The 57,671-nt window shown below is 59.4% G+C and carries 36 protein-coding genes and 17 pseudogenes; 42 read left to right on the top strand and 11 right to left on the bottom strand.

The genetic code is table 11. The features are described from left to right. Positions 1 to 44: 44 nt before the first annotated feature. A pseudogene (locus tag LMTR3_RS40275) lies at positions 45 to 409 on the bottom strand (tyrosine-type recombinase/integrase); the annotation flags it as partial. A gap of 660 nt (positions 410 to 1,069) precedes the next feature. Between LMTR3_RS40275 and ltrA the strand changes: the two are divergent. Together ltrA and LMTR3_RS16435 are read left to right on the top strand one after the other, a co-directional pair. Continuing rightward, positions 1,070 to 2,443 (top strand): group II intron reverse transcriptase/maturase, encoded by a 1,374-nt coding sequence (ltrA, locus tag LMTR3_RS16440; protein WP_065746124.1) that lies wholly within the window; start codon positions 1,070 to 1,072, stop codon positions 2,441 to 2,443. Positions 2,444 to 3,040: 597 nt separating this feature from the next. Beyond that, positions 3,041 to 3,772 (top strand): SDR family oxidoreductase, encoded by a 732-nt coding sequence (locus LMTR3_RS16435; RefSeq protein ID WP_065746123.1) that lies wholly within the window; start codon positions 3,041 to 3,043, stop codon positions 3,770 to 3,772. Positions 3,773 to 4,554: 782 nt separating this feature from the next. Here the strand turns inward: LMTR3_RS16435 and LMTR3_RS36475 are convergent. Then, positions 4,555 to 5,189: pseudogene (locus LMTR3_RS36475) on the bottom strand (iron-containing alcohol dehydrogenase); the annotation flags it as partial. A 203-nt stretch (positions 5,190 to 5,392) separates the two neighbouring features. Between LMTR3_RS36475 and LMTR3_RS37650 the strand changes: the two are divergent. From LMTR3_RS37650 to LMTR3_RS40025, 9 genes and pseudogenes are all read left to right on the top strand, one after another. Then, positions 5,393 to 5,589 (top strand): annotated as a pseudogene (locus LMTR3_RS37650) (IS256 family transposase); the annotation flags it as partial. Positions 5,590 to 5,678: 89 nt separating this feature from the next. After that, positions 5,679 to 5,771, top strand: a pseudogene (locus LMTR3_RS37645) (imidazoleglycerol-phosphate dehydratase); the annotation flags it as partial. 182 nt (positions 5,772 to 5,953) lie between these two features. Then, positions 5,954 to 7,066, top strand: a complete 1,113-nt coding sequence (gene ald / locus LMTR3_RS16415; RefSeq protein ID WP_065746120.1) for an alanine dehydrogenase — start codon at positions 5,954 to 5,956, stop codon at positions 7,064 to 7,066. 103 nt (positions 7,067 to 7,169) lie between these two features. Continuing rightward, a pseudogene (locus LMTR3_RS16410) lies at positions 7,170 to 8,400 on the top strand (CaiB/BaiF CoA transferase family protein). 274 nt (positions 8,401 to 8,674) lie between these two features. Beyond that, entirely contained in the window at positions 8,675 to 9,733 is a 1,059-nt protein-coding gene (locus LMTR3_RS16400; RefSeq protein ID WP_065746118.1) for a phosphotransferase family protein, read from the top strand. Positions 9,734 to 9,975: 242 nt separating this feature from the next. Next, entirely contained in the window at positions 9,976 to 10,131 is a 156-nt protein-coding gene (locus LMTR3_RS40270; RefSeq protein ID WP_502686644.1) for a hypothetical protein, read from the top strand. Positions 10,132 to 10,706: 575 nt separating this feature from the next. Beyond that, positions 10,707 to 11,591, top strand: coding sequence for a CmcJ/NvfI family oxidoreductase (locus tag LMTR3_RS16395; protein ID WP_245319905.1), 885 nt, complete (start codon positions 10,707 to 10,709; stop codon positions 11,589 to 11,591). 22 nt (positions 11,592 to 11,613) lie between these two features. Then, positions 11,614 to 12,784, top strand: a pseudogene (locus LMTR3_RS40265) (aldehyde dehydrogenase family protein). Further along, positions 12,747 to 13,211: pseudogene (locus tag LMTR3_RS40025) on the top strand (aldehyde dehydrogenase family protein). The pseudogenes LMTR3_RS40265 and LMTR3_RS40025 overlap by 38 nt, the downstream one beginning before the upstream one ends. Before the next feature lie 674 nt (positions 13,212 to 13,885). Here the strand turns inward: LMTR3_RS40025 and LMTR3_RS36470 are convergent. Next, positions 13,886 to 14,637 (bottom strand): IS5 family transposase gene (locus LMTR3_RS36470; protein ID WP_141686649.1). Its coding sequence is split into 2 segments (ribosomal slippage): positions 13,886 to 14,328 and positions 14,328 to 14,637, totalling 753 coding nucleotides; the frame shifts between segments, so codons are not numbered across the junction. A gap of 557 nt (positions 14,638 to 15,194) precedes the next feature. On the opposite strand from LMTR3_RS36470, the gene LMTR3_RS39295 reads away from it, so the two are divergent. The 12 genes and pseudogenes from LMTR3_RS39295 (at position 15,195) to LMTR3_RS16330 (ending at position 27,112) form a co-directional block, all read left to right on the top strand. Then, positions 15,195 to 15,899, top strand: coding sequence for an aspartate/glutamate racemase family protein (locus LMTR3_RS39295; protein ID WP_245319904.1), 705 nt, complete (start codon positions 15,195 to 15,197; stop codon positions 15,897 to 15,899). A 405-nt stretch (positions 15,900 to 16,304) separates the two neighbouring features. After that, a complete protein-coding gene (locus LMTR3_RS39290) occupies positions 16,305 to 17,096 on the top strand; it encodes a reverse transcriptase domain-containing protein (RefSeq protein WP_349643808.1) in 792 nt (263 codons plus the stop codon). 214 nt (positions 17,097 to 17,310) lie between these two features. Beyond that, positions 17,311 to 17,714: pseudogene (locus LMTR3_RS36460) on the top strand (IS66 family transposase). Positions 17,715 to 17,786: 72 nt separating this feature from the next. Then, a pseudogene (locus LMTR3_RS40260) lies at positions 17,787 to 17,885 on the top strand (LysR family transcriptional regulator); the annotation flags it as partial. Positions 17,886 to 18,034: 149 nt separating this feature from the next. After that, the gene (locus LMTR3_RS40255) at positions 18,035 to 18,409 is read left to right on the top strand and encodes a LysR substrate-binding domain-containing protein (RefSeq protein ID WP_502686645.1); all 375 of its coding nucleotides are present in this window, start codon (positions 18,035 to 18,037) and stop codon (positions 18,407 to 18,409) included. 34 nt (positions 18,410 to 18,443) lie between these two features. After that, positions 18,444 to 18,647, top strand: coding sequence for a type 2 periplasmic-binding domain-containing protein (locus LMTR3_RS40015; protein ID WP_349643805.1), 204 nt, complete (start codon positions 18,444 to 18,446; stop codon positions 18,645 to 18,647). A 1,227-nt stretch (positions 18,648 to 19,874) separates the two neighbouring features. Beyond that, positions 19,875 to 20,732: an ABC transporter permease gene (locus LMTR3_RS16355; protein WP_065746130.1), complete on the top strand. Its 858-nt coding sequence runs from the start codon at positions 19,875 to 19,877 to the stop codon at positions 20,730 to 20,732. Further along, positions 20,729 to 21,550 carry an ABC transporter permease gene (locus LMTR3_RS16350; protein WP_065746113.1) on the top strand — a complete coding sequence of 274 codons (822 nt, stop codon included), beginning with the start codon at positions 20,729 to 20,731 and terminating at the stop codon, positions 21,548 to 21,550. The genes LMTR3_RS16355 and LMTR3_RS16350 overlap by 4 nt, the downstream gene beginning before the upstream one ends. A 6-nt stretch (positions 21,551 to 21,556) precedes the next feature. Then, positions 21,557 to 22,615, top strand: a complete 1,059-nt coding sequence (locus LMTR3_RS16345) for an ABC transporter ATP-binding protein (protein ID WP_065746112.1) — start codon at positions 21,557 to 21,559, stop codon at positions 22,613 to 22,615. Between the two features lie 963 nt (positions 22,616 to 23,578). Continuing rightward, a complete protein-coding gene (locus LMTR3_RS16340; RefSeq protein WP_065746111.1) occupies positions 23,579 to 24,649 on the top strand; it encodes an ABC transporter substrate-binding protein in 1,071 nt (356 codons plus the stop codon). 403 nt (positions 24,650 to 25,052) lie between these two features. Next, positions 25,053 to 25,922: pseudogene (locus LMTR3_RS16335) on the top strand (tyrosine-type recombinase/integrase). 9 nt (positions 25,923 to 25,931) lie between these two features. After that, a pseudogene (locus LMTR3_RS16330) lies at positions 25,932 to 27,112 on the top strand (IS91 family transposase). A gap of 556 nt (positions 27,113 to 27,668) precedes the next feature. Here the strand turns inward: LMTR3_RS16330 and istB are convergent. The 6 genes and pseudogenes from istB to LMTR3_RS16300 form a co-directional block, all read right to left on the bottom strand. Further along, positions 27,669 to 28,348, bottom strand: a pseudogene (gene istB / locus LMTR3_RS16320) (IS21-like element helper ATPase IstB). A gap of 61 nt (positions 28,349 to 28,409) precedes the next feature. After that, positions 28,410 to 29,928: pseudogene (gene istA / locus LMTR3_RS16315) on the bottom strand (IS21 family transposase). Positions 29,929 to 30,563: 635 nt separating this feature from the next. Then, a complete protein-coding gene (locus LMTR3_RS16310) occupies positions 30,564 to 32,249 on the bottom strand; it encodes an MFS transporter (RefSeq protein WP_065746109.1) in 1,686 nt (561 codons plus the stop codon). A 466-nt stretch (positions 32,250 to 32,715) separates the two neighbouring features. Continuing rightward, positions 32,716 to 33,255 (bottom strand): lyase family protein, encoded by a 540-nt coding sequence (locus LMTR3_RS40250; RefSeq protein ID WP_065746108.1) that lies wholly within the window; start codon positions 33,253 to 33,255, stop codon positions 32,716 to 32,718. 51 nt (positions 33,256 to 33,306) lie between these two features. Further along, a pseudogene (locus LMTR3_RS40245) lies at positions 33,307 to 33,535 on the bottom strand (aspartate ammonia-lyase); the annotation flags it as partial. A gap of 289 nt (positions 33,536 to 33,824) precedes the next feature. Further along, positions 33,825 to 34,298, bottom strand: coding sequence for an Lrp/AsnC family transcriptional regulator (locus tag LMTR3_RS16300; RefSeq protein WP_065746107.1), 474 nt, complete (start codon positions 34,296 to 34,298; stop codon positions 33,825 to 33,827). 185 nt (positions 34,299 to 34,483) lie between these two features. Between LMTR3_RS16300 and LMTR3_RS16295 the strand changes: the two genes are divergently transcribed. The 7 genes and pseudogenes from LMTR3_RS16295 to LMTR3_RS16265 all read left to right on the top strand — a co-directional run bounded on the left by LMTR3_RS16295 (position 34,484) and on the right by LMTR3_RS16265 (position 42,813). Continuing rightward, the gene (locus LMTR3_RS16295) at positions 34,484 to 35,980 is read left to right on the top strand and encodes an NAD-dependent succinate-semialdehyde dehydrogenase (protein ID WP_065746129.1); all 1,497 of its coding nucleotides are present in this window, start codon (positions 34,484 to 34,486) and stop codon (positions 35,978 to 35,980) included. Further along, positions 35,973 to 37,373, top strand: coding sequence for an aminotransferase (locus tag LMTR3_RS16290; RefSeq protein ID WP_065746106.1), 1,401 nt, complete (start codon positions 35,973 to 35,975; stop codon positions 37,371 to 37,373). The genes LMTR3_RS16295 and LMTR3_RS16290 overlap by 8 nt, the downstream gene beginning before the upstream one ends. Before the next feature lie 277 nt (positions 37,374 to 37,650). Then, positions 37,651 to 38,703, top strand: a complete 1,053-nt coding sequence (locus tag LMTR3_RS16285) for an NADP-dependent oxidoreductase (protein ID WP_065746105.1) — start codon at positions 37,651 to 37,653, stop codon at positions 38,701 to 38,703. 172 nt (positions 38,704 to 38,875) lie between these two features. Further along, the gene (locus LMTR3_RS16280; RefSeq protein WP_065746104.1) at positions 38,876 to 39,838 is read left to right on the top strand and encodes a D-2-hydroxyacid dehydrogenase; all 963 of its coding nucleotides are present in this window, start codon (positions 38,876 to 38,878) and stop codon (positions 39,836 to 39,838) included. A 263-nt stretch (positions 39,839 to 40,101) separates the two neighbouring features. After that, the gene (locus tag LMTR3_RS16275; RefSeq protein ID WP_065746103.1) at positions 40,102 to 40,659 is read left to right on the top strand and encodes a peroxiredoxin; all 558 of its coding nucleotides are present in this window, start codon (positions 40,102 to 40,104) and stop codon (positions 40,657 to 40,659) included. Positions 40,660 to 40,664: 5 nt separating this feature from the next. Beyond that, positions 40,665 to 41,185: pseudogene (ahpD, locus tag LMTR3_RS16270) on the top strand (alkylhydroperoxidase, AhpD family). Positions 41,186 to 41,265: 80 nt separating this feature from the next. After that, positions 41,266 to 42,813 (top strand): acetolactate synthase large subunit, encoded by a 1,548-nt coding sequence (locus tag LMTR3_RS16265; protein WP_065746102.1) that lies wholly within the window; start codon positions 41,266 to 41,268, stop codon positions 42,811 to 42,813. Between the two features lie 620 nt (positions 42,814 to 43,433). On the opposite strand, the pseudogene LMTR3_RS36450 reads toward LMTR3_RS16265, so the two are convergent. Further along, positions 43,434 to 43,665 (bottom strand): annotated as a pseudogene (locus LMTR3_RS36450) (transposase); the annotation flags it as partial. A gap of 811 nt (positions 43,666 to 44,476) precedes the next feature. Here LMTR3_RS36450 and LMTR3_RS39805 point away from each other — a divergent pair. From LMTR3_RS39805 to LMTR3_RS16210, 12 genes are all read left to right on the top strand, one after another. Continuing rightward, positions 44,477 to 44,914 (top strand): reverse transcriptase domain-containing protein, encoded by a 438-nt coding sequence (locus LMTR3_RS39805; protein WP_283809299.1) that lies wholly within the window; start codon positions 44,477 to 44,479, stop codon positions 44,912 to 44,914. Then, positions 44,862 to 45,176, top strand: coding sequence for a reverse transcriptase domain-containing protein (locus LMTR3_RS39800; protein WP_283809300.1), 315 nt, complete (start codon positions 44,862 to 44,864; stop codon positions 45,174 to 45,176). Before LMTR3_RS39805 ends, LMTR3_RS39800 begins: the two co-directional genes overlap by 53 nt. An 836-nt stretch (positions 45,177 to 46,012) precedes the next feature. Continuing rightward, a complete protein-coding gene (locus tag LMTR3_RS16250) occupies positions 46,013 to 46,951 on the top strand; it encodes an HpcH/HpaI aldolase/citrate lyase family protein (RefSeq protein WP_065746100.1) in 939 nt (312 codons plus the stop codon). A 79-nt stretch (positions 46,952 to 47,030) separates the two neighbouring features. Then, complete coding sequence (locus LMTR3_RS16245; protein ID WP_210184708.1) at positions 47,031 to 48,206, top strand: CaiB/BaiF CoA transferase family protein; 1,176 nt, start codon at positions 47,031 to 47,033, stop codon at positions 48,204 to 48,206. After that, positions 48,203 to 48,346 (top strand): hypothetical protein, encoded by a 144-nt coding sequence (locus LMTR3_RS38565; protein WP_176721920.1) that lies wholly within the window; start codon positions 48,203 to 48,205, stop codon positions 48,344 to 48,346. The genes LMTR3_RS16245 and LMTR3_RS38565 overlap by 4 nt, the downstream gene beginning before the upstream one ends. Positions 48,347 to 48,819: 473 nt before the next feature. After that, a complete protein-coding gene (locus LMTR3_RS16240) occupies positions 48,820 to 49,374 on the top strand; it encodes an isochorismatase family protein (RefSeq protein WP_065746098.1) in 555 nt (184 codons plus the stop codon). A gap of 77 nt (positions 49,375 to 49,451) precedes the next feature. Further along, positions 49,452 to 49,640 carry an isochorismatase family protein gene (locus LMTR3_RS16235; protein ID WP_065746097.1) on the top strand — a complete coding sequence of 63 codons (189 nt, stop codon included), beginning with the start codon at positions 49,452 to 49,454 and terminating at the stop codon, positions 49,638 to 49,640. A 1,451-nt stretch (positions 49,641 to 51,091) separates the two neighbouring features. Continuing rightward, positions 51,092 to 52,696, top strand: coding sequence for an ABC transporter substrate-binding protein (locus LMTR3_RS16230; protein WP_065746096.1), 1,605 nt, complete (start codon positions 51,092 to 51,094; stop codon positions 52,694 to 52,696). 66 nt (positions 52,697 to 52,762) lie between these two features. Then, the gene (locus LMTR3_RS16225; protein WP_065746095.1) at positions 52,763 to 53,704 is read left to right on the top strand and encodes an ABC transporter permease; all 942 of its coding nucleotides are present in this window, start codon (positions 52,763 to 52,765) and stop codon (positions 53,702 to 53,704) included. Further along, a complete protein-coding gene (locus LMTR3_RS16220; RefSeq protein ID WP_065746094.1) occupies positions 53,704 to 54,579 on the top strand; it encodes an ABC transporter permease in 876 nt (291 codons plus the stop codon). Before LMTR3_RS16225 ends, LMTR3_RS16220 begins: the two co-directional genes overlap by 1 nt. A 7-nt stretch (positions 54,580 to 54,586) precedes the next feature. Continuing rightward, the gene (locus tag LMTR3_RS16215) at positions 54,587 to 55,612 is read left to right on the top strand and encodes an ABC transporter ATP-binding protein (protein WP_065746093.1); all 1,026 of its coding nucleotides are present in this window, start codon (positions 54,587 to 54,589) and stop codon (positions 55,610 to 55,612) included. Continuing rightward, positions 55,609 to 56,610, top strand: coding sequence for an ABC transporter ATP-binding protein (locus LMTR3_RS16210; RefSeq protein ID WP_065746092.1), 1,002 nt, complete (start codon positions 55,609 to 55,611; stop codon positions 56,608 to 56,610). Before LMTR3_RS16215 ends, LMTR3_RS16210 begins: the two co-directional genes overlap by 4 nt. Positions 56,611 to 57,443: 833 nt before the next feature. Here LMTR3_RS16210 and LMTR3_RS16200 read toward each other — a convergent pair. After that, positions 57,444 to 57,671, bottom strand: a pseudogene (locus LMTR3_RS16200) (IS630 family transposase); the annotation flags it as partial.

The raw sequence follows: 57,671 nt of genomic DNA, 5'->3' as shown, positions 1-57,671 counted from the left end.
TTAATTCGCCTTGTCGACAACGGGCCCGGCACGGCGGTCTAATGGCCGGGAAACAATCCAGCAAACCGCCAATAGTGAGGAGAGAGCATGACGTAACGGTCCTTGCCGCACTTGCCTTGCTCAACATAGAGCATCATCCGCTGGCTATCGATATTGGTGATCTTCAGAAACACCTCCGACACGCGCAGTCCGGCTGTATAGCCGACCGGCAGCTTCTGCGGTTCGCGCGCATAAGCGATGCGCTCCGGAATGGCTCATGGCCGAGCGCCACGCCCTAGAAAAAGCGAAACGCGCAGACGATCTGACTCAGCGGCGGCCAGCACGTCCCATCGCCTCTAGATGAATCTGGAAGGCGCGGACCTCCTCCGTCCAGAGACCAACCAAAATAGCGGCTCAACTTCGATACCACAGCAAGCTAGAATCGTTGCATCGCCGGCGACAGATTGCGACCTTTCATATCCTCAATCGTGCGGCGGCGAAGAGGGTTGATCTCCGGCGATGGTAAACGTCCTGTCTGAAGGGTTCGCACCCCGAAAAACCGCGACCCTCTCAGTTTTGCGACTCGTCCTCAATTGCCGCGTCAGCGGCTTCGTTGTGTGCCGGGCATGCTCAATAGCTCGGAAGTGAAAGTCTTCCACCCAACCTGATGGAGGTGAAGGGTTAGTGAAACGCAAGGGCTGCCGTCGCGAGGCGGGGTCTGAAGGAAGCGTGGATCAAAGGTGCGAGCTGATGAACAAAAACCGGATATGAGGCGCAAGCGTCGGACGAGCGGGCGACACATCGCGAAGTCCAGATCCATCAAGGATGCGAAGCGTAGATCCGGCGGTTGTGCACCGAAGGCGATTGAGCTTACCCCGGGAGGTCTGCCCGGTGTCGCCCTCGGGCGACTGAGACGACCGCGAGGCCGTCTGACCGCCGGGCAGAAGTCAGCAGAGGGCGTATTAGGTCAGGCTGTCGGCAAAGCTATTGAGGCACTCCAGGGCCGAAAGGTGGAGAAACAGATAGGCGAAGCCGGAAACGATGGCCGAAGGCCCGAACGATTGAGAGAAGCAAGTAGGACTGGTACCTCGTGAATAGAAAGCGGCAGAACAACCAGCAAGTGCTGGCCTTGGAGCCGACGGACCGGGGTGAAGCCCCGGCGCGCGGTGACGAGGAGACCGAACCATTCATGGCGAAATCAGTCACCGAAAGCTCGGCTTTCACAGAACAACTGATGGAGGAGGTGTGCGACCGAGAGAACCTCGAAAAAGCGTGGAAGCGTGTAAAAAGGAACAAAGGAAGCCCTGGCGTTGATGGGATGACCATCGACGACGCGAAGACCTTCCTGTGTCAGCACTGGCCAAACATTCGGTCTCAACTGCTCGACGGAAACTATCGGCCGCAACCGGTTAAGCGGGTAGAAATCCCGAAGCCGGATGGCGGGGTCAGGAAACTCGGCGTCCCCTGTGTCGTCGACCGCCTGATTCAACAAGCCGTGCTGCAAGTTCTCCAAGAGCGATGGGATCCGACGTTTTCGGAGTACAGTTTCGGATTTCGGCCGGGGCGGTCCGCCCACCAGGCTATAGCCCAGGCGCAGCGTTACGTCGCCGATGGCTACAACGTAGTGGTTGATCTCGATTTGGAAAGATTTTTCGACCGAGTTAACCACGACATCCTGATGTCGCGCGTCGCCGCACATAAACGCGTGCTCAAGCTTATCCGGGCATTCCTGAATGCCGGGGTATTGGAAGATGGTTTGGTCCGACCGGTGGACGAAGGGACCCCGCAAGGCGGTCCGCTCTCGCCCTTCCTCAGTAATATCGTGCTCGACGATCTCGACACGGAATTGGCCCGACGTGGTCACCGGTTCTGCCGTTACGCGGATGACTGCAACATCTATGTTCGCAGCCACCGCGCCGGCGAAAGGGTGAGGGCCTCGATCAGCCGGTTCCTGACCAACAAGCTCCGCTTGAAAGTCAACGAGGCCAAAAGCGCGGTGGCGCGACCCGAGGAACGTAAATTTCTCGGATTCAGCATTGCGAATGACGGGAGCGAGCGGCGCATTGCGCCGAAAGCCCTCGACAAATTCAAAGACCGAATCCGGGAAATCACATGCCGGACGCGAGGGATCAGTTTACAGCAGATGATCGCAGACCTCACGCCATACCTCATCGGATGGCGCGGGTACTTCGGATTCTGCCAGACCCCGCGCGTGCTCACAAACCTGGAAGCCTGGATCCGTCGGAGACTGCGTCTGTATCTCTGGCGGCAATGGCGGAACGGGCATAACCGATTCACGGAGCTTCGCCGCCTCGGCATCGCGAAGTTCGCCGCATCGGTCGCTGCCGGTTCGCCGACGGGACTCTGGCGCATGTCCGGACACCCGGCGGTTCAACACGCCCTACGAAATCAGGTATTCGACTCTCTTGGTCTCCCCCGAATCTTCATGCCTGTGCCGGTTTAACTCGATCGAACCGCCGTGGTACGGACCCGTATGCCCGGTGGTGTGGGAGGGGTGGCGTCGCGAGACGTCCCCCTATCCCGATCAATCCAAAATATTCAACGTAGCTTCATCCCGCTTTTCGAAACATTGACGCCTATGGCAGCGGTTGCCTTGATGCCGATCAGCTTTTGATGAGCCGCGACTGACATGGCGGACGATCGTGAGGTCAGGGAGTTGCGAAAACCCGAAGGTGGCTCACGATTCGTCGAATCGCGCAGTACTCGAAACAACCCAACCGCCCGCGCTTCGGAACCTCTATTATTCGCTGACCAGCTGCAGTGTGTATCAGATGGGTAGACGGAACACGCTGGTGCGGTCATCGCTGCGCGCATCCGCGCGAGATATCGCCGCAGATTCTGCTCGTCATCACGATGCGCGCCTCATTGCAGAATTTCGGCGCCTCATACTGTTTCTTCGCGCAAATTAGGCGCTAATCTTGCTTTAGGATTTGGTTACATAGGCTGAGCGACCGAAATTGCATTAACAAATCTCAAATAAGGGCTTTGTAGATGCTACACGCAACTGCTTAGCTGGGCAAAGCGAATAGGTGTTTCTCAAATGACCACAGTTCTGATCACGGGTGCGAACCGTGGCATCGGCCTTGCGCTCGCGCAGCAATACGCGACCGAAGGGGTGGAGGTGATTGCCTGCTGCCGTGAACCGGCATCAGCAGAAGCGCTAAATGCCCTGGTCGTGGCGCACGGCAATCGCATTCGGATTATTCGGCTCGAAGTATCAGACGAGGCCTCGATCGCATCCATGAAGCGGGAGCTCGGCGATCAACCGATCGATATCCTCATTAACAATGCCGGGATCAACGGCACCCCGAAGCCGCAGTCGGCCAACAGCATAGACGCCGAGAATTGGATCAAGACGATGCGCGTCAACGCTCTCGGCCCGATACTCATTGCCCAAGCTTTGCGGGATAATGTGAAGCGTGGTTATGAGAAAAAGGTCGTGACGATCAGTAGTGTTTATGGGTCCACTACCAAGGACTATGGTGCCGGCTACCCGAGCAGCCTCGACAGATATGCATACCGCGCTTCGAAGGCGGCGCTCAATAACAGCATGCGAGGGCTCGCTCGCGACTGGGCGGAGGACGGGGTTCTGGTAGGCATTTTGGATCCAGGTTTCGTGCGGACCGATATGCCCGGTGAACTTGCCCGCAATTCCTCACAATCGATTTCCGCCGACGAGAGTGCGCGCGGTCTGAAGCAATGCATCGCCGAGCTCACACCCGCCACCAGCGGCACCTTCCAGCGCTTCTGGGGGGAAGCAATTCCTTGGTGACCCCGCCTGAGAACCCACGTGTCTCGACGCGTCCTTGCCGCCACTACTTGCATACCCGAGCATGCAACGCGGTTCATGTGAATTGCCACAAGCTTTCCGAAAGCTTCCGAGCAGTAGCTGGGGCTTTTGGTGGCGGAAGGCCTATTCACCGGGCATGCGTGGCAATATGCCTAGCCCGGAAGGCTGCGGCTGCAGCCCGCTACTGTGCAAAAGGTAGTGGCGATCGGATCGCCTCCGGGTGAAACAACGCTCTGGACCGGCGGGATGCTGGCGCGGGGGCCCATATGCCTGCAATCGATGAAGCGGCGAGTCTCGTGTGATGGGCTATACCAAAGTTCCCTGCAGCTGTGTCAATCGGCGGCCCTGCCGCTTGATAATTATAAAAACTAGAGTTCTGATCTCAGTATGAGCTTCAGCTGGCACGCGACGATGGAAAGCCAGCATGCCAAATGAAATTCTGCGCCTACAAACTGGTAGCCGATTGAGCAAAGTAGCTATTGCAAATTGAGTAGTTTATCTGGCTGGCCAAGTGTCCGACACGAGTATGCGCCGCTTGACCAGAAAAACGGGCGAGACCCTCGCCAAAAATGAGACAAGCTAATTGCTTTTCCTGGGATAGATAGAACGCGCCTGCTTACCGCCATGGTGTGGCTCAGTGATGCACGCCACATCGACAACTTTGATAAAATCTGGGACGCCTGGGTGCCGATGTCCAAGCGCCTGCTCGTGCGTGCGTGCAGTCTCGGCTTGATGTTGCGGCCAACGTGTTTGGCGCCTGCCATGCCGGGCAGCACGACGTCGCACAGTGCGGAGTAATACGGCGCGGCAGCGGCAGGTTGAACCGCATCACTGGCCCAAGCACCAACGCGTTCGAGAGTCCGTGTGGCACGTGGAACGCGCAACGATCGGGTATGCGAGCGCGTGCACCGCAGCGACAGCAGGGGCATTTGCAAACGCCATCCCTGCCAGGCAGGCGCCGAGCAGCATATTCTCGCGGGCGGCAAGATCGCTGCCGCTAGGGCAGGCGGTGTGCAGCGAACAACTGAGCAGACGCAGGCCCGGCAATGTGACATCAGATTCTCCAACCGCTTGGTCGTGAAGGCCTCAATCGCATGCACCATCGCGTCGACGCCGGTCGCAGCGGTCACAGCAGGCCTAGCATCAGTTCGGCATCGAGCGGTGCGAGGTCCGGCAGCAGCAACGGCGATGGCACGGCGTTCTTCTTCTGGCCCCCGCTGGTGGTGACGACCGATATAGGCGTCACCTCCGAGTCGGTACCCACGGTCGTGGGTGCTAGAATCAGCGGCAGGCGTGTTCCCTTCGCCAATCCGACGCTATACAAGGAGGACAATGGCTCGCCGCTTGGCACACGCAGGGCGACGAGCTTGGTGATATCCATCGAGCTGTCGCTGCCGATGCCCGCCTACACGCCCGCTTCACGGCGCGCTCGAACCTCTTCCCTCGCGAACGTCTTCGATGGATCCGCCAGCACGACGTCGACGCGTGTCGGAGGTGGTTTTCCTTAAGGTCGCGGATATCGACAGCGAGGGGATGGTGATCCGGGTCGAGCAGGGGCAAGGGCGGCGGGGACCTTTACGTCATGCTCTCGCACAGCTTCTGACCATCCCATCGAAAGGCTGCCTTTCGAACAAGATCGCGCTCGCGATGGTCTTCAAACTGGTCGAGCCGTGCAGAACAGCTGGCACCGTATCGAAGGTCATAACCAGTTGCCAAAACTCGTTCTCGTTCTGACATTCGCCCACGGTATTGAGGTCATCTCAAAGCCGATCGACCATCAGCTCAAAATCGCCGCCGCCTGGCCAGCCCCGCCGTCACCAAATTTGGCAATGGCTCGTCCACTAAGCCCGACCTGGCGCTACAATGCAGGATAGTGCCGTCCGCGCGGCAGGCCGTAAAACAGGCGCTCGGCACCATGGCCGGCATCACCCGCTATGCCTCGATCCACATGCCGATGGACGAGACGCTGTCGCGTGTCGTCTCGGCCTAAACTGGTCCATAAGGGCTATTAGAAGACCAGGTGCCATGCCGGGCGCTGATTAAGACGGATTTCTGCGTGATGCTGAAAAGTTCGCCGGATTTATGTGTGATTCGGCGTTCTGTTTTGCAGGCTTGCGCTGCTCTTCGGATTAGAAAAGATCATCGAAGCAAGGAGATTTGCAAATGAAGGTCGGTGTTCCGAAGGAAATCAAGACGCACGAATATCGCGTGGGTCTTACACCTGGAGCCGTCCGGGAATACGTGGCTGCTAGCCACAGCGTGGTAGTCGAAACGAATGCGGGCGCCGGTATTGGGGCAACGGACGACAGTTACCGCAAAGCCGGCGCCACGGTTGTGGACTCCGCTCGCGACGTGTTCGCATCCAGCGAAATGATCGTGAAGGTCAAGGAGCCCCAGCCTTCCGAGTGGGTGCAGCTGCGAGAAAACCAGATCCTCTTCACCTATCTACACCTGGCCCCGGACCCGGAGCAGGCAAAGGGGCTGCTGAAGTCTGGATGCACGGCAATCGCTTACGAGACCGTGACTGATGCACATGGTGGCCTTCCGCTGCTTGCGCCGATGAGCGAGGTGGCGGGCAGGCTTGCGATCGAGGCTGCCGGTACTGCCCTCAAGAGATATACAGGAGGGCGCGGGTTGCTGATCGGTGGCGTGCCTGGTGTTCGGCCTGCCCGTATCGTGGTTATCGGAGGCGGCGTTGTTGGCACGCACGCGGCGCGGATGGCGGCCGGGTTAGGCGCCGAGGTCACTATCATTGACCGCTCTCTACCTCGTCTTCGCGAGCTCGACGAACTGTTCGGAGGACGCGTTCGTACAAGGTTCTCGACAATCGATGCTGTTGAGGAGGAGGTATTTGCGGCCGACGTTGTCATCGGTGCCGTGCTGGTGCCCGGAGCGAGCGCGCCGAAACTTGTTAGCCGTGGCATGTTGAGCTCGATGCGCAGAGGCTCGGTGATCGTTGACGTGGCGATTGACCAAGGAGGCTGCTTTGAGACCTCGCGGGCGACCACGCACGCTGATCCAACTTACGAGGTGGACGGCGTCATCCATTACTGCGTGGCCAATATGCCGGGAGCTGTCCCGCTGACCTCGAGCCAGGCGTTGAACAACGCCACGCTCCCATTTGGCCTGGCTCTCGCTAACAAGGGATTCTCGGCCGTGCTCGAAAATCCGCATCTGCGCGCAGGCCTTAATGTCTATCGGGGCCGGCTAACCTACAAGGCGGTAGCGGAGAGCCTCGGCTTGCCGTTCTCGCCGATCGAACAGGCCGCAGCCTAACCGAAGCGGTCCCTTTCGGGCGTTCCCTTCCCCGACTTTGGGCCACTCCTTTTGAGTGGCCCTTCTTTGATCGCTGAAAATTCCCATTCCGGAGAACACCTGGATGTCAGACCTGCCACTTTCGGGCATCAAGATTCTCGACCTGACGCGGGTGCTTGCGGGGCCCCTGTCGGCGCAGATGCTCGCCGATCTCGGCGCCGAGGTGATCAAGATCGAGCGCCCCGGCGGCGGCGACGACGCCCGCGCCTTCGGCCTGCCTTACCTGAAGGATCCAGAGGGCAAGAACAATAACAACAACTCGTTCTATCTCTGCGCCAACCGCAACAAGAAGTCCGTCACCGTCAACATCGCGACGCCGGAAGGCCAGGACATCGTCCGCGAGCTCGCCAAGAGCTGCGATGTGATGATGGAGAATTACAAGGTCGGCGACCTCAAGCGCTATCGGCTCGATTACGAATCGATCAAGGCGATCAATTCCGGCATCATCTATTGCTCGGTGACCGGCTTCGGCCAGACCGGCCCCTATGCGCCGCGCGCCGGTTATGATGCGATCCTGCAGGCGATGGGCGGATTGATGAGCGTCACCGGGCATATCGATGGTGAACCCGGCGCGGGTCCGATGAAGGTCGGCCCCTCGATTTGTCGACTACATGACCGGCATGAACTCTTCGATCGGCATTCTGGCCGCGCTCTACCACCGCAAGGCCAATGGCGGGGAGGGGCAGCATGTCGACGTCTGCCTATTGGATACGGTGATCGCGTCGCTGTCGCATTGGCTGCAGATCTACCTCGTCAACGGCCACACCCCGCCTCGCCGCGGCACCTGGGGCAATGGCGGCATGCCCGCCGGCGTGTTCCGCTGCGCCGACGGCGAGCTGATGCTGGTGGTCGGCAATGACGGCCAGTTCCAGCGCATCTGTGCGGTGCTCGGCGAGCCCGAGCTCGCGAGCGACAAGCGCTTCATCAAGAAAAACGACCGCGTGGTGCACGGCAAGGAGATCATGGCAATCTTCGCCGGCCTGTTCCTGAAAAGGCCGGTGGCCTACTGGCTGGAAAAGCTGGAGAAAGCCGGCGTGCCCTCCGGCCCAATCAACAATTTCGAGCAGGTCTTCAACGACCCGCACGTCCAAGAGCGCGGCATGCGAGTCAAGGCCAATCACCCCTTCGAGCCCGACCTGTCGCTGATCCGCAATGCGCTCACCTTCTAGGAGACGCCCGTCACGGAGTATCGCGCTCCGCCGTTGCTAGGCGAGCACACCCGGGAGATCCTCTCCGGGGCGCTCGGCTATGACGATGCAAAGATCACGATGCTGAAGCAAGCGAGCGTGATCTGAAAGGAATCATGGCGGCTTCTTTGCTTGCCAGCGAATCAATTTGCGGACCCACTCGGCGGGCCAGGTGAGGACAGTAAGAAAGGTCTCGCTCGAGAACGTGCTGTCTAGGATTAATAGGTGCGCCCTGCCGTGCCTATCCGCCAGGCGGAGGCTAGGGCGACCGCGGCTCGCGGCCGCTTCGGTCCTCGATAAGCAATGTCGCCGTCCTCTCACGGTGCTGAACTTCGCTGCGCGAGATTGGAAGATTAGGACATCGACAAGAAGGAGCATTACGGTGGCGGACGGTGTCAAGAAAGACGAAGAGTTTTCAGGCACTCGGCCGGTGGAGGAGCGACACCGCGTCGACGAGAGGAGCCTCGCCCGCTGGATGGCGGAGCACATCGAGGGTTATGCGGGCCCATTGACCGTGCTGCAGTTCAAGGGCGGCCAGTCAAACCCTACCTATCGCCTTAATACGCCCACGCGCTCCTACGTGATGCGGCGCAAGCCATTCGGCAAGCTGCTGCCGTCGGCGCATGCAGTGGATCGCGAGTTCCGGATCATCTCTGCACTCCGCGAGCAGGGCTTTCCCACCGCACATGCCTATGCACTCTGCACCGACGAAGATGTTATCGGCGCCGCCTTCTACGTCATGTCGATGGAAGAGGGGCGAGTATTCTGGGATCCTAAGCTGCCAAGCTTGCCAGCCGAGGTGCGGCCGAAGATCTTCCGCAGCAAGATCCAAAGCCTAGCGAAACTGCACCTGTACGATCCCGAAAAGATTGGGCTCGGCGACTTCGGAAGGCCGGGCAATTACTTTGCGCGCCAGGTCGACCGCTGGACGAGGCAATACCGCGCATCTGAGACGCAATATATTCCCGAGGTCGAGAAGCTGATCGAGTGGCTGCCGAGGACCTTACCCGAGCAAAAGCGAGTTTCGATTGTCCATGGCGACTATCGCCTGGACAACATGATCTTCCACCCGGTCGAGCCGCGGGTGTGCGCTGTTCTCGACTGGGAATTGTCGACAATTGGCGACCCAATGGCCGATTTAACCTACTTGCTGATGCAGTGGATCATGCCAGGCCTGCAGGGTGCGGATTTGGCCGCGCTTAACATTCCAAACATGGAAGAGGCCGCTGATATCTATTGCGATTACACGGGCACGGCACTGCCTGACCTCAATTGGTACTTTTCCTACAACATGTTCCGTCTCGTGGGCATAACGCAAGGTATCGCCGCCCGCATCCGCGACGGAACAGCGGCCAGCGCCAAGGCAATTGAGTCCGCCAAGCGCACCGAGCCGCTTGCGAAAGCGTCCTGGATCTACGCGCAGAAGGCGGGAGCGGTGTAGCGGGTTCGAAAGTCAAATCGCAATCATGCACCAACCCAGGCAATCGGCCAAAGCATCTCGGCGCGGCGGTATACGCTAGCCGACCGCGTGCGCCGCGATGGTCGGTCGTGGTGGGCGACCTGCGCTGCGACTTTGCAAGATCTTTCCAATGCTTTCGTTAAAAGGCTGGCGATCCAGTTATTTTGCAGAATTCCTGCAACCTCAAGCGTTAATCGCGGCGTTCGTGCATCAATTCCCCGGAAATGACTCCGAACGAGCTCATTCTGTTCAAGGGCTATGATTCCGAGGAACACTACGAGCCGCAGGCTCCTCACTCGGCATTTGACGATCGCGCTGCATATCCCAATGCAAAGCCGCGTGAGAGCGTCGAGGTGCGCTTCTTCGTGTATTTCGAGTGAGCGGCGAGATCGAGTTTACGGCCCGACGGAACTTCAAAAAGTGATCCGGAGGGGGCTTGCAGGTGCCAAGCGGTCAATGCGCCTGGCACCTGCACTTTGTATCGAGAACTCGCTGCAGGTAAGCTGGGCCTGGATTTTATTTTCAGTGTGCACACGGTGCGGGCGGTGAGTGACTCCTGGATGATGATTGCTCCAGCGCATTGAAAGGGGCACCGCGCACTAACCGGATCTTCTTTCACTCAAAGCGCAGTAGGTCCGAACCGCGAAGCCGCCGCTAAACCTATTGCGGCTGCTCCAACTGGCGCACCCGCCGCAGGCACATATACGCCAATACAAGGCGGTCAGATCTTGCTCGCCACAATCCTGCCTACCGCACTGGGCCGCAGTCGATCTGTGAGAGGGCTCCGCCGCTCGAGGCGGTAGCTTGCTGCTCGCGAAAATGTCTAGGTCGAAAAAGCACTTGATTTACGGGTGCTGTTGCATGTTTTCTGCAATCTCCGGCAGATTTTCGCGGTCTTTGAGCATTGGTATTCGTTATTCTTTGCGAATAACCTAGCGCTAGGGAGAAATCAGCCATGGGCCATCCGAGACGAGCCTCATCGATAGCACAAGCAAACCGCGAGCTGTTGGACGGCGTGCAAGGTCAAATTGCTTTTGCTCGGCGCGCGCCCGATGAAAAAGCTCCCGCAGTTGTTGTGCCGAATTATGAACACGTTTCCATCGTGAGCTACGACGTTACCATTCGCAACGCGCGACCGCTCGTTGACGAGCTGTCTCTCGACAGGGAAGGCTTCGTTCTAGTTCAGCACAAGACTTCCTGTGCGGCCGTGCGCGATCCAGAGATCATGCGAGAGAAGTATCTCGAAGAGATGGTTCCATTCATCAAGAGCTACTTCAATGCATCATGGGTCGTGCCCAGGCGAAACGGCGTTTACGTTCGTCGTGCTGCCGGGACGGCAATCCCCAAAGCTGGCTGGACTGCCGTTGATGGAGTAAGAGAGCCGGCTGGATTGGCTCATATTGATCTCGCGCCGGTTGCCGGCCCGGTAGCTGCCGCGGCTGAAGACCAATTGCAGGGCCTTCCAATCCGATCCTATTCTCGATTGATGGTCATACAAGCCTGGCGGGCCCTCTCGCCACCTCCGCAGGATTTCCCCTTGGCATTCTGCGATGCCAGTACCGTTCGCGACAGTGATATGCTCGTGCATGACTACGTTTCAAATACCCGAAACGAACCGGGGAGCGCGTTCAAGAGCTGTGCCCTCCGCTTCAGTGCGGATCAGCGTTGGTACTACTTCCCGGAAATGACTGCGGACGACCTCGTTCTGTTCAAGGGCTATGATTCCGAGGAGCACTATAAGCCGCAAGCGCCGCACTCGGCATTTGACGATCGTCGCGCCCACCCCAATGCGAAGCCCCGCGAGAGCGTGGAGGCTCGCTTTTTGGTGTACTATGACTGACCTGGTAGAACCGGGAGGATGAATGCCGGCGCTGGGCGGGCTCTCATCAGTCGTGGAGATGGGCGAGCGCCGGCGCGCTCGCCCATCGTTACACCTCTTCCTGTCAATTCCTCAAACGCACAGATCGGCCAAGGTAGTTGAGGGCGTGTGTACCGGCGGATTCCCTCTCGCCTCGTGCGCAACCTTGTACAACTTCCAAGGCCCCTGGCCCCGATGGGGAGACGTCCAAGGAGCACGAAGTCCGCGAATACCTGAAGCCGATGGACACTGGGTCGACCCGGTAACGCCCAAGGCGCTGCCCGTCATCAACCCGGCGAACGAGCGGGTCGCGGGCCACATCTCGGCCGGGGACAAGGCCGACGCGAACAAGGCGGTGGATGCCGCGTGCCGAGCATTCGAAACGTTTTGCAAGACCAGCCGCCATGAGCGGCTCGATCTGTTGCAGCGTATTCTCTGCGAGTATCAAAAGCGCCTTGGCGATATCGCCACGCGATCACGGAGGAAATGGGCGCGCCGACTTCGCTCGCGCAGTGCGCGCAGGCCCCCATAGGCATGGCGCACCTTGAGGCAGGAATCGAGATCTTGAAGAACTTCAAGTTCGAAGAGGAGCGCGACGGCACCCGCATGGTGAAAGAGCCCATCGGCGTGTGCGGGATGATCACGCCGTGGAATTGGCCTATCTTCCAGATCGCTTGCAAGTTGGTGCCGGTGCTCGCGACCGGCTGTACCATGGTGTTAAAGCCGTCCGAGGAGGCGCCGTTCAGCGCCTACATTTGGGCGGAGATCCTGGACACAACAGGCGTACCGGCCGGGGTGTTTAATCTGGTCACCGGTACTGGCGCCGAAGTGGGGGCGGCGATCGCGAGCCGTCCCGGAGTTGACATGGTGTCCTTTACAGGCTCGACCCGGGCCGCCATCGAGGTGGCAAAGGTAGCAGCCGCGACGGTCAAACGCGTGACGCAGGAGCTAGGGGAAAGAGCGCACAAATCATCCTTGATGACGCGGGTTTCCCGACAGCGGTCGGCGGCTGCGTAAGTCGCGTGATGCAGAACTCCGGACAATCGTGCTCCGCGCCCACACGGTTGCTGGTGCCCTCGACGCGCATCAACGAGGCCATTATGATTGCCAAGGAAACCGCCGAGTCGATAGTGGTCGGTGATCCCAAGGGCAACCCCACGTCGGCCCGTGGCTAACGACGCCCAATGGGAGAAGATCCAGCGGCTGACCAAGGTAGCGATCGACGAGGGAGGCGCCCTGGTGACCGGCGGTCTTGGACGTCCGCGCCGCCTCGATGCGGGCTATTACGTTAAGCCCACCGTATTCGCGAACGTGCAGAACGACATGGCCATCGCCCGCGAGGAGATCTTCGGGCCCGTGGTCTCGATTCTTTGCTATGAGTCGATCACGAGGCGGTGAAGATCGCCAAGATACCGAATATGGCCTGGCGGCGTAAAACTCAGAGACGGACATCCCCAGATCGCCTCGAAGCTCCGCGCGGGCCCGGTGTTGATCAATGGGGCCGACAATCTAGCGGCTCCGTTCGGCGGCTACAAGATGAGCGGCAACGGACGGGAGTCGGGCGAGTACGGCTTTCACGAGTACCTTGAGACCAGGCTGTGATCGGCTTCACGCCCAAGCAGGCCCCGAATAGCGTCGGCGGGATCTGCCTGCTGATGGCAATGACGTGACCTGTCGGGCTTCGCTGCCGTGACCAGAGAGTTGATAGCGCTCGCGGTCCCCACACGCTGGTGAAGAAGTACGGCGGTCTGGCTGGCCAGTCGGGTAGCCATACCGGCGGCTCGGGTGCCCGATCGGCATTGCGTCTGATTGCAGAATTTCTGCGAGCGGCGACCAGATTTGCTGTCTTTAGTCGTGAACTATCTCCTATGTTTTTAGCCGGATATAGTCACGCTATCTCTGTGGGGGACAGGCAGCAGCACAAGTAAACCGCGATCAGCTGGAGTGCGTGCAAGGTCAAATTGTCTTCTTGACGCGCGCTCGACGAAAAGGCTCCAGCGGTTGTTGCGCCGAACTATGAACACGTTCCCATCGTGAGTTACGACGTCACCATTCGCGACGCCCGTCCGATTGTGAACGAACTATCTCTCGACCGCGAAGGTTTCGTTTTGCTTCAGCGCAAGACTTCCTGTGCGATCGAGCGCATTCTCTATTAATACTCATTCAAGTCTGGCGTGCTCTCTCGCCGCCCCCGCAGGATTTCCCGTAGGCGTTCTGCGATGCGAGCACTATCAGTGAAAAGGACATCTCGGTGGTGGACTAGGGTCTGTTGAGATTCATCTGGAATGAATGACGGCGGAGGCGAGGTAGATCATCGCTTCGAAGCTGCCGTCTGTCTTGTCGCATCGCATTGCTATGCGTTTGAATTCCTTCAGCTTGCCGAAGAAATTTTCGATCAGGTGGCGCCATTTATAAATGTCCTTGTCGATGTCGAGAGGCTGGGCGCGCCTTTGATGCTGCGAGATGACGATCTTAGCCCTGCGTTCGTTCAGGTCTTCGATGATCCAGTTGGAATCAAAAGCCTTGTCGGCGATCAAGCCGCCGAATTCGATGTCCTTGATCAGGGGCGCGACGCCGACGGTGTCAAAGCGATGGCCGGGAAGCAGGATGAACCGCACCAGATTCCCAAGCGCGTCGGTCAGCGCGAGGATTTTGGTGGTCCAGCCGCCTTTCGACCTGCCGATGGCCTGATTTTTGGTCCCCCCTTTGCACCCTGTGCGTGGCGGTGAACTTTGACGATTGTCGCGTCGACCATGGCGAACTCCATGTCCGGATCATCCGATACGGCATCGAATATTCGCCTGAAGACACCGGCCTTCACCCAATCGCGATACCGCTTGAACACCGTATTCCAGTTGCCGAACGTCGGCGGCAGATCTCTCCATGGGCTGCCCGTGCGGGCGATCCACAGCACTGCTTCGAGAAACAAACGGTTGTCGCCCCCTGTGCGGCCAGGATCGGTCGGCTTGCCCAAACAAAGCGGCTCAATCTTCGACCACTGGGTGTCCGTCAAAACGAATCGGTGCATGCCAAGCTCCTTTCGGAGCTTGAATCACGGACATTCCAATCTGTGAATCCTGAATCTCAACAGACCCTAGGTCGTTAACAAGAGTTGCGTCGTTCGCTTCAATCCGGGTCAGCGTTGGTGCTACTTCCCCAAAATGACGGCGGACGATCTGGTTCTGTCAAGGGCATGATTCCGCCACACATTACGAGCCGATGTCAGCTCACTCGGCATTCGACAATCGACGCGCATACCCGAACGCAAAGCCGCGCGAAAGCGTGGAGGCTCGCTTCTTCGTGTACAGATTTCAATCCGCTCGCTACGATCGTGGATCGGTAGCTGGGTGGCCATCGCGTAATCATGGAAGCCCAGTTCGACCCTGGGACAACCGACCCTGGGACAACCGTCATGCATCTGGCGACGGTTCTAGCGGCCGAGCATTGGACGGGCCCTTGTACATGGAAGCTTCGGCTTACTCGGTTCGACGCAGAATTTTGGACATACCACGCCCCATATTAGGGAAAATCGTCCTAAATTACGGGTACACTTCAACACCCTAAATTATGGGTATACTTCAACACATGACGCCGATCACAGCATCGCTCGGAATCCTACACCTCGAACGCGGACTGACGCCGGGGGCTACGCCGCCGCCGCCGTTGCCAGGCTCGTTGCTGAATCCAGCAACCTTCGATTTTCCCGTCATCACGGAAACAGTCCCGGGAGCCTGGGTCGAAAACGTCGTCCGCGGCGATCCAACTCTTGAACCCGCCTACATGGCAGCCGCCCGGCGCCTGGTGGAACGAGGCGCCATTGCGATAAGTTCGACCTGCGGATTCTCGATTCGATACCAGGCGGCTGTTGCCACCTCGGTAAATGTCCCGGTGGCGATGTCCAGCCTTCTTCTGCTGCCAGTGTTGCTCCGCCAACTTCCGCGGCCGGCCAAGATTGCCGTTCTGACCTATGACTCGACGCACTTGGGCCAAGATCTGCTTGGGCTCGATGATTCGGCAGACCGTGCGAGGATCGTCATCGGTGGCATTGAAGGCGGAAAGTACTGGCATGACGAACTAAAACGTCCGCCTCCACCGACCGACGTAGCCGCCATAGAGACGGATGTTATAGCCTGTATCGCACGACTTCGCGCGGTGCACCCGGAGATCGCGACGATCTTGTTCGAATGCGCCGGTTTTCCGGCGGCCGCGCCAACGATCCGTCGTATCGCGAAGCTGCCTGTCTACGACATTACAACACTTAGCCGGATGATGCTCGCATCCGTGGCATGAAACAAGGTTATAGCGGTCAAAGACCGGCGGCACACAATTCTCTCGCTCCAATTTCGAACCCACGCTTATCCCCGCGATGCCCATCATCGCCATCTCTAAGACCGGCGCTGGGAAAAAGGGCGCCTAGGGCCCACGCTTACGCCCAGAGGGTGTGCTCAATCGTCACTCCGTCGACGCCAGCTGCGCCACCATTGGATCGCACCTGCAGATATGCTTCGAATCCGACTTGAAGAGCAATCTCTACAAGATTTGGAATCGAATGAGCTCAGGTGCTTACTTTCCGCCGCCTGTTCGCGCCGTCTCCATTCCAAAGAAGAGTGGAGGAAGGATCCTCGGGGTCCCCACCGTGGCAGACCGCGTGGCACAGACGGTTGTTAAACAATTGATTGAGCCGGCTCTCGACCAATCTTTCTGGCGGATTCCTATGGCTACAGACCCGGCAAATCGGCTCTCGATGCCGTAGGCATCACGCGACAGCGGTGCTGGAAATACGATTGGGTGCGGGAGTTCGACATCAAGGGGTTGTTTGACAATATCGACCACGAGCTCTTGCTGCGGGCCGTCCGAAAACATGTGACGTGCACATGGGCGCTGCTCTACATCGAACGATGGCTGACAGCCCCGATAGTGCAAGAGGATGGAACGGTGATCGAGCGAAGCCGCGGCACCCCGCAAGGGGCGTTGGTCAGCCCGGTCCTCGCCAACCTCTTCATGCACTATGCATTTGATCTCTGGATGGCGCGGACGTTCCCCGATCTCAGGTGGTGTCGGTATGCGGATGACGGGTTGGTACATTGTCGGAGTGAGATGGAGGCGCAACGCGTTCGCGAAGTGCTCCAGGCTCGGCTTGCGGAGTGCCGCCTGGAATTGCATCCTACGAAGACGAGGATCGTCTACTGCAAGGACGATCGACGCCGAGGTAAAAGCGAGACGGTTATGTTTGACTTTCTCGGTTATTGCTTCCGGCCGCGATCGGTCCTGGGGCCGCATTCGCAGAAGATGTTCTGTGGGTTCACTCCAGCGGTCAGCAAACCAGCGCTGAACACGATGCGGGCGACGATCCGACGCTTGAAACTTCGCAAGCGAACCGAGGTAACGCTGGATGATATTGCCCGCGAACTAAACCCGATGGTTAGGGGATGGATCGCTTACTATGGGCAATACATGCGCTCAGCGCTCTATCCGCTGGCGCGCTAAATCAACCAAACCTTGGCTATTTGGTTGAAGCGAAAGTACAAGCGCTTCCACCACCGTTTAGGACGCGCGCGCCTCTTCCTGGAGAAGATCGCGCGAGAGAACCGCAGGCTCTTCGTGCACTGGCCCAGCTCGGCGTTGGCAGCAAGCTTGCCTGACGGGAGCCGGGTCAGGCGAGAGGGCTGGAGGTGAAATCCCTCCGGCCTCTCACCCCACGGTGACGGTCCTGGCCAAGGGCAAAACCCGGACCGGCCGGCTCTGGACCTATGTGCGCGACGACCGCCCGTTTGCCGGGCCGGATCCGCCCGCAGCCATGTTCTTCTACTCGCCGGATCGTGGTGGGAGCATCCGGAGCAGCATTTGGCGGGCTATGCCGGGCTGATGCAGGCCGACGCTTATGCCGGCTTCAGCAGGCTCTACGAGGCCAATCGCAAGGCAGGCTCGATCGTCGAGGCTGCGTGCTCGGCGCACGGCAGGCGCAAGTTCTTCGATCTCGCGCGGCTCAGCACGACGGCGCCGATCGCGGCCAAGGCGGTCAAGCGCATCGATGTCCTGTTCGCCGTCGAACGTGAGATCAACGGTCTTGCGCCGCAGGAGCCTGCGCGTGCGCCAGGAGCGTAGCAGCCCTCTGATCGTCGAACTGCAAGCGTTCACGAAGTAATGCTATCGAGCTAAAGCACCTGCGATCGGCCCGTGGTTGCGGTCGATTGTGGCAGCCTGCGTCAAGCCGCTGAGCTGCTCAGATCACAACAGTCTACTCTTAGCCGATTGGTTAGCCAGATTGAGCACCATCTGGGCCTCACGATGTTTGAGCGCTCAAGCGGAGGGGTAACACCGACGGCTGCAGGCCGCAGCATTCTTCGCCTGGCAAGAACGATCCAGAAGAATTTGACGCGCTTACAGCAACGGCAAAGTCTCTTCAAAACGGCGAGGCCGGTCGGCTGGCCATCGGGTTCTGTTACGGCAGGAAATCTGAAAGCATCCCTGCTCGACTTCAAGCAGCGATTCCCACGCATCGAAGCTGCGACTGTCGAACGTCGCGGACACGGCTCGCAACGGCGCTTCGCAATGGCGTGCTTGACATTCTCATCGTCACGGGAAGCTTGCCGCTGCTGGACTGTAAACTAGGTCGCTGTGGAGCGAGCGTGTTCTGGTTTGTCCTGCCACAAGAACATCCCCTCACTGCGTGCCAGGCAATCTATTGGACGGACCTGCGCGGCGAGCCCGTCCTTTTAAGTCATTACGATCCCGGGCGGGACCTTGAGATCTGCTGGTTTCGAAGCTCGTCCTGCCCGAAGATCGTCCCAGGGCCATGACGTCAGCCGCGGCATCATCAAGAGCTTGATCAGCATGAAGGCCGGTATTAGCCTGGTGCCCGAATCCGACATGGGCGCCAATTTTGCCGGCCTGGTCTACCGGGACTTGCGCGATGGCACAGGCCCAAGCCGGTTTGACTTTTCGGCGGACTGGCTGGCGGATAATGAAAGTCCGACCCTGGATGCCTTCCTGAGGCTTTTGTCGGAGCGCTACCCCTCGCCTCGCTTGAGAGATTGAAGCGGCCGGCGAGCCTATCGAAACCTTTTGTCCGTTGCCGTGAACAGCGTCGACATTGGGTGCAATCAGCTTAGCCGGATCCCGGATTGTTTGACCCGGTATATTGCGCGAGGATTTTTCGCATAGGCCACGAGATCCCACTGGACGCTCGCGCGCAATTCGTGTGTCAGCTTGGTCGGACTGTGTCCTCGATTCCTGTGAGTTTAAGCCCGGGCCATTAGTTAAATCGACAGCCCGTCCGCAATCCGATGCATGGCTTACACGCGACAGTGCGAGCGACAACGGCAGGGGTGATAGGGTACCCGACGGCTGAAGTGGACCTTAGCGTCAGGACTCAACTAGCGCTGCGGGATGACGGCTGGTGCCATGGCCACAACTTGCGCAGGCATAACGGCAATACACGTAAAAATCCGGGGCCGCTGTTCCTGACTGGAAATCCGCCGCTTGCCCCATTGCACGCAGCGACTGCCCAACGCTGGCTCGCGAGTTTTTTCACGCTCACGTCAGAGGGGCACAATGGTTACGTGACTGGACAATCACGGACGAGGCGAGTGCCCGTGTCAGTGTTGGGCGAAACGACCCGCTAATTGTGCAAATGCGCAGGGCACCCGATAGGGGATCAGCGCTCGTCGGCGCCAAGCAAATTCTATTTCCGGTTTCAATCGCGTGAGTTCATCATGAGCCGGGGCCTGCGCCGGGCATGATGCCGACCGAGCACCTCCTGGCCTGCAGCGCAGAGTCTTCACCGCCCAAACCCATTCCTGGTGCCAAGAGGCGCTGCCATCATTCGGAATAGTGGTGATCGGCTTCGCGCGCTAGCAGCCATTCCGAAATGCTGTCAGTGCCACCGACAGCACAACCATCGTCAGCAGTCTCACTAAACCCAGGGGCGCGAAGCGGTTATCAGTTGTTGACTGGAAGCATTACCTTGCGCCGGTTGATTTAGCCGGAATTAACTCATTTCCTTCCAATTCGCGCAGAATTTAACCGGTTTTGAGCCTGTAGGCGACTGCTTTTTTGCATCCGCTGCTGATACATTGCTGCTTGCCGCGCTGCCGACGGGCGACCTTAACAACTTTGCTGTGTGAGCGCAATATGGATCCAAAGACCATCGCTCAAAGCGCGGGCCCCGATCGGTATCTGGCTGTCAAGCCAGCTCCGGATCACCGGGAAAAGGAGCTAGACACCAAGAGCGGTGAGCGTCCTTCCTCGTTTCCGGGGAGTCACATGAAGCTTACGCGCGGAGCCGCGCTCGTGATCTGCCTGGTTGTCGCGGTGTACGGAACGTTACTGCTGTGCCCCCTTCTGGGTATTTTCGTGAATAGTTTCCGCGAGTTCATTCCAGGCCGGATCGGCGCCGAGGCTAATTCGCCGTTCACGGTAGCAAATTACGCGGACCTTCTGCACGCGTCATACGCCTCCTATTTCTGGGACACATTCCGGATCGGATTCATTGCCTCCTTCCTGGGGGTGTTCCTCGCGTTCCCGATTGCCCATTTTGTTGCCCGCCGTCGCTCGGATTGGCTTCGGAAGTTGATTTTCGGGTTTCTCATTACGCTTATGTTTTTGAGTGGCCTGGTGCGCGTCTATGCCATCGAGCTGTCCTTCGGGCCGGTGGGATTCGCGCGTGACATCGCCCCCCTATTGGGAGTTAGGGTCGGTAGCCGCTTCTATATTGAGTTCATGATTGTGCTTGGGTTGCTTCACTATGCCGTGCCCATGTCCGCGCTGGTGCTCATCGGCACGATCCAGAACGTGAATCCGCGGCTCATTGAGGCGGCGCAGGCGCTCGGTGCAGCCCGCTGGAAGTCTCACCTGGCGGTGACGTTGCCGCTCAGTGCGCGAGGGCTCCTTTCTGCGTTCCTGATATCTTTCACGCTGTCGATCAGCGCCTTCGTAATCCCTATGGTCTTGGGGCGGGGCAGGGTAATGTTCGTCTCCAATCTGATCTACAACCGTTTCTACGAGACGGCCAATTTCCCCAGCGGATCTGCAGTCGCGGTTGTCATGCTGATCATTTCGCTGCTGGTAGTCTATGCCGTTTCGCAGGTGACCAATAGCCGTTGGGGGGGAGCCCTCCGATGAAACGCCTCGTCGATAACATGCTGGGTCTCATGGTGATCTTTGTGGCCATCGGCACTGTTGCATTGCTCGTCATGCCACTGCTCATTGCGACCGCAATGTCCTTTGACTCGCGAGAGTTCCTCGGCCAGTTTCCACCGCCCGGCCTGTCACTGCAGTGGTACAAGGGTTTTTTCTCGGACGCCTATTACCTCAAGGGGCTGCAGGTCAGTCTGGTGCTGGCGATCGCGGCAACTGCATTATCGACCTTAATCGGGGTCGCCGCGGCGTTCACGCTAGACCGCTATGATTTTCGCGGGAAGGAGCTTCTCTCCGCTTTCTTCCTAACGCCTCTTGTCGTTCCCCACGTCATCATCGGCTTTTCGCTTCTGCTCTTCTTTGCCACGATCGGCATGTTTGATGGTATGCTCCAGCTCATCGGCGGCCACTTGATCATCACGGTGCCTTACGTGATCCGAACAACTCTCGCGAGTCTGGTAGGCATTCGGAAGTCGTACACGGAAGCCGCTCTGAGCCTCGGCGCGACGGAGCGCCGCGCTTTTTGGCGGGTGACTGTGCCCCTTTCAAAGACGGGTATTGCCGCCGGCGCTGTCTTCGCGTTCGCTTACTCGCTGGACGATGTGTCCGTCAGCCTGTTCTTGACTGGCCCGAAATTGTACACGCTGCCGGTGGCCATGACGAACATGATGCGCTCGCAATTTGACCTGCGCATCGCCGCGGCGGCCGTTTGCCTCATGGCTGTGACCATCGTGCTGATTTGGGTTCTGGATCGCATCGCGGGCCTGGACAAAGTGATCGGACAAGGCATCTATCGCAAGTAGGATCCAATGACTGTATTAGAGCTCAGCACCGTCTCGAAGCGCTTTGGCCAAGAGTTGGCCGTGGATCATATCTCCTTCCAGGTCGAGGAGGGACGCATCGTGTCTCTGCTCGGGCCAAGCGGTTGCGGCAAGACCACGACGCTGCGCCTCGTGGCGGGGTTTGAAGTGCCCGATGGCGGAGACATCCGCATCCGCGGCGAGAGCGTGCGCAGGAAGCGACCCTACGAGCGCAACGTGGGGCTGGTGTTCCAGGATTACGCACTTTTCCCCCATATGACCGTAGAGGCAAACATCGCCTTCGGGATGCGCGAGCGAGGCGTTCCTTCCTCAGAGTTTCCGACGCGAATTCGCTCCGCCCTCGATCTCGTTAAGATGCCCGGGTACGAGAAGCGCAGCCCACACCAGCTGAGCGGGGGACAGCAGCAACGGGTGGCGTTGGCCCGCGCGCTTGTGACCAAGCCCTCTCTGCTCCTTCTCGACGAGCCACTCTCAAACTTGGATGCGAAACTCCGAGAGTCTCTGCGAGTGGAGCTGAGACAAATCCTTACATCGGCAGGCATTACCACTATCATCGTAACGCATGACCAGTCGGAGGCCATGAGCCTCGCGGACCACATCATCGTCATGAGCAAGGGCCGCATTATGCAGCGGGGGCCGGCCGAGGAGATCTATAGCGCTCCCGCGAACAAGTTCGTTGCCGATTTCATTGGGCAGTCCAACTGGTTCGCGGGCCGGCTCGACCATCGTCAATTCGTGACCGAGGACGGACTATCCATACTGGTCACGGGCAACGCTCATGAAGGAGCGGTGGAGCTCGGCATCCGGCCCGAGCGCATTGCCGTGCGGGGCAAGGATGCCGCCGCTGTCGGCGTGAACCTGCTCGACGGCGTAATCGAAAAGACGGAGTACCTTGGCGCGACTATCCACCACTGGGTACGCTTGGTCAATGGCCGCAGGATCCACGCGACTGTACAAAACGACGGTCAGTGCTTCGCACGGGACGGCGAAAGTGTCCGATTGGAAATTCGTCCGGAGGACTGCCTCGTTCTTCCACCGGAGACCTAGTGGAAACCGCTACAGGGAGCCCTGCTCAGCGATTTCAGCCGCGGAGGCCGCACAACAAATCCTGGGATGGAATTGTATAGCTCCCGGAGATCGCCTTGGCCTGACGATCACAGCTGTTGCACGCAGGCCTAGGTTCTCCCTCGCTTGCAAGATTGTGGCTCATGGAATCAAGCAATGATTTCACTGCAGCTCAACGCCCGATCGCCCCAAAGGAATGATCCGTATAGACACCAACGGGGCAATAACCCTCGACTAGGGCAAATTCCCTACACGCGCGTGACCGTCCAAATTCCTGCGCATATGTCGGCGGTCGTTAGGCAGGCCACGCCTAGCGGCTCGTTTTAGCGGTTCAGTGCATCCTGTCCTCCTCTCAAGCCGTATTCGATGCGGAGTTGATGACGGGCGATGCCGCGTATGCGATTCGGTTCCTTTTCACGTGGAGCCTCTTCGTGTAAGCGGCGCAGGCCGCATGGTAGCCATCTGGGTCTCCTGTCTTGAGAGGGGTGGTGTGAAGACCAACATTCTCTCAGACAGGACACCTCAGTTCAGCAGGCTTGCCCACTCCCGCGTAGCGGGTTCGTTCAATCCTCAGCGAGATCAAATCGGTACACCCGGGCGAGATCATCGGAATCGGCAGCCGCTACGCCTCGGGCATGGACTCTTGATGAACGGTTGGAGGCAGTTTCGCACCACCAAGTTTGAATTTTTACCAGATAACAGCCGGGCGTTCCACCGGTCCCGCGTTCCGTGGACGAAGCGCACGAATGAGGGCTAAAATAATTGTCCTCTTCATTCTTGCAGTATTTCTCCATTTGCGGTGTCATTTTTGCTGGTTTTGGTCGCTGGCACGGCTCTACTTTTGCTTTTTTGTGGGCTGTTTAGGGTTTGCCCGCGTCCTGCAAACTTCCGCAGGATGCGGATGCCTGAAGTGCGAGCACCAAAACCACAAGAGAGGAGACACAAATGGAAATCACGCGCAGAGGAATCCTTGAACGAGCAGCCGCGCTGGGCGTGGCCGCCACATCTTTGCCCTTTGTATCCGAGGCACAGGCGAAGGAACAGCTCACAGTTATGGATTTTGGGTCACCGTACGTTGACGCATCGAAAAAGATTTCGGCAAAGTGGGACAAGGCCGACATCACTTGGGGGGTTCAATCCGGCGGAGCGATGACAATCCTTGGCATAATCAAAGCCAAGTGGCCCAATCCGCCCTATGATATGATCATCAACTGGTCGCCCGGCTTTGCCAGCATCCTCAAGGAGGGATGGGCGGAGACGATCACCTTGGCCGACGTACCAAATCTGGCGCACGTGCCTGAGCGCTTTCTGACCAAGGATGACAAGGGCAACATCAAGACTATCCCGCGCTCAGTTGATGGCAGCTATTTTGCCGTGCGCACCGATCGTTGCCCCATCGAGATCAAGACCATCGAGGACCTGCTGAATCCGAAGCTCAAGGGGCAGATCTGCTGGCCGGTCGCGAGCCAATATCTAAACGCGCCTACGGTGACGCTGGCCCTCGCGCGAGGTGGAAACGAGTTCAAGATGGATCCGGGCTGGCAATTCCTTCAGGAGCTGGCCAAGTCCGGCAACATCGGGCGTGTCTTCGCGTCGACTGTCGAGGGCACAAATTCGGTGTCGACGGGTGAGACCAGCATCATCTATGCCTCGAACGGCGCGCTTTCTCCGCTCTCCCAACGGGTGCCTCTCAAGGCGCTGACAAAGGGAGAGCCGTCGATGAAGGCAGCTCTTTACGTGGAGGGTTGGGTCGTCCTGACAGCCTCAAAGCAAAAGAAGGCCGCGATGGACTTTGCCAATTTCACGGTGAGCAAGGAAAACTCGGAGCTCTTCCACCAGGAGGTCACCAGCGTTCCGGCGAACCAAACGGCGAAGGTGAGCCCGAAAGTCGCTCCCATCCAGTTCACGACGGAAGAACTCGATAAGTTCGCCTATGTACCGGACTGGGGCTACATGTCCACGCAATTGGACGCATGGGTGAAGAAGTTCGAGCAGGACATCCTGCCGAAGATTTAGAGCATCACGCGTTCCAGGGGCGTGCCTTGGACGAGCAAGGACCGCTCCTTTTCTTTTGTCGCCTGTTAAGACCGCCAATTACGGTTCGGAGGCGGGAGCCTGAAGTTGAACCAGCCGCTTGAGTTGACGCTTCGTAACATCTTTGAAAGCACGAAAGTGTTCGGGATCGAGAGCGGCATGCCGAATCGGGACGAGGCGGCTAGAGTGGGTCTTGTCTTTCAACGCGATGACGTCTTGCGACTAGCAATTTTTTACGTCCGCATGGATTCTCGCAGGCGATGCCAGCACCCTTGCAACTTTATACGGCCTCTTCGAAGCCCCCGGGTCCCCGAATTCCTATCGGTAACGCGATATTTGAGCGATGAGGGCTGTTTGCCGGAATTTGCTGGGCGCAGCTGCTGATTTGACCCCGCGTCACAAAAGCTACCCTCTTCGGCAGCGCATTATCGAGGACATGACGGTCCGCAATCTGTCGCCGTCGACTCAACAATCCTATATCTACGCGATCGCAAAGTTTAGCCGACATTTCGGCTATGCCCCGGACCGGTTGAGTTCCGAGCAGGTCCGCGCCTACTAACTGCATCTCATCGGCCAAAAGCGTTCGTGGTCCCACATTAATCACGTGGCCTGCGCGCTGCGGTTCTTCTACGGCGTAACACTCGGGCAGATGGAGGCCTTCGAGCGGATCATCGGGGCCAGAAGCCCGACAAGCTCCCGCGCATGCTTAGTGCCGAAGAGATCGAGCGCTTCCTGGACGCGGTTATAGGGTTGCGCAACAGCGTCGTGCTGGCGACAACTTATGCGGCTGGCTTACGGGTTAGTGAAGTTGTACGCCTTAAGGTGAGCTCGATCGATAGCAAGCGAATGTTGATCCACATCGAGAACGGCAAGGGCGGCAGAGATCGTTACGCGATGCTTTCGCCTCGGCTGCTGGAGATTCTGCGTACGTACTGGATGCGAGCTCGACCGGGGCTGTGGCTATTTCCAGGTCAAGAGCCAAGTGAACATATCAGTGTCCGCTGTGTCCAGGCGGCCTGCCGTGCCGCCGGCCGCCGCGCGCGGATTGCCAAGCCGATTACCGTCCACACGCTCCGGCACTCGTTTGTGACCCATCTCCTGGAAGGCGGGATCGACATCCGCATCATTCAAGTTTTGCTCGGACATGCTGACCTCGGATCGACCGCGCGCTACGCACAGGGTTGCGACCAATCTGCTCGCCCGCACCACCAGCCCATTCGATGGGCTCTCCATCAAGGTGATCCCTCCCGACTGAGCCGTGCATATGCGCCCCGTGCTTGAGGTGGCGGACATCTTCCGTCGCCACGGTGTCGCATTCCGTGCCGCGCAGGGCGCTCGGCTCTCGTCCAGCGCCGTGTCATGGCGGCCATCGAGGCGTGCCGTACAGCGACGCTCGGCGGCCATGTCGAGCGGTGCGACGACTGCGGCCTGTTTCGCGTCGCTGACAACAGCTGTCGCGATCGGCACTGTCAAAGTGCCAAGCCCTCGCGCGCGCCCAATGGTTCGCCGATTGCCAGGCCGACCTGCTGCCGGTGCCCTATTTCCATGTCGTCTTCACCGTGCCGGCGCCTGTGGCCGCCATCGCGCTGCAGAACAAGGCGGTGATCTACGACATCCTGCTCAAGGCGGCAGCCGAGACGCTCCGTCTCATCAGCGCCGACCCGAAGCATCTCGGTGCCGAGACCCGGGTGATCGCGATTCTGGGGCCAGACCCTGGCACGTCATCCGCATGCCCATTGCCTCGTGCCGGGCGGCGGGATCACCCCTGACGGAAGCTCGGTTCATTGCCGCCCAGGCTTCTTCCTTCCCGTTCGCGTGCTGTCGCGATTGTATCGTCGGCTATTCCTGGAGCGTCCCCAGGCGGCGTTCGATAACACCAAGCTCCAGTTCTTCGGTCTCCTCGCGCACCTGATTGAACCGGCGGCATTCGGCCGCCAGCTGAACGCCCTCCGCAAGCTCGAATGGGTTGTCTACGCCAAGCGTCCCTTCGGCGGGCCAGAGCAGGTTCTCGCCTAACTCGGGCGCTACACCCATCGCGTTGCAATCGCCAACAGCCGGCTCCTTACCTGTGAGCACGGCCGTGGCCCGCTTCCGGTGCAAGGATTATCGCGCCGGCGGCAATCCAAAGTGATGACGCTCGACACTGAAGAGTTCATACGTCGCTTTGTGCTCCACGTTTTGCCGAAGGGGTTCCGCCGCATCCGTCATTTGGGCTTTCTGGCGAACGCCTGCCGCGTCGTCAAACTTGCGCGCATCCGAGTGGCGCTGGAGGCGCCAGAGCTGCCTCCGCCTGCCGAACCTGTCGACTACCGCGAGCGCTATGCCATCCTCACTGGTCGCCGCCTCAATTTGTGCCCCGTCTGCGGAGGCCGCATGGTCGAGATTGGCTTTGTACCGCACTCGGACACGCTGCGATACGCGACACCTCGCTGTGACACGTCATGACAGACGACCTTGACTTGTTCGCACCCGCTGCGCACATCGCCCTGCGGACGCTCTCCGCCGGACCGATCAAGCATGCTCATAAGGCCCAACAAACGGGCGATGGTCGGCGTCCTGGGATTGACGAGCCGCTCGCCAGCATCGACGATGGCGTCCTTCGCTGCCGATATCAGCGACAATCTGCGATCATGCTCGCCCACGCGCCCAACGTCGGGGCCACCGCACCCACCGGCGCCCTGATCGAGCGCCCATAGGTCCGCGTCACAAGACGCGTCTTCGTTCAATCCGGCTTCAAATAGGTCCCTGCTCGACTTGCGGCGAGATCGGTGACGCGGGACCTATTTGAACCCTCTTCCGAGATGATCTCGCCCACTATTCCGATTTGATGTCGCCCGGGGCGCGAGGCATTCTGGCTGTCTGGTTTCTGGCATCGGCGAAGCCGAGCGGTCAATCTTGAATCGCGGCTCGAAGGATTTGTTTTTGTTGCTTCTGCTGCGGGCGTGTGGGCAACGCACTTCGCGTTGTCAAAGCGGAGCGGCATGTCCACAGTGCCACTGGCTTAGGCCTTCCGATCGGGTTTACGGGCTAGCCGCATGCTCTCGCCGTTCAGATCGATCCGGTGGGCGTTATGGACCAGGCGGTCGAGGACGGCGTAGGTGGGGTCGCCGATCAGCGCGTGCCATTGGTCGGAGCTGGCTGGTGACGATGGTGGAGCGGCGGCCGTAGCGATCTTCGAGGATCTCCAGGAGGTCGTGACGGGCCGCGGCGTCGAGCGGCTCCAGGCCCCAGTCGTCGAGGATGAGAAGATCGACGCGGCCGAGCGCGCAGGGGACACGGGGATGGCGGCCGTCGCCGGGTCCCAGGGTGAGATCGGTGAACAGCCGCGGGACGCGCTGATAAAGCACGGAGCGATTGTCACGGCAGGCCTTGTTGTCGAGCCCCGAGGCGATCCAGCTCTTACCGACGCCGGAGGGCCCGCAGATCAGCAGGTTGGCGTGGTCGTCGATCCATTGGCCTTCGACCAGCATCGTCGTGAGGCTGCGGTCGAGGCCGCGGGGTGCGGTAGTCGATATCCTCGACGCAGGCCTGCTGCCGCAGTTTGGCATATTGCAGCCGCTTCGACAGCCGATTGTCGCGTCGCAGCGACGCTTCGCGTTCCAGCAGGAGCGTGAGCCATTCGGCGTGGCCGAGGCTTGCGGCATCGACGCCGGCTTCAATGTCGGCGAAGGCCTTGGCCATGCCGTGAAGGCCGAGCGCGTGGAGTTGATCGAGGGTCGGATGGGGAGCAAGACGTGATCTCCTAATTGTAGTAGCGCGATCCGCGGATGTTGGAATGAAGGATCGGCGCATTGTCCGCGGAGGAGTGAAGGACGCCGATCGAGATTGTTGGCGAGGATCGATTTGACCGAACTGTAGGTGCGGGCGCCGATGTCGATCGCCAGCGCAGCGGCGGCGTCTAGCCGCTCGCGGCCATAGGATCGGACGAGCCGGATGATCCTGAGGCAGGCGCGGAAGCCTGCTCGGGGTGTGCGCGTTCATCGGGGATCAGGTCGCACAGCGCCGCGGTGGCCGGCCCCATCATGGCTGCATCCTCGCGGATGCGCTCGATGGTCCAGCCGGCGTAGCGCCGATGACTGGAGGCCATGTGCTCCAGCACGGTCGTGTGCTTGTGGTTGCCGCTCATGCGGTGATGCGCGGCGATCCGCTCGCCCTTGTGGAAAATCTCGACGTTGCGGGCCGTAAAGCGCACCTCGACCTCGGCGCGGACGAAGCGATGCGGGACGCTATAGTAGTGCGCCTCGACCTCGACGTGATAGTCGATGCTGACCCGGCAGAATCCGCCACTCGGCGAACACGTAAGGGCTCTCCGGCAAGGCCTTCAGTGCCGGCCGGTCGATCTCCTCCAACAGCTTGCGGCGGGTCACGCCGAGCCGCCGGATCGGCCGCTCCTCGTTGAGCCGGATCAAAGGCTCGGCGATCGCCGCGTTGACCTCCGCGAGGCTGTGGAAGATGCAGTGGCGCAGCCGCCCGAGCAGCCAGCGCTCGACCATGAGGACCGCCTGCTCGACCTTCGTGGCCGTCGCGGGCTGGCCGGCAGAATGGCCGTGCCGTAATGCGCCGCCATGTCGGCGTAGCTGCGGTTGATCTGCGGATCGTAGCGGCAGGCCTTGATCACCGCGACCTTGGTGTTGTCCGGCACCAGCAGCGCCGGCGCGCCGCCGCTCGCCTCGAAGGCGCCGACGTGGCCGCCGATCGAGTCGGCGAGCCCCTGCGTCCAGGTCGCCTGCGCGTAGGTGAAGCTCGATGCGCCGAGCACCGCGACAAAAATCTGCGCAGTGCGCCGCTCGCCCGTGAGCCGGTCGATCAAGACCGGAACGCCGTTCGCGGGCATAATCGACGAACAGCTTGTCGCCGGGGGCATGCGACTGGCGCATCGTCACCGACAGCCGGCCTTCCCAGGCGCGGTAAAGCTCGCAGAAGCGCGAATAGAGATATCCGCCGGGCTCGCCCGCGATGTACTCCTCCCATAGGATCGACAGCGTCACGTGCTTGCGCCGGAGCTCGCGATGCACGGCCGCCCAGTCCGGCTCGGCTTGCCGGCGATGGCCCCGCCGGGTGCCGCTGCCGGCGTTTGCAAACAGCCGGGACTCTAGCACCGCGTCGGTGACGTCGTCGGGCAATGGCCAGCTCAGCCCCGACGCCTCGAACCGGTGGATCGTCAACCGCACCGTCGAGGGCGCAGCGCCCATCCGCCGGGCGATCTCGCGGCCCGGCATCCCGACCGACTTCATTCTCATCACATCGCGCACGTGGCGCATCGCAAGCCTCTCCGTCGGCATCCAGGCCCCCTTCGCAAAGCCGAAAGGCCGGACCGTATCGGAGCCAGAAGAGGCCTCGTCACCCGGGCGACATCAAATCGGAACGGGGCGAGATCATTCCGGAATAATGGGCGATATCGAGCGGAATCAGCTGGCGGCCGCTAACGTGCGCTTTGCGATTCGCATGTGAGCCTTGGACACTCCTGCGAGGCACGGCACCTGAACAACTCATGAAAAAATGTCTCAAATTGCAAATCCTCGCGCGATTGTCCCAGCGAGAGCGTAGAGTGTCGGGACACGCAACCTGGTGAGCTGCTTCTCAGGGCCTTGAGCCCGCCTAGCAGCAACACGGAAAGGCCAACACGCCTCTGCAATCGTTTCCGAGGTTCTGGTGACCGCCACTAGCTCTCCAATGCGGTCCTCCAAGCTCTCGTCGGGCCGAACCTAAGCCACGACCTCGCGGAAGCTGTGTTCGAAATCGCGCGCCTTCAATTCGAGTGCGGGCAGCGGCGTGCGCGCTCCCATCGATCTGCACTGCACCGGATCTGGATCGTCACCGGATTAAGCTGCGCTCCTCGCCATGGAGGACCGGCCTGAATCAGGCTCTAGAAGACAGTCTGATGCGAAGAGCTTTGCTAGTGCCTTCCACCGCGCTTGCAATCAACAGCCACCAACTCGTCGGCAGCGTGGTCAGGCACCTCTTCCTTCCAGCGCACCGATCCGAACGGCCGCTCCAGCATACGGCGGATGCGCACCGGTTCAGGGCCGACATGGAACGCCAGCGCTTCACGATCCAGCGCGCGCTCCGCCTTTGTCCACCGGTTACGCTGGCGCAGGTAGTCGAGCCACGTGGGGCAGTGATAGCGCTCAGTCCAAAGCTCGGGATTGGCGATGTCGCGCGCAATCGACCATCCATAGGCTCCATTGCGCTGGCGGGACAATTGTACTTCCTGCATCAGGTTGTGGAAGGCACGCGCATTCTCAAGCGCGACGCAGTATTCGATCTCCACCACCAGTGGCCCGCTGCGATAAGTGAGCGGGAGCCGCACCTCGGGATCGGCGAGCAACTCGACGTCCTCTCCGAGCGCGTTGATCCGCGGCATGCGCAGCCAAAGCCCGAGCAGCGGCGCAAGCAGCATCATTGCCCCGGAGACGAGCAGGGCGAGCTCGACGCCGGCGGCATCCGTAAGGCGGCCCCAACCCCATCCGCCTATGGCGATGCCGCCGGAGAATGCGGCCTGATAGGCCGCAAGTGATCGGCCTGCTACCCAGCGCGGCGCGGAGAGTTGCACGCCGATATTGAACAACGTCATCGTCATCGTCCAAACCGCGCCGGCAAGGACTAATGCGGCCGCCGTCAGAACCGGCTCGCGGCTCAAGGCCACGGCCACGGTTGCGCTGCCCAAAGAGAGCGTGCAGGCACGCACAGCGGCTTCGCCGCTCATGCGCTGGCGCACCTCTCCGACATAGAGCGCCCCGACGACGGCACCGAGGCCAAAAGCGCCAAGCAAGATTCCGTAGGTCCGCGCATTACCATGCAAGAGATCGCGCGCGACCAGCGGCATGAGCGCCGAGATAGATCCGCCGATCACGCCGGTTACCATGGCGCGGGTCATCACGATCTTGATTGGTGGCGAATTCGTTATGTACCGCACGCCCGAGATTATGGCACGGCTCAGCTGTTCGCGCGGCAGCCGAGACGGGTCCGCCACGCGTCTCCAGAGGAACAGGGACACCATCAGCGGCAGATACAGCAAGGCGTTAAGCGCAAATGCTGCTACTGCGCCCGCTGTCGCAACCACAATACCGCCAATGGCAGGCCCGAAGCTGCGCGCGATATTATAACTAATGCCGTTTAGCGCCACTGCCGCAGGCAGCGCCTCGGCCGGCACCTGTTCGCTGACCGTGGATTGCCAAGCCGGGCCCATCAGCGCCATGCCGCTGCCGACCGTGAAGCAAAGTAGCAGCAAGAGGTTTGGCGTGGTGAGACCCAGCCAATCAAGCACGGTCAGCGCGATCGCGCCGCAAAACGCGATTGAAAGTGCAATCAGCGTCACGATGCGGCGGTCATACATATCGGCAATCGCGCCGGCCGGGATCGCGATCAGCATTACCGGGAGCATCAAGGCGGTTAGCACCAGGGCGACCTTGTCAGCCGATGACGTCATCTCAGTCATCGCCCAGGCGGCGCCGACAAACTGGATCAAGATACCGAGATTGGATAACAGGCTCGCTAGCCAAATGCGCCGGAAAGTAGCATAGCGCAGGGGCGCGGCGATACGGTTGACGCTGAGGAGCTGGGATTTAGCCGGATCAGTCATACTGGTTTCTACCGCGCTGGCAATGAGTGGATCGTCGGCCACATAGATGATGGTGCCGAAAAGTGTGGCGCCTAGGACTCGGCAAGAACCTGTCTGGAATGAGCACATTACCCGGCGAGGCCTGCGTGCCCCCGTGCATGCCTGGTCCGTCCCGTTGATTGAGGCGGAGGCGGGGCGACGTCCTGTATCTGGGCAGAGCCGTCACGGGTGGGTTTGGCGTATACTGCTCGGCGATATTCGCCGAATCTGCTGTCGCTCGCATACCGAAAAACATGGGTTGAGGTTGCGGCACCCCCGAGGCAATGTGGCTATTTCGGCAGCGGAACCTCAGATGATCCTCCCGCAACTCCGAGCTCTTGTGCCTTCTACGGTCTCGTCAGGGTGGATCGTTCACGCAATTGATTCAGCAACTCGGGTGTCAGGTGAGGCTCAGATTGGAGAACCGCCCAGATCTCTTGCCCACTCTTCAGTGCTGTCTTGGCAACATCGGACGCTCGTATCCTATCAGCGGGGTCAGAGCCGTTACAACAGCCGTGCTTGCTTCCAAATGTTTGCGATACCACTCCACATTGGCTGTTATCCCGCCAATGCACTTTTCTCGTAACGTTCGGGCGGCATTTGTCAGCAAATAAATCGACTGCAGCATGCTGTAAGCGATAACCGGCTCCATGACATTAAGCTGGAGCTGCCCTGCCTCGGCCAGGGTTACGGTGAGATCCGTGCCGATGATTTGAAACGCGACTTGATTCACGACTTCGGGAATAACAGGGTTCACCTTGCCCGGAATTATAGAGGAGCCTGGCTGGAGAGCCGGTAGATTGATTTCGGCAAGACCGCCCCGAGGTCCGCTTGAGAGCAGTCTCAGATCGCTCGAGATCTTGGAGAGCTTCGTCGCCGTGCGCTTCAACATCCCGGAGAACAAGACAAAGGCTCCCGTGTCCCAGCGCGCCTCGATCAGGTTGCCCGCGGCAACGAATGGAAGTTGAGTCACCACCTTGAAAAACATCGATGGGAAACTCGGCGTCTAAATCGCCGGCGATGATATCGTCGCACGCGGCAGCAATTGCGGTAGCTTTGCTGGGCGGAATGTCGCCAAGTCGGGCATTTGCCTGAAGGGACGCCTTTTTAACTATAGCCAATGCGTGGATAAATTGCGGAAGATGTCTGATTGGAATCCCTGAGATCGAAAAATTTCTGATCGCCCGCACAGTCTGGGAGCCATAGTAAGCCTCACTTGGGACGTCCACTTCTCCTAAGCTATCAACCTCGCGGCGTGTTTTGCCCATTCTTGCCCTCTGTCGGCGCGGTGGATTGGGACGTGGTAGGCCCGGAATCGAAAGCGTTCTGACATTGCCCTGTAAAAGCGGCATGGAACCTCATAGCGGTTACGCTTGCGCAACCGCACCAGAAGCACGCACAAGCATCCTTGCGTCGAGAAATTGCGCAGAGTCCTCTTCCATTGCACGCTTCGTGGAGAGTAGGGGAGCGGTGATGCGGGTTTCTCGCGTTCTAACCGAGTCGGCGATGAAAAAGAGCGCGAAAGCGGGCCTAGGCGTCGCGAGGCATCACTAAGCCTCAATCATCCGGAAGCTCTACGGGAATTGCAAAACCCGCCTTCACGCGGTCCATGACGACCATTGTCTTGAACCCCTTGATGTCCGAGTTCTCATAGAAGAATCGCCGTGTGAACTGCTCATAATCTTCCATGGTGCGCGCGGTAATGTAGAGGACAAAGTCAGCGTCGCCTGTGACGTAGAATCCGTTGACGACTTCAGCTGACGATTTGATGGCCTTCTTGAACCTATCGATGATGTCAGCACGCTCCCGCTCCAGGCTCACTAGCACAAGCATTTGAATCGGTCTTCCCACCGCTTTCGCCGATACGATCGAAACATCAGCCTCGATGATGCGTTCTGAACGGAGCCTCTTCAGTCGTCGTTGACATGCCGTGGCAGATAGCCCCGTCAGTTCGCCGACGACCTCGGACGTTAAACGGTTGTTCTTCTGCACAAGCTCGAGTATGCGGGCGTCTATTCGGTCGTATTGCATGCTAGCTCCAGCTGGGGTGAATTTCGCCGTGAAATACCTGCACGATGCAGGAAATCATCCGTGCGTGGAAAAATGCGACGAAAATAGCTTAGCAATATCAGTATCCTGAATGCAAAGGCGATTTCAACAATGTCCGTGCCGGATCTCAAATGGCGTTTCAACATATTCGACACAAAAGTCCTCGTTTGGTCGGTCTCGCCATAAGGCACCTGCAAAATCTAACCCGCCGCGATTTCGTTGCGGGAGCTGCATTGGTCGACGGCCGCTGGATTGAAACCGATCAGGCCGACGTTGTGGTCGATCCGGCCACCGGGGAAGAGATCGCGAACGTTGCTCGCTGCGGTGTCACGGAAATGAATCTGGCGATCGCAGCAGCTGAGCGCTCCTTCGCTCGTTGGCGAGAATTGTTGCCGGAAAGACGCGGTACGATCCTTAGATCCTGGGCGTCGTTGATGCTCCGCCATTCGGAAGAACTTGCCGTCCTAATGACGAGCGAGCAAGGCAAGCCGCTCGCCGAGGCTCGCCACGAAATTGCGTACGGGGCCGGATTTCTCGAGTGGTTCGCTGCGGAGGGGGAGCGCGCATACGGAGAAACGATCCCAAGCCACAAGCCTGGAAGCCTGCTTCAGGTGCGAATGCAGCCGATTGGCGTCGCGGCGGCGATTACTCCATGGAATTTCCCTGTCGCCATGGTCACGCGGAAAGCCGGGGCGGCTCTTGCGGCTGGTTGTCCAATCATTGTGAAGCCTGCTCCCGAGACCCCGCTGTCTGCTCTTGCTGTGGCTAGGTTGGCGGTAGAAGCGGGCGTGCCTCCTGGCGTGCTTCAGGTGCTCATCGGCAATCCCATTGAGATTTCTACGCCGCTGCTGCGCGATACCAGAATACGGGCTCTATCGTTCACGGGTTCGACCCATGTCGGTCGCCTGCTTCTGGAGGGGGCCGCCGAAACGGTCAAGAAGGTGTCGCTCGAACTAGGTGGGCATGCCCCCTTCCTTATCTTTGACGACGTCGATCTGGGTAAGGCGGTCAATGGAGCGATGGCCGCAAAGTTTGCAACGTCGGGCCAGGATTGCCTGGCCGCTAACCGCATCTACGTGCAAAGGAGCATCTATGGCGCCTTCGTGGAGGCGTTTGCTACGGCAATCGCACAGCTCAAAGTCGGTCACGGCCTGGATCCTGAAACAACTATAGGTCCAATGACGAAGTCCTCGGTGGCTGACAAGTGCAGGATGCAGATCGACGATGCGCTGAGCAAGGGAGCGCGAAGTATTTCCGTGAAACAAGATCCGAATCTTGGTCCGAATTTCGTCGTTCCAACGCTGCTAAGTGATGTCACCGAAGAGATGATGATTGCACGTGAGGAAACATTTGGGCCGGTGGCTGCTGTGCTGCCATTCGACTCTGAAGAAGAGGTTGTCGCCCGAGCCAATGCGAATGAAATGGGGCTCGCAGGGTACGTCTACACGGACAGCCTGCGTCGAGCGCTCCGGCTTTCCGAGCAGATCGAGTGCGGAATGCTTGGCATCAATACGCCTTCATTCACGGGTCCTCCAATTCCGTTCGGCGGATGGAAGCAATCCGGGCTGGGTCGCGAGGGGTCACGACACGGCTTAGCGGAATACATGGAGCTGAAATGCGTCTGCTTCGGCGATTTGGCGGCTCAGGAGAACCGGTATGACTGATATCAAGACCATCGCTGAACGAGATCGCTCAAGTGTTCTGCACCCTTTCACCCAGCTCAAGGAGTTCGCGAGCGGAAAGATTGGTGACCCTACAATCGTGACTGGAGGGAAGGGCGTCCGAATCGAAGACGCGCAGGGTCGTAGTTACATCGACGGTTTTGCTGGCCTGTACTGCGTAAACATTGGATACGGCCGGACTGAAGTGGCTGAGGCCATCGCGCGGCAGGCTTACCAGCTCGCATACTACCACACATATGCGGCCCATACGACGGAAGAGCTGGCGACCCTGTCCGATCGCCTGGTACGCATGGCTCCGGGCAAGCCAAGTAAGGTATTCTTTGGATTGTCCGGATCAGATGCCAACGAAACCCAGGCTAAGCTCGTTTGGTATTATAACAATCTGCGCGGTCAGCCGAAGAAGAAGAAGATCATTTCACGCGAGCGCGGTTACCACGGCTGCTCGGTAATTTCCGGTTCGATGACCGGTATGTCTTTCTACCATGATCACATGGACCTTCCCTTCACGGGTATTTTGCACACAGGCGTACCGCACCACTACTGGGGCGCTGAGACTGGCGAGACGGAAGAGTCTTTTTCTCGCCGGCGTGCAGCGGAGCTTGAAGAGCTGATCGTGCGGGAAGGGCCGGAAACGATCGGTGCCTTCATTGCTGAGCCGGTGCTGGGTACAGGGGGGATTACTCCGCCTCCTGCCGGCTACTGGCGTGAAATTCAGGCCGTGCTCAGGCGCTATGATGTTCTTCTGATCGCGGACGAGGTGATTTGTGGGTTCGGTCGAACCGGCGCCGACTTCGGCAGCACGCTATACGGGATCGAGCCCGACTTGGTGACAGTCGCGAAAGGCCTGACTTCCGGATACGTGCCGCTCTCGGCAGCAATCGTTGGTGAGAGAGTTTACGAAGTTATGGAGGAAGCGGCGGATCGCGTCGGTGCGTTTTCGCATGGATATACCTATTCCGGCCATCCAATCGCGGCGGCTGCTGCCAACGCAGTGCTTGATATTGTTGAGAAGGAACAACTAGCCGATCGCACGAGGATCGTTGGCGCCCATTTTCTCAAGCGACTGAACGAGCGATTTGCCCAGCTGGAAATCGTCGGAGAAGTGCGAGGTGTGGGCTTGCTCGGTGCCATCGAATTCGTTGCGGATCGCCAAGCGAAAAGACGATTTGATCCGCAGCTCAAGGTTGGCGCCCGCATCTCGAAGGCTGCTCGTGATCGGGGTCTTATTGCACGAGCAATGCCGCACGGAGACATTCTCGGTTTTGCTCCGCCTCTCGTTGCATCGGAAGCTGAAATTGATGAGATCGTGGACCTGGCGTATCGAGCGACGAAGCAAGTAATGGACGAGCTGACGAAAGAACCAGCATCTTCCTGAAGGTTGATGCGCCTGCGCGGCTGGTTTGCTGCCGATAGGCAAGTCTTTGGCCATGGCAAGTTGGTCCGGGAAGAGAAAAAGACTACGGCGACCTGGTCCGTGGTAGTGATACATCTTCGACCCACTGGATAGCCATTCCAAAGTATCTGGACTATTCGGCGCAAAGCGAAAACCGTCCAAATCGAATGCAACACGATAAGTACCGCGTCGAGGCGGGTGAATATGGACATGAGGGCGAATTCCGCACCAAGGGCGTGCTCCAGAAGGGGAGTTAGCGGTGACGAGAAACCGGTACTGGACATTGGCAGACGGACACGTGCCGAGTTGGCCGCAGAAGGACACGTTCGTGCTGAAGGAGGACGAGGTCCCAACGCCGGGTGCGGGGCAGGCTCTGACGCGGACCATCTACGTGTCTCTTGACCCTTACCAGTGGTACTACAAGCGCGAGCGCACCGAGCCGGCCGGGGCGCCTTGCCATGCACGTACCGTCTCTCAAGTGATCGAGAGCCGGATGGACGGCATCGCGGCCGGCGACTTCGTGTTCAACACCAACGGCTGGACCGAGTACGCGCTGATGGGCGAGGGCGCCTGGCGGCCGTCCTACATGGTCCCGCGCAAGCTCGATCCGTCGCTAGGGCGCATCTCGCAGGCCGTAGGCGTGCTGGGCATGTTAGGACTAACCGCCTATGCCGGCATGGACCTGATGGCCACGCCCAAGGCGGGCGAGACGGTGGTGGTCTCGGCGGCTTCCGGCGGGGTCGGCCAGATTGCCGGGCAACTCGCCAAGCAGCGCAATTTGCGAGTGGTTGGGATCGCCGGACGTGACGCCAAATGTCAGTTCGTGACCGAGGAGCTTGGTTTCGACGCCTGCGTCTCGCACCTTTCGCCCACCCTGCCAGCCGATCTCGCCGGCGCCTGCCCGGCCGGCGTCGACGTCTATTTCGAGAACGTGGGCGGCAAGGTGTTCGAGGCCGTGCTGCCGCTGGTCAACCAGGGCGCGCGGATGATCATCTGCGGACTCATCGCCCATTATGGCGATGAGGACGGCGGCGTCGACCGCCGCGCGGCGCTGATGAAGCTGGGGAAGCCGATCTTCAAGGCTCGGAACATAACGGTGAAGAACCTTTGGGTGAGCGACTTCGCAGATTTCCACGAGGAGATGCTGGCCTATGTCGCCCCCCTGGTTGCCACGGGGAAGATCAAATACCGCGAGGACATCCGTCAGGGCCTGGAGACCATCCCGGCCGCTTTCGCGGAGATGATGCGCGGCGACAATTTCGGCAAGTTGCTGGTACAGGTAAGCCCAGATCCGACTCTGGGACAAGGATGAGAAGAGACTTTGCAAGAACGGCGCAGGCTGTGGGCATTGCTCTAAACCACGGAAGACGCAGGGCCCAGATATTGCCCTTCGCTGACCAGAATGCCCATGAGCGCAATCAGCAAGTAGCGGACTGCGAAAACGTCCGGTTCAGGCAAAACAGTCGTATTACGGGGAATAAGCAATGGCCGGTGAAGAACCAGCGTTTAAAATTGTCCTCAACCATCCAGCGGCCGAAAGCTTTGCACAACTTATTGGGGAGCGTTTCCCGCAAGTTCGAGCGATCGTGGCGCCGGATCCCGACCGCCTCGAGCGGTACATAGAGGAAGCGGACGCGCTACTCGCGTTTCGCTTCCCGGTTGAAGTACTCGATCGGGCGAAGAAACTGCGTTGGTTCCAGTGCACTGGTGCCGGTGTCGATTCCCTGTTTCCGATCCGTGACAGGGTGGCGCATGTCACGGTAACGAATGCGCGTGGCATTCATGGCGATGTCATCGCGGATTTTGTGATGGCCGGCGTGACGATGCTGCATTGGGATTTCCGCAGATTTCTGCGCGAGCAGACGGAGCGGAAATGGAATCCACGCTATGTCGCTCCGCTGGGCGACAAGACGCTCGGCGTCGTCGGGCTGGGCTCCATTGGTGCGACCATCGCCTTGCGCGCAAAGAGTGCCGGGATGACTGTTGTCGGTTCGAAACGGGACGTTTCCGTCCCGGTCGAAGGTGTCGACCGGCTGTTCGCCTCCGATGCACTACACGATCTGCTACCGCTGTGCGATTTTGTAGTGCTGGCCGTGCCCGCGACGCCGGACACGATGGGCCTCATCGGCTCAGTTGAGATCGCGTGCATACGACCGCACGCGTTTCTTGTCAATATCGCGCGGGGTAACGTCCTTGTCGAGGCCGAACTGATTAAAGCCCTTCAAACTGGCGCCATCGCCGGTGCGATGCTGGACGTGTTTGAGCGAGAACCGCTGCCTCAGGACAGTCCTCTCTGGGACATGCCAAACGTGATTGCCACGCCGCATGTGGCGGGAAGTCCCTCAAACTATACGGAGCGGGTATTCTCGATTTTCGCAGAAAACATCGAGCGCTTCCTGGAAGGGCAGGAGCTGAAGAACGTAGTAGATCTGCGACGGGGCTATTGACGCGGCATGGCGAGACGGAAATGAGGCTGGCCTGCCTGCTGTAATCGCTTCTCAATATCCACACAGATTTCGATGGCTTGAAGAACAAGGCCTTCAGGAAGGAGCAATGCTGGAATTGCAACGGGGCGCAAAATTGATGAAATGCTTCGCGGTTTTTGCGTCACTCTCATCGAAGCGTAACATGTTTCATGGCGCGACCTTTTGCGCCGACGCCTGAATTCAGGCGAAATAACAATCAGGGTCTTGGAGAAGGTACGACAACCGTGCTCGGAATTGGATGCAAGCTGCCATCATTCGAAGTCGTCGGCGTGAAGCCCGGATTTCAGCTCCAGGAAGAAGAAAAGGGACAGAGCGCGTTCGAAACACTGACAGAGACGAGCTTCCCGGGCAAGTGGAAGGTTATCTTCTTCTATCCGAAAGACTTCACCTTCGTCTGCCCGACTGAGATCGCCGAATTCGCGCGCCTGTCGAAGGACTTTGAAGACCGTGACGTCGTGGTGCTAGGCGGGTCGACCGACAACGAGCTCTGCAAGCTGGCATGGAGGCGCGACCACAAGGATCTGCACAAGCTGCCGATCTGGCAGTTCGCCGACACCAAGGGCTCGCTGGTCGACGGCCTGGGCGTGCGCTCGCCGGACGGCGTCGCCTATCGCTACATCTATATCGTCGACCCCGACAACACGATCCAGCACGTCTATGCGACCAACCTCAATGTCGGCCGCGCGCCGAAGGACACGCTCGGCGTGCTTGATGCGCTACAGACCGACGAGCTTTGCCCGTGCAACCGCGAGGTCGGCGGCGCGACGTTGAAGGTAGCGTAACGCCGATGTCGATTGATGAACTCATTCCGGACTTCGCCAAGGATGTAAGGCTTGACCTCTCGTCCATGGTGTCGGACGAATCGCTTGCCGAGCAAGCCCGGTATGGCCTGTTCCTCGCCTGCGCCGTCGCCACCCGCAATCCGCACGTGATGTCGCCGTTCGAGTCTCTCGCAGCCGAGAAGCTGACGCCGGCGGCGATCGCGGCAGCCAAAGCGGCGGCATCCGTGATGGCTATGAACAACATCTACTATCGCTTCGTCCACCTTGTCTCTAACAAGGAGTACGGAACGATGCCGGCGCGGCTGCGGATGAACGCGATCGGCAATTCCGGCGTGTACAAGGCCGACTTCGAGCTGTGGTCACTCGCGGTTTCCGCAATCAACGGCTGCGGCGCTTGCATCGATGCACATAAGACGGTGCTTCAGGACGCGGCCTCGCGGCGAGCACAATCCAAACCGCGGTACGCTTTGCCGCAATCATCCAATCCGTGGCGGTGGCGATTGAAGCCGACAACGCGGCGGAATAGGGCGACCGCACTTCCAATTCGCTCGACAGTGGATGCCACGAAGTGGTCTGGAGCGAGCATTCGAACCGGAGTAGAAAAGAATGAACGGTGCGGAAAGCTTAGTTAGGACGTTGGTTGCCGGCGGCGTCGACGTCTGCTTCACCAATCCTGGCACCTCCGAGATGCACTTTGTCGCAGCGCTGGACCGCGTTCCGGGCATGCGCTGCGTGCTCGGCCTTTTCGAAGGCGTAGTGACGGGCGCAGCCGACGGCTATTTCCGCATGAAAGGAACGCCGGCCTCAACGCTGCTGCATCTCGGTCCCGGGCTCGCCAACGGCCTTGCCAACCTGCACAACGCCAAGAAGGCGCATTCCGGCATCATCAACATCGTCGGCCAGCATGCCGGCTACCACATCGGCTACAACGCACCCCTGACCTCCGACATCGAAGGCCTGGCCAGGCCGATGTCGTCCTGGGTGCGGACCTCGCCGGATGCCAGATCTGTCGCCGCGGATGGCGCCGCGGCGATCGCCGCCGCCAAGAGCTCGCCGCCGCAGATCGCGACCCTCATCCTGCCCGCCGATACCGCCTGGAACGAGGCCGACAGAATCGCCGAGGTGCTGCTGGAGACGCAGCGCGGGTCCTATTCGCCGCAGGCGGTTGAGACCGCCGCCAAAATTCTTCGCGGGGATTCCGAGCATACGCTGCTGTTGATCAGCGGCAGCGCGCTGAGCGAGCAGGGCCTGGCGCTGGCTGAGCGCATCGCCGGCAAGACCGGCTGCACAGTCGTAGGCCCGACCTTCCCTCCTCGGATCGCGCGAGGCCGTGGCCGTTTCCCGATCGAGCGTATTCGTTACGTCATTGAGCAGGCACTGCCGATGCTTCAGAAGTTCCGCCACATCGTGCTGGTCGAAGCCGATGATCCGGTAGCGTTCTTTGCCTATCCGAACAAGCCAAGCCTGCTGAAGCCCAACGGCTGCGAGGTGCATCGCATGACCGCCTGGGGCGAGAACTCGGTTGCGGCGCTCGAGGCGCTTGCCGGCGCGCTGAATGCGGCCGCAAAAGACGTCAAGCAGCAGAAGCGGCAGGAATTGATCAAGCCGACCGGCGCGCTCAACCATGCAACTATTGCGCAGGCGATTGCGTGCGCGATCCCGGAGAACGCCATCGTGGTCGATGAATCCATTACAACCGGCCGCGGCTTCTTCCCGCCGACGGCGGCGGCTGCACCCCACGACTGGCTGCAGAACATGGGCGGGTCGATCGGCTTCTCCACGCCGGTTGCTACCGGCGCGGCCGTGGCCTGCCCGGACCGCAAGGTAGTCTGCATGGTCGGCGACGGCAGCGCGATGTACACGATTCAGTCGCTGTGGACGCAGGCGCGCGAAAATCTCGACGTTGTCACCATCGTCTTTGCCAATCGCGCCTATCAGATTCTGCGCGGTGAGTTCGATGGCGTCGGCGCTGGCGAGCCGGGCCAGCGCGCGATCGACATGCTGAAGATCGACCGCCCGACGCTTGATTTCGTGGCGCTGGCGAAGGGCATGGGTGTGCCGGCCCGCGCGGTGACGACCGCCGACGAGTTCAACAAGGCGCTTGAAGATGCGGTGCGCGAGTCGGGACCACGCCTGATCGAGGTGCAGATTTAACGGCCTTTCTTTTCCGATACGACATCGAGAGGCGCAACTGCGGGACTGCGATGGCCAGTTTTGAAGAGATTGGCGAAGCCGCTAGGTTGGAACTGGGGCTGAAAAATGCCATTGCAGACCAACGCATCCAACCAGAGAATAGATACCCCGCTCGCAAGTGCGTTACCGATTTTGTGTGCCTCCACCCGTTTCGGTTGCGCTGCCTCTAGCGGCGTCTCTCGATCGAGAATCAAGTCTAACGGCTAATAACTGCGAAAATACGGCGTCAATCGGCGAATTTCTGCGTCATGTCAACTTGCACAGGTTTATCCTCTCGTTCCATTTAGAAGAAGATGACAAAACGAACCGATGAGGACCACGAGCATGATTCTGGCGTCCGTTGACGGCGGAGTTGAGCTGCATGAACAATTTTTTCAACCAAAAGGAGCTTCGAGAATTGGCGAAGCGCCGGCTGTCGCGGGGTCTCTTCGAAATACATCGACAGAGGCACCGAAGACGAGAATGCGATTCGGCGCAACCGGCATGCCCTTGGACGCGGTGCGAATAAGGCCGCGGGTGCTGATCGGCGGCCGCGCTCGCACTCAAGCTATTTCGCTCTGCGAGTCCCACGACACGCCCTAAGCCCTTGCGCAGCTTGGGAATGCGCAGTTCGACCGCGCCCGCGCGAGTCTCCCAAATGCGGTCGCGGTAGCCGTTCCGCTGCGCCAGACGCTCGGGGCTCTTCTCGCCATAGGCTGCCCCGGTCTGCCTTTCCACTTCCAGCTCCATCAGGCGCTGAGCGGCAAAGCCGATCATCTCGCGCAGAAGATCCGCATCAGGGGTCTTCTCCACGAGCGTCCGTAGGTTCATCATCTCATCGGCATTGGTGGTTCCTCCAATCAGGTTGGTGTCAGCAACCCGCCCCTGCCGGCGACGCGCCGGTGATCACCGCAAAGCCGTCCGCCCGCTACGGCACTGTCTGAGGCCGCGCGTGCGGACGGCCTTGCTCTACTGAGCTACACCATCACGGGAGAGTACGTCATGCCAAGCTGATGATTGCTTGTGGGGGCAAGTCTCATCCGGCCAAAGCTGTAGCAGGCAAGCCGGGACCGAGTTTTGAGGGCGTCGCGGCAACGTGAGGTCCGAAGTGCAGACAGGAGCCATGCGGGGGACTGGAATGAGCCTTGAAAGGTGGATGTTCGCGGAGACCGAGTGTGGTCCCTAGTCACGAAGGCAACAGGAGCATCGTCGCTATGCGAGACGATGCCGCTCCGTCGGGGGTCGATGGCCGGATCACGCATGGAAGGCAATCATCGGAACATGAGAGGCCCGACCGGGTCCATTGGATTGGTCTCCAATGGGGGACAGCGGCAAGGCACTGCCAGAGCCGCGGTCCGAGCTGAGGTCGGGAGTCGGACTGGTCCATAGCAGCTGTGAAGTCGTAAGGAAACGAGACGTATGGAGGGAAGCGGCCGGCCCGAGAGGAGCCCGCGCGAGAAGGCCACGGGCCGGACTCAGAGCCGGGTTGCCTTGCCGCCGAATCTCGAGCGGGTGAACGCGGCGGCCAAGCAGGCTGCCCAAACCCGGTTCACAGCCTTGCTGCACCACATCGACGAAGACGCTCTGCTTCGGGCGCTTCGACGACAAAAGCGGCAGGCCAGCGCGGGGGGGCGATGGGATAACGGTGGCGAAGTACGAAAAAGGGCTCACCGATAACATCCGCTATCTCTGCGCACGGGTCCACACTGGTCGCTACCGGCCACAGCCGGTGCGGCGCGTCTCCATCCCCAAAGCCAATGGCGGTAAGCGGCCTCTCAGTGTGCCGGCGCTGCAGGACAAGATCGTCCAAAGCGCGGTGGCCCAGGTGTTGAGCGCCGTCTATGAGGTCAACTTCTTCGGGTTCTCCTACGGCTTCCGGCCGGGGCGGAATCCCCATATAGCGCTTGATGCCCTGCATACGGCGATCATGAGCCAGCGCGTGAACTGGGTGCTCGATGCTGACATTCGCAGCTTCTTCGACTCGGTCGACCACGAGTGGCTGCTGCGGATGGTGGCGCACAGGATCGCCGATCCTCGCATCTTTACGGCTCATCGAGCTGCGGCTGCGAGCTGGCGTTCTTGAGAGCGGCGAGAAGCAAGACGCGGACAGGGGTACGCCGCAACGGGCGGGCATCAGCCCGCTCCTTGCCAACATCTTCCTACACTACGTCCTCGATCTCTGGGTCCACCAATGGCGTCGTCGCCATGCACGCGGTCGCGTTGTGACTGTGTGCTATGCGGACGACTTCGTCGTGGGCTTCGAGAGCAAGGCCAATGCGCAGGAAATGCTCTTTGGCCCTCAAGGCGCGGCTGGCCAGCTTCGGCCTGACGCTCCATGGGGATAAGACGCGGCTGATCGAGTTTGGCCGGTTCACGGCCCTCTCGCGGCAGCGGCGGGGCGAGCGCGGCCAGAGACCTTCGCCTTCCTCGGCTTCACCCACTGCTGCGGGCGGACCTGAGGTGGCCGGTTCATCGTGAAGCACAAGACGGAGGGGAAACGCCTGACGCGCAAGCTGACGGCGTTGCGCCAGGACGCTTGGCGGCTCGTGCACGCGCCACTGGCCACGCAGCACGAGTGGTTCGCTGCCGTACTGCGCGGGCACTATGGCTACTATGGCGGGCCACACAATTATCCAGCGCTCAACGGCTTCTACCGCGAAGTGCGTCAGACCTGGCTACGTTGCCTGAGACGGCGCAGCCAGAAAGTCGGCGCATGGGCTGGTCGGAGTTTGCGACCCTGACGGGACGCTTCCGCCTTCTCTACGCATCACTCGCACGCAGGCGCGGATATGACGCGGTTACTCTCGGGAAGAGCCGGGTGCGGGAAAGCCGCATGCCCGGATCCGTGAGGGCGAAAGCCGAATGCTGAGCTACTCGACCACGACCGAGGACACCTGCACTTAAATCCCGAACCGATATTTGGGTACACAACACTGCGAGCTTCGGGACTAAGAACCTGGCTTCGCTCGGATCAATCACAACGGAATAGAGGCAAGCCGCCCTCGTCGTATCGCTTCGGGGAGGAGCGTCCATATGCGGCCAGTGCATAAAACCCGCTCAAGGCGCGTCATGCGCAGAAATTCCACGGCATCAGCGACACATCTAGTGAAATGCTGCGGCATTTTCAGATAAGTTATTCGTGAAGATCGGGCCGGCAAATTTGAAAGTTTACGGAAAATAGATGCCTCAGACCTTTCGGGACGCCAAGTGGTATCGCTCGATGCTGTACGTCCCTGGAAACAAACTTGACTGGATGTTGAAGGCACCCAAATATGGAGCGGATGCCTTGGTCTTCGATCTCGAAGACTCGGTCGCAGTTCCTGAGAAAGCTGCGGCTCGGGAGGCGGTCGCGATAGCAATCAACGAGCTACGAACCGGCGCCTTCGGGCGATTCGTGAGGCTCAATGGGTGGCGAACAGGTTTTCTGCTCGACGACCTGAGTGCCATCGTAATCGATGGTCTTGATGGAGTGACGCTGCCGAAGACTGAAGATCCGGAAGATATCGCAGCTCTGGACCTTGTGCTTGGGGAGTTGGAGAGGTCGCGGGGTCTGCCGGTCGGCCGAATCGAGATTATTCCGGGTGCAGAAACTGCAGCGGCGATGTACCGAATCTACAACATCTGCATGGCTTCCCAGCGGGTCAAACGGGCAGGCGTTGCTTGTGGTCCGGCCCCCGGTGGAGACGGGGCCCGCTCCTTGGGCATCAATGACGCGACGGAAGAAGGGATCTACTTCGGTGCCTATTCCGTGCTGCAAGCTCGCGCAGCCGGAATTGTGCACGTTGAAGCCTCCATGACGGTGCAGTTGGACCTCGAGTCGGTCCGGCGGATCAATGAAAGGTCCAAGCGCATGGGTGCGACTTGGGCGTCAGTAATCCACCCTAGCCACATCCCCCTAGTCAACGAAATCTACTCGCCATCGCAAAGCGAAGTCGATGAGGCGTGCGAAATCGTCTCGGCTTTTGCGGAAGCTGTTTCTCGTGGCGAGGCCGCGGTTCGTTATAAGTCAATGCTGGTTGACTATGCTAACATTCGGGCTGCGATGGGCATGCTCAAAAGGGCCCAGGCGGCGGGAATTAACGTCAGCGATATTCCGACCCTCGACGTCCCCGCATACTGAATAAAACAAAGCTTCGCGCCGACCAAGTAGTGCGACTGCGACTTTCAGCGAAAATCTAACCTGAATGCGAGAGGTGAGTGTGGCGGAAGCTCTTCAAGGTATAGTTGTTCTTGATCTCACCGCATATCTCGCGGGGCCGTACGGGTGCGCGCTCCTGGGTGATGTGGGTGCCGATGTCATCAAGATCGAACCTCCCGCGGGCGACAACACGCGGAATTATCCATCGAGCTTAGATGAAGAGAATAGAACGTTTCTGGGAGCAAACAGAAACAAGCGATCGATTGTGCTAAATCTGAAGCATTCCGATGGCCTGGCGGCTTTCTACCGATTGGTAGAGAAGGCCGATGTCGTTGTACACAACTTCCGTCCCGCAGTTCCTGCGCGGCTTGGTATTGACTACGAAACGCTAAGACGCCGACGCCCTGATCTCATCTACTGCAGTTTCACAGGGTATGGCGAAAACGAAAACGGTCCTTTGCGCGATCATCCGGGCTTCGACACCATGCTGCAGTGCTTCACGGGCATAGCCGCGATGCAGGGCGTCTTTACGGGCGGACAACCGCAAGTGATGACAGGTTCGATCGTGGACTATTATTCGGCCTCTATAGTCACGATCGCAATTTTGTCAGCGCTCGTACATCGGCTACGGACGGGCGAGGGGCAGCATGTGAGGGCCTCGCTGTTGCGGTCAGCCATCTCGCTGCAAGCTGGCAACTTCATATGGGCCGAGGGCGAGCCTCGGGATATCCAGCGTTTTTGGGGACAGAGTTACTCGGGAATCTATCCTGCCAAGGACGGCCACCTCTACCTGCAAGCCACCACTCAGTCATTCTGGAAGAACCTTTGTGAATATCTCGGTTTTCCAGAGTTGGCGGACGACCCCCGCTACGACACGCTGGTCAAGCGCAACGTCCTTAGGCACGAGATCCGTCCCTTGATAAGGGACGCCCTTGTTCAGCGCACTGCGCTCGAATGGGAGCAGTTGCTACTTGGCAAGGTCCCCTGCGTTGCGGTCCGATCGATGGAGGACATGTTCGACCATCCGCAGGTGGTGGCTGAAGGGATCGTTGTGGAGCACGAACACCCGAGAGTTGGTAAGTACAAGGCCATGGGCAAAGCGGTCCAGATGGGAGTGGGAGACAAGCTCACTACTCGCGCTCCGATGCTCGGAGAGCATACGGAGGAGGTGCTCGCACAATTTGGTTTTGCGGACGATGAGCTAGCTGCGATGCGGGCGAACGGAGCGGCGGCATGAAGACACAGTTTTTGGGGATATCCGCGTCGACTCGATTTCAAGAGTTCGACTCTGCGGTCGAGCCGGGTTGGCTATTCAGCGGCGACGCCATCCACGACCTGATCCAACTGGCGCCCGGACTTTATCAACGCCAGCTATGACCGTGAGGCGGCAAAGCAAACGCTCTTGAACCTGATTGCCCGGTGCATCGACACGCCGACGAGTTTGATGACGGCGCATTTCCCGTCGCCTCGCCTACGGCAGGGTGGGTTGTGAGTGACGCCGGTCAAACTCGCTTTCGCTTCGTCGATGACTGAACTGAGTGCCCGCGTGCGAGCGAACGCGCCACTGCCGGCTCATCTTTCGCCTTCTCGATTGAGGCCATCGAACCTGCTATCTCAGCGCTTCAAGCAAGATGGTGGACAGCTGCCCCGGGGAACCGCCTACTTCGGTGCGACCGGGTCCACCAGTCTGCTCGGCTTCATTGTTGGGCTCATATGAGGGACCCGGGATTCCACACGCTTGCCCGTGATGACCGCGGTCTCCGGGCTCCCCAGGATGTTCATTCTCTTAGAACGATACTTCCGAGAGGGCCGGGCGACCAGGCCAAACTACAATGATCAAAGGAGTTCGCATGCCGCTCTCGCAGTTGGACAAGCAGCCGGTGCTCATAGTTATTGACCTTCAAAAGGGCAACGTCAGCCTGCCCATGGCCCGTCCCACGAAGGAGATCACGGACAGGTCGGCGTCCCTTGCCCGCGCCTTTCGCCATCGCGGCTTTCCGGTGGTGCTCGTCAACGTCGCTGGCGGTGCGCCAGGCCGAACGGATACGATGGGCAATTTCGATCCGCCAGCCGACTGGGCGGAACTCGTTGAGGAGTTGTCGCAACACACGAACGATCACGTGATCACGAAGCCGCGGTGGGGGGCGTTTTACGACTCGGGTTTGGAACAACTCCTGAAGCGTCTCTGCGTAACGCAGGTGTTCCTCTGCGGCATCGCCACGAGCATCGGCGCGGAATCGACCGCACGGCAGGCGCACGAGCACAGCTATCATGTCGTTCTCGTTGAGGATGCTATGACGGATCCAGCCTCAGAGGCCCACCACCACAGCGTCCGCAATATATTTCCGCGTCTGGGCGAGGTGACCGACACCGCCGCGGTGCTCGCAGCGCTGAACGCCGGCTAAAAACCGCCGGTTGAGGCGAGAGTCCGCCCTCGCTTGGCCGGCGGCTCCCGAACTAGAGCGCGTTGAGATTAGGTGGAATGGCGACCAATATGACCGTGCGCGGTGCCTTCGAACGCGGCCACCGGGAGGTGATGGTGGAGGACCTGATGGCGACGGTTTCGCCCGAGGCCCACGCGATGAGCTTCAAGAGCATCTTCCCGCTGGGTCGAGTCCGCGCTCGCGGACCTGGCCGCGCAATGAGGAAGGTAGCCTTGGAGATGCAATGAGACATCATTGTGACAGATCGACGGGCGAAGCGCCGCGGCTGCCGGCCCTTGAAGGAAGGCAGGCTGGAACAAGAATAAATACGAGAGCAAACACTTGCGAGTCGTGAATCGGGAAGACGTGGAGCGGTCATCGCGAGCGCGTCTCGAATGCAAGTGCCTGCTGATGGGTGAGTAGGGCACTGCGGAGAACTACAAAATCAACCTCACCCGCAGCAACGGCGAATTTTGCTCGCCGTGGCACCCAGCACAACTTGCCAGCTCCGCAAGAGGGTGTCGCATGAGCGTGGACCCGCAGACCTGGCTCGAGCCCGGACAGGCGGGCTACTTACCTGAAGGCACCTACTACGGTCCGCGGAAGAACGTCTATCGCTGTTTCGCCGCCGTGTTCCAAGGTGGCGGTGCCAGCGGCAGGGGCTATTCAGCCGCTGAGAGACAAGACGCGTGCAGCAAGAGCTGGCGGCTTAGGGAAGGTTCGAACAACGCGAAACGTGAGCCGCATCGGCGCTGCACATCCTAATTATATTGCGACGTGCCGAACGAGGATCTCGCGTTTGAGTGCATTTGCGGCTCGTTTCTGGCCCTCCGGCAGTTTTCGATCGGACCACTCGCAGCATCATCGTCAACTGCTTTCGCCCTATCGACAGTGTCGATAGGGCAAACGGCGTGACGATAGGCGCCGTCTTCTTGGAGGGTCGCGGAAGCGCACCTTCGCCTGCCCGAACTGACGCTTGACCGCCCGGAACAGATGTTCGCCGTCGGCGCGCACTCTGGCCTATTCATGCACTCGCGCATGAATCTTGACTCGGCAGGCAGGTTGGCGACCTCACTCGACTTGGCGGCGATGAGCCATTGAACATCGGGCGCTGCACGCGGCTCGCAGCACCGCGATACCCCAGTCGCCCCACAAGTGTTCTTCCTTGCCGTGCAGCAGATCGGCAACTTGCTCGACGTCGCCTCGTTGGCCGCCAGGGTCGTGACCGTGTGTACCAGCTCGCTGTCCGCATCGATGTCGATGTGGGCCTTATCCCGACGAGCTACGGGTTGCGCTTCTTGGTCTGCTGCCTCCACGGGTCGCGCTCACCCATGGCGTTCTTGCTGGAGCTGGGCGAGACGATGATCGTGGCGGCCACGAGCTGTCTCGTTTGAGCGCATGCGCCGCGGCGTCTTAAGAACCCTTAAATTCATTACAATCAGAAATTACGGAGGGCGCGAGCTCAATGGCAGCACGAGGTCAAATCAACAACATTTTAGGGGGACGTCGTGAACAGGGGCGATAGGCGCAGAAAAGCTGCGTAGGCACAGGCTTCGTGATCGTTTCATGCGCGGCTACCCTCGCTTTTGCCGCATATAGCACGCCGTGCTTAGTAATACTGCTGTCGCAAGCCTTGTTCTTAGTCGCCGAAAGATCGTCGGCGCTGCGATCCTTTCTTGAAATATTTCAAGGAGTCAACATGAGCAATCTCACTCGCCGTAGCATTATGCAAGGAGGTCTCGCTCTCGCAGGGACCATCGCAGCGCCTCAGCTTGCGCTCGGTCAAAACGGCGGCGGCAGGACCATCACAGCCGGTGGCGTCGACCTCACGAGCTATGACCCTGTGGTGAGCACGAGCCTTTTGACTACGTATCACGCCGCAAAGGTCTACGATACGCTCTTCGGCCTCGATCTTCAGCAAAGGCCGCAACCCCAGATGGTCAGCAAGTACGAATTGTCTGACGACAAGCTCACCTGGACCTTCGAGCTGCGCGACGGCCTCAAGTTCCACGACGGCGCGGCCGTCACCAGCGCGGACGTCATCCCATCAATTCGGCGTTGGGCGGCACGATCTCCTTTGGGTCAGCTCATGATGACGCATGTGAAAGATATTAGTGCCAGAGACACTAAAATATTCAGCATCCAATTAAAGGAGCGCTTCGGCCTGGTTCTTGAGGGGCTGGCAGGTAGCAGTGATGGCGGCTGCTTCATTATGCGTAAGAAGGAGGCTGAGACGGATCCTGCGCAAAAGATCGACGCGGTCATTGGCTCCGGCCCCTTCAAATTCAATTTGACCGAAACCAAGCCGGGAGCGAAGTACGTTTACGATAGGAACCCCGACTACGTGCCCCGCAAGGAGCCACCGAGCGGCATGGCGGGCGGTAAGTTGGTAAAGATCGATCGACTGACCTACATGGCCATGCCGGACGCCCAAACCGCAATTGCAGCCATACAGGCAGGTGAGATTGACTTCTACGACGAGCCGCCGATTGATCTGCTGGAACAGCTTTCCCGGGACAAGAACGTCAAGCTCCAGGTGCTGGATCAGTTGGGTCAAAACGGCTTGATTCGATTTAACCATCTTCATCCGCCGTTCAACAACGTCAAGTGTCGCCAAGCGATTCTGTACATCGTCAAGCAGCTGGACTATCTCAAGGCCATCATCTCCAATCCCGATTACTACAAGACATGCGCCTCAAGCTTTGGGTGCGGCACATCCACGGAGAACGACGCGAATACCGGTTGGTTCAGGGCCGCGCCTGACTATACAAAGGCGAAGCAGCTCTTGAAGGAGGGTGGCTATGACGGACGTCCCGTCGTTTTGTTGCAGGCCACCAACTGGTCCATCGCGAAGGACGCTGCGGAGATTCTCGCCGACGAGATGCGACGGGCCGGCATCAACGTTCGGTTGGAGCCGATGGACTGGGCGGGTGTGACGGCGCGCCGCGCCGTTAAGTCGTCTCCCGACCAAGGCGGTTGGAACGTGTTCACTAGCACGGCACCAGGCTTTTTCCTCGGCAATCCTCTGTTTTCCTATCATCAGGCGAATGGAGAGAAGGGTTGGTTTGGATGGGCGAGCGACTCAAAAAACGAAGAGTTGCGTAACAGGTGGGTGCTCGCTGAAACGGTTGAAGAGCGCAGAGAGGTCGCGCGAGAGATGCAGGAGAACGAATGGAACTTCGTGCCACAGGTGTTATTCGGGCGATGGCTTCAGCCGGTAGTCATGCGCGTCAACATCAAAGGGGTGCAGCCCAACACATTCAGCTGGGCGAGTCCCGTGTGGTGGAACGTCGAGAAAGCATAGCAATAGGCACTGAAATTAGGTTGCGCCTGGACTTTCTTGGAGCGCATGCGAAGAGCATTGAATTCAATGGGCAGCTACATCATTCGTCGTCTGAGTTCGGCAGTCCCGGTCATGGCGATCGTGGCGATCATCGTTTTCTTGCTCTTACACTTGGCGCCCGGTGACCCCGCGGCGATCATGGCGGGTGATAACCCAACACCGGAGGCGATCGCGCAGATACGCCAGCAACTCGGCCTCGCCGAGCCGTTGTGGAGGCAGTTCCTTCTCTGGGTGGTGAACCTCACGCACGGCGATCTTGGCCAGTCTATTGTGTGGGGCGAGCCCGTTACAAGGTTGATTGCTCAGCGCGCTGAGCCCACGATTTCTCTTGCCCTCACGACCAGCGTCTTTGCGGTGCCGATCGCGCTGGTGCTCGGCATCGCTGCGGCTGCAAAAGCTGGTACGGCGTTCGACCGGTGTGTGATGGGTTTTGCTGTGCTGGATTTTTCGATACCGCTTTTCGTTGTAGGCTATGTCCTCATCTTCCTCTTCTCGATCAAGTTCAAATGGTTGCCGGTGCAAGGCTACTCGCCGATCGCCAATGGGGTGGGGCCATGGCTGCGCAGCCTGACCCTGCCGACACTGGCTCTGGGCCTGCCCTATGTCGCCCTGATTGCCCGCATCACTCGTGCCACCATGCTAGAGGTGCTCAGTGAGGATTACATGCGGACGGCGCGCGCCAAAGGAGTTGGTAGTGCGCGACTATTGCTGAAGCACGCACTCAAGAACGCCGCGTTGCCAATCGTGACAGTGATCGGCATGGGCGTGGGGTTTCTCATCGGTGGGGCAATTGTTACCGAGACCGTCTTCAACATCCCGGGCATTGGCCGGCTCGTCGTAGACGGCATTACGCGTCGCGACTATCCAATTATCCAGGGCGTCACGCTTATCCTTTCTGGCGTCTACATGCTAGTCAATCTGCTCGTTGATCTTTCATATGCGCTGTTCGATCCAAGGATCCGTTACTGATGGCCGCTGTTCTAAACACAACTGCCGCAGTGCCACTGCGGGTTCACGCGGGCTTAGGCGAGTTCGTGCTCCGGAATCCGACGATTGTGCTGGGCGTGGCGTTGCTCGCCATTATTGGTATAGCCGCAGTCGCTGCGCCCCTTTTGACTGGCGACCCAATGGCGATCTCCCCCAGCGATCGGCTGCTGTCTCCAGATGCCGAGCATTGGTTCGGCACAGATTCTTTTGGCCGCGACGTTTTCGCAAGGACGATCCAGGGCGCGCGCATCTCATTGGCGGTCGGACTATCTGTTGCGGTCCTGTCCATCATCATCGGTCTCGTCATTGGCTTGGTTGCCGGTTACTACCGCAGAGTCGACGGTATTATCATGCGGTTCATGGATGCGATGATGGCGATTCCTTCCATCCTGCTTGCAATTGCGCTAGTCGCACTCACGAAGGGGGGCATTGGGATTGTCATCATCGCCATTAGCTTGCCAGAAATACCGCGCGTAGTGCGCCTCGTGCGGTCGGTAGTCCTCTCGACGCGCGAACTCGCGTTCGTGGAAGCGGCGGTCGCCTCCGGCAGTCGTGATTTCAAGATTATCCGGCGTCACATCTTGCCCAGCGCTGTGGCGCCGGTGATCGTGCAGGCCACGTTCATCATCGCGGCGGCCATGCTATCGGAGGCGGCGCTGTCTTTTCTGGGCATTGGAGTGCCTCCAGAGATCCCGACCTGGGGTAACATGATTTCTGCACACAAACTCTACCTTGCGCGAGCCCCTTGGACCATTTTCTTTCCTGGTGCGTTCTTGACCGTCGTAGTGCTCGCCGTCAACTTGCTGGGGGACGGACTGCGCGACCGGCTGGATCCCCGACTCGCGCGCCGGATGTAAGCCGACCATGACACTCACTGCAGTCAAAACTCCCAACGCACCCGCAGCACCCATCCTCAGCGTCGAGGATCTGCGCACGCACTTCTTTACTCGCGACGGTGTCACGCGCGCGGTCGATGGCATGAGCTTCGATATCAATGCCGGCGACACGCTAGGGATCGTGGGCGAAAGTGGGTGTGGCAAGAGTGTCACCGCGCTCTCGATAATCCGCCTTCTGCCTGCGGAGCTCGCGCGCACTGTTGGTGGTCGCGTGCGCTTCGATGGCCGCGACATCCTTGCATTGAGCGAAGCCGAGATGCGCAACATTCGTGGCAACAGCATGGCGATGATCTTCCAGGAGCCTATGACCTCGCTGAACCCTGTGCTCACTGTTGGTGAACAGATCGCCGAGGCAGTGATGATCCATCAGAAGAGGAGCCGGCAGGAGGCAATGGCGCGTGCGGCTGAGGTGCTCAAGCTCGTGCGCATCCCCGATGCTGAGCGGCGACTGAAGGACTATCCGCACCAGTTCTCCGGAGGAATGCGCCAGCGCGTCATGATCGCGATGGCACTCTCCTGCAATCCGCGGCTGCTGATCGCCGACGAGCCGACAACAGCGCTCGACGTCACCATCCAGGCGCAGATCCTGCGTCTGATTCTGGAGTTGAAGAAGACCATTGGCGCCGCAGTTATTCTGATCACTCACGATCTCGGAGTAGTCGCCGAAACCTGTCAGCGCGTCATCGTCACATATGCGGGCCGCAAGGTCGAAGAGGCCGAGGTAACCGAACTCTTCGAGCACCCCCTCCACCCATATACGCGCGGCCTGATTGCTTCAATTCCGCGCGGACGAGCGGGATCGGAGCGGGCGTCTCGCCTTATCGAGATTCCAGGCATGGTGCCGACTCTTAACCAGCCGAACACGGGATGCGCGTTCGCACCGCGTTGCGCTCGGGCGACGGACCGTTGTTGCGCCGGGGCGCCACCCTTCGAGCGAGTCGCAGGCACACACTTCGTCGCATGTTGGGAAGCCTCGTCGGAGATAGAAGCATGAATGCGCCCGTGCTTGAGGTCTCCAAGCTTCAGAAGAACTTTGCAGTGCATCGCGGACTTCTGCGTCGTGAGCTCGCGCAAGTCAAGGCGGTGGCGGGCGTGAGCTTTTCGATTGCGCGAGGCGAGACGCTTTGTATCGTTGGCGAAAGTGGCTGCGGCAAGTCTACGGTAGCCAAACTCGTCATGCGTCTTGCAGAGCCCACTGGCGGAACCATTCGGCTCAATGGCACGGACATTACACACCTGCACGAGCGAGAGCTGCGAAGGCACCGTCGGCACGTGCAGATGATTTTTCAGGACCCTTACGCATCGCTCAACCCCAAGCTTAGGGCAGCCGATATCGTGGGTGAACCGATCGAGAACTTCGAAGACCTCTCGGCCACTGAGCGTCAGAAACGGATTGCGACGATCTTACAGAACGTGGGGCTGCGTTCCGACGCCATGCGACGTTATCCGTTTGAGTTTTCGGGAGGTCAGCGCCAGCGGCTCGCGATAGCGCGCGCACTCGCCGTCAACCCGAGCCTCATTGTTGCCGACGAGCCGGTCTCGGCTTTGGACGTCTCGGTTCAGGCGCAGGTGCTTAACCTCATGGTGGACCTACAGCAGGAATTCAAGCTCGCCTACCTGTTCATTAGCCACGACCTCGGTGTAGTCGAACATATTGGCCACCGCATTGCGGTTATGTACCTTGGTCGCGTCGTGGAAACTGCCTCGAAGAAGGCGATCTTTAGCGAGCCGCTCCATCCTTACACCAAGGCACTCATAGACGCCGCACCGGTCCCAGATCCTCGGCAGAAGCGTGAACGACTGCTGATCGAGGGAGACGTTCCGAGCCCCCTGAATCCACCGTTGGGCTGCCATTTCCACACTCGCTGTCCGTTTGCAACGCAGCGCTGTCAAGCAGAGGTCCCGCAATTGCGCGAAGTGTCGCCTGGCCATCATGTAGCCTGCCATCTGCGAGAAGATGGGTATCGCGGCGTGCTGTCTTCGGCGACGTGAGTTACCTCAAAACTAAGGAGTGTCGTCCACATGTGCCTTGAGGCCACATGCCGATAGCCGTTGGGTCGACCTGATCAAACCCAGTTCCTGGACGTACTGCAAGAGTTTGGCTCCGCTGACCTGGTGAATCGGCGTATCTAGATCAGTCGTCGCGAGCACTTACTCAACAGGGAGGAACTTATGCGGACTAGGAAGTCGGACCGTCGCGTTTGCTGAGGTTACAGAATATTGCGACAACAGAACTGCCTCCCAACACTGTACAAGCTTCCAAGGAGCGCGACCTTGACGTGATGAGCGTTACCTTAAATGGATTGGACGAACTGGCCGTTCCCCGCTTGCGCAGTCAAATCAAGGCACGATGCTTGTGATTCGTTCGCTCCAACCCGCCGGTGTTGCGCCGGCTCAGGTAGAGCGAGCCATGGTGACCCGAACTGCAACGGGACTGAATAGCTACACCGCGCCTAGAGTGTTGGCTAGCTAACCCCCTTATCACAACACGTTGCAGGCCCAGTTGTCGGCGAAGTTCACTGCCATTGCTGCACTGCTCGGAAAAGCCGTCACGGAACTGCGACGCGTCCGGGAGTCATTCGGGGTCGGGATGTTGAGGAAATTGCAAAGAAGACGTCGTTGCTCGTGGCTGACGGGGATGAGGACGGAATTACTGTTGAAGTAGTTTTGAAAAATGGCAGGATACTCACTATGCGTTCTTCAGACGGGGCCGACATGAGTTGGGATGCCGCCATTGCCGCGAAGTTCGAGAGGCTCGCGTCTCTGAGACTTCGTGCCGCCACCCGAAGCGTGCTCGATGTCGGGGGCAATCTAGTCACGTGAATCTAAAGTTCACCACATAAAGTCTGCTGGGCTTTGTGGCAGAAGCGTTTGACCGAAGCCAAAATCTGGTCTGCGGACTTGGTCCATTTGAAGGGCTTCGGGCTTTTGTTGTGCAGGTCGATGAAGGAGCGGATGTCGGCCTCGAGCTGCCTGACGGAGGTGTGAACACCTCGCTGGATCTGCTTTCTGGTGAGTTCAGCGAACCAGCGCTCGACCTGATTGACGCGGAA

The sequence above is a fragment of the Bradyrhizobium sp. LMTR 3 genome (genome assembly GCF_001693485.1).
GTDB lineage: Bacteria > Pseudomonadota > Alphaproteobacteria > Rhizobiales > Xanthobacteraceae > Bradyrhizobium.
This window is presented reverse-complemented; position numbering and strand designations above follow the sequence as displayed.

Bases quoted from the DNA above. Each gene is read 5' to 3' on its own strand.
- LMTR3_RS16435 (WP_065746123.1), top strand. From the start codon at position 3,041: ATGACCACAGTTCTGATCACGGGTGCGAACCGTGGCATCGGCCTTGCG.
- ald (WP_065746120.1), top strand. From the start codon at position 5,954: ATGAAGGTCGGTGTTCCGAAGGAAATCAAGACGCACGAATATCGCGTG.
- LMTR3_RS40270 (WP_502686644.1), top strand. From the start codon at position 9,976: ATGACTCCGAACGAGCTCATTCTGTTCAAGGGCTATGATTCCGAGGAA.
- LMTR3_RS16395 (WP_245319905.1), top strand. From the start codon at position 10,707: ATGGGCCATCCGAGACGAGCCTCATCGATAGCACAAGCAAACCGCGAG.
- LMTR3_RS39295 (WP_245319904.1), top strand. From the start codon at position 15,195: ATGACGCCGATCACAGCATCGCTCGGAATCCTACACCTCGAACGCGGA.
- LMTR3_RS40015 (WP_349643805.1), top strand. From the start codon at position 18,444: ATGAAGGCCGGTATTAGCCTGGTGCCCGAATCCGACATGGGCGCCAAT.
- LMTR3_RS16355 (WP_065746130.1), top strand. From the start codon at position 19,875: ATGAAGCTTACGCGCGGAGCCGCGCTCGTGATCTGCCTGGTTGTCGCG.
- LMTR3_RS16350 (WP_065746113.1), top strand. From the start codon at position 20,729: ATGAAACGCCTCGTCGATAACATGCTGGGTCTCATGGTGATCTTTGTG.
- LMTR3_RS16345 (WP_065746112.1), top strand. From the start codon at position 21,557: ATGACTGTATTAGAGCTCAGCACCGTCTCGAAGCGCTTTGGCCAAGAG.
- LMTR3_RS16340 (WP_065746111.1), top strand. From the start codon at position 23,579: ATGGAAATCACGCGCAGAGGAATCCTTGAACGAGCAGCCGCGCTGGGC.
- LMTR3_RS16310 (WP_065746109.1), bottom strand. From the start codon at position 32,249: ATGACTGATCCGGCTAAATCCCAGCTCCTCAGCGTCAACCGTATCGCC.
- LMTR3_RS40250 (WP_065746108.1), bottom strand. From the start codon at position 33,255: ATGTTTTTCAAGGTGGTGACTCAACTTCCATTCGTTGCCGCGGGCAAC.
- LMTR3_RS16300 (WP_065746107.1), bottom strand. From the start codon at position 34,298: ATGCAATACGACCGAATAGACGCCCGCATACTCGAGCTTGTGCAGAAG.
- LMTR3_RS16290 (WP_065746106.1), top strand. From the start codon at position 35,973: ATGACTGATATCAAGACCATCGCTGAACGAGATCGCTCAAGTGTTCTG.
- LMTR3_RS16280 (WP_065746104.1), top strand. From the start codon at position 38,876: ATGGCCGGTGAAGAACCAGCGTTTAAAATTGTCCTCAACCATCCAGCG.
- LMTR3_RS16265 (WP_065746102.1), top strand. From the start codon at position 41,266: ATGAACGGTGCGGAAAGCTTAGTTAGGACGTTGGTTGCCGGCGGCGTC.
- LMTR3_RS16250 (WP_065746100.1), top strand. From the start codon at position 46,013: ATGCCTCAGACCTTTCGGGACGCCAAGTGGTATCGCTCGATGCTGTAC.
- LMTR3_RS38565 (WP_176721920.1), top strand. From the start codon at position 48,203: ATGAAGACACAGTTTTTGGGGATATCCGCGTCGACTCGATTTCAAGAG.
- LMTR3_RS16240 (WP_065746098.1), top strand. From the start codon at position 48,820: ATGCCGCTCTCGCAGTTGGACAAGCAGCCGGTGCTCATAGTTATTGAC.
- LMTR3_RS16235 (WP_065746097.1), top strand. From the start codon at position 49,452: ATGGCGACCAATATGACCGTGCGCGGTGCCTTCGAACGCGGCCACCGG.
- LMTR3_RS16230 (WP_065746096.1), top strand. From the start codon at position 51,092: ATGAGCAATCTCACTCGCCGTAGCATTATGCAAGGAGGTCTCGCTCTC.
- LMTR3_RS16225 (WP_065746095.1), top strand. From the start codon at position 52,763: ATGGGCAGCTACATCATTCGTCGTCTGAGTTCGGCAGTCCCGGTCATG.
- LMTR3_RS16220 (WP_065746094.1), top strand. From the start codon at position 53,704: ATGGCCGCTGTTCTAAACACAACTGCCGCAGTGCCACTGCGGGTTCAC.
- LMTR3_RS16215 (WP_065746093.1), top strand. From the start codon at position 54,587: ATGACACTCACTGCAGTCAAAACTCCCAACGCACCCGCAGCACCCATC.
- LMTR3_RS16210 (WP_065746092.1), top strand. From the start codon at position 55,609: ATGAATGCGCCCGTGCTTGAGGTCTCCAAGCTTCAGAAGAACTTTGCA.